The organism is Streptomyces sp. NPDC085460 (assembly GCF_044541975.1).
Taxonomy (GTDB): Bacteria; Actinomycetota; Actinomycetes; order Streptomycetales; family Streptomycetaceae; genus Streptomyces.
Map to the genome: position 1 here is coordinate 275,969 of NZ_JBITTO010000007.1, position 53,979 is coordinate 329,947.

General features: G+C 74.5%; 52 protein-coding genes and 1 riboswitch (1 of these 53 running past the window's edge). Of the genes, 19 read left to right on the forward strand and 33 right to left on the reverse strand.

All coding sequences use genetic code 11. The features are described from left to right. The 3 genes from hsaD to hsaA (ACIGHB_RS20095) form a co-directional block, all read right to left on the reverse strand. Positions 1 to 22: the beginning of a 4,5:9,10-diseco-3-hydroxy-5,9,17-trioxoandrosta-1(10),2-diene-4-oate hydrolase gene (gene hsaD, locus ACIGHB_RS20085; protein WP_399914735.1), read on the reverse strand. Its footprint begins 848 nt before the window's first position; the window shows 22 of its 870 coding nt (coding positions 1-22); it begins with the start codon at positions 20 to 22; its stop codon lies off the left edge, out of view. Between the two features lie 12 nt (positions 23 to 34). Further along, on the reverse strand, positions 35 to 1,201 hold the full coding sequence (gene hsaA, locus ACIGHB_RS20090; RefSeq protein ID WP_360315026.1) for a 3-hydroxy-9,10-secoandrosta-1,3,5(10)-triene-9,17-dione monooxygenase oxygenase subunit: 1,167 nt from the start codon (positions 1,199 to 1,201) through the stop codon (positions 35 to 37). A gap of 109 nt (positions 1,202 to 1,310) precedes the next feature. Continuing rightward, a complete protein-coding gene (gene hsaA, locus ACIGHB_RS20095) occupies positions 1,311 to 2,480 on the reverse strand; it encodes a 3-hydroxy-9,10-secoandrosta-1,3,5(10)-triene-9,17-dione monooxygenase oxygenase subunit (protein WP_360315028.1) in 1,170 nt (389 codons plus the stop codon). Positions 2,481 to 2,673: 193 nt separating this feature from the next. Between hsaA (ACIGHB_RS20095) and ACIGHB_RS20100 the strand changes: the two genes are divergently transcribed. After that, positions 2,674 to 3,615, forward strand: coding sequence for an IclR family transcriptional regulator (locus ACIGHB_RS20100; RefSeq protein ID WP_399914738.1), 942 nt, complete (start codon positions 2,674 to 2,676; stop codon positions 3,613 to 3,615). A 92-nt stretch (positions 3,616 to 3,707) separates the two neighbouring features. On the opposite strand, the gene ACIGHB_RS20105 is transcribed toward ACIGHB_RS20100, so the two are convergent. From ACIGHB_RS20105 to ACIGHB_RS20150, 10 genes are all read right to left on the reverse strand, one after another. Next, positions 3,708 to 4,145, reverse strand: coding sequence for an SRPBCC family protein (locus ACIGHB_RS20105; RefSeq protein ID WP_399914740.1), 438 nt, complete (start codon positions 4,143 to 4,145; stop codon positions 3,708 to 3,710). Between the two features lie 23 nt (positions 4,146 to 4,168). Continuing rightward, positions 4,169 to 4,945 carry an SDR family oxidoreductase gene (locus tag ACIGHB_RS20110; RefSeq protein WP_399914742.1) on the reverse strand — a complete coding sequence of 259 codons (777 nt, stop codon included), beginning with the start codon at positions 4,943 to 4,945 and terminating at the stop codon, positions 4,169 to 4,171. Between the two features lie 29 nt (positions 4,946 to 4,974). Further along, positions 4,975 to 6,030, reverse strand: a complete 1,056-nt coding sequence (locus tag ACIGHB_RS20115; RefSeq protein ID WP_399914744.1) for a 2Fe-2S iron-sulfur cluster-binding protein — start codon at positions 6,028 to 6,030, stop codon at positions 4,975 to 4,977. Beyond that, positions 6,017 to 6,256 carry a hypothetical protein gene (locus tag ACIGHB_RS20120; RefSeq protein WP_399914745.1) on the reverse strand — a complete coding sequence of 80 codons (240 nt, stop codon included), beginning with the start codon at positions 6,254 to 6,256 and terminating at the stop codon, positions 6,017 to 6,019. Before ACIGHB_RS20120 ends, ACIGHB_RS20115 begins: the two co-directional genes overlap by 14 nt. Position 6,257: 1 nt before the next feature. After that, on the reverse strand, positions 6,258 to 7,415 hold the full coding sequence (locus ACIGHB_RS20125) for a Rieske 2Fe-2S domain-containing protein (protein WP_360315040.1): 1,158 nt from the start codon (positions 7,413 to 7,415) through the stop codon (positions 6,258 to 6,260). Between the two features lie 24 nt (positions 7,416 to 7,439). Continuing rightward, entirely contained in the window at positions 7,440 to 8,465 is a 1,026-nt protein-coding gene (gene dmpG, locus ACIGHB_RS20130) for a 4-hydroxy-2-oxovalerate aldolase (RefSeq protein ID WP_399914748.1), read from the reverse strand. A gap of 12 nt (positions 8,466 to 8,477) precedes the next feature. Continuing rightward, a complete protein-coding gene (locus ACIGHB_RS20135; RefSeq protein WP_399915035.1) occupies positions 8,478 to 9,389 on the reverse strand; it encodes an acetaldehyde dehydrogenase (acetylating) in 912 nt (303 codons plus the stop codon). A gap of 7 nt (positions 9,390 to 9,396) precedes the next feature. Beyond that, positions 9,397 to 10,179, reverse strand: coding sequence for a 2-keto-4-pentenoate hydratase (locus tag ACIGHB_RS20140; RefSeq protein WP_360315044.1), 783 nt, complete (start codon positions 10,177 to 10,179; stop codon positions 9,397 to 9,399). A 683-nt stretch (positions 10,180 to 10,862) separates the two neighbouring features. Continuing rightward, positions 10,863 to 11,783, reverse strand: coding sequence for an SDR family oxidoreductase (locus tag ACIGHB_RS20145; protein WP_360315046.1), 921 nt, complete (start codon positions 11,781 to 11,783; stop codon positions 10,863 to 10,865). Between the two features lie 16 nt (positions 11,784 to 11,799). Further along, positions 11,800 to 12,579: an SDR family oxidoreductase gene (locus ACIGHB_RS20150; protein ID WP_399914750.1), complete on the reverse strand. Its 780-nt coding sequence runs from the start codon at positions 12,577 to 12,579 to the stop codon at positions 11,800 to 11,802. A 79-nt stretch (positions 12,580 to 12,658) separates the two neighbouring features. On the opposite strand from ACIGHB_RS20150, the gene ACIGHB_RS20155 reads away from it, so the two are divergent. The 5 genes from ACIGHB_RS20155 (at position 12,659) to ACIGHB_RS20175 (ending at position 16,831) form a co-directional block, all read left to right on the forward strand. Continuing rightward, positions 12,659 to 13,429: an enoyl-CoA hydratase family protein gene (locus ACIGHB_RS20155; protein WP_399914752.1), complete on the forward strand. Its 771-nt coding sequence runs from the start codon at positions 12,659 to 12,661 to the stop codon at positions 13,427 to 13,429. Positions 13,430 to 13,443: 14 nt separating this feature from the next. Next, positions 13,444 to 14,292, forward strand: coding sequence for a CoA-transferase (locus ACIGHB_RS20160; RefSeq protein ID WP_360315094.1), 849 nt, complete (start codon positions 13,444 to 13,446; stop codon positions 14,290 to 14,292). Beyond that, positions 14,289 to 15,062, forward strand: coding sequence for a CoA-transferase (locus ACIGHB_RS20165; RefSeq protein ID WP_360315052.1), 774 nt, complete (start codon positions 14,289 to 14,291; stop codon positions 15,060 to 15,062). Before ACIGHB_RS20160 ends, ACIGHB_RS20165 begins: the two co-directional genes overlap by 4 nt. Further along, positions 15,059 to 16,123 (forward strand): NAD(P)H-dependent flavin oxidoreductase, encoded by a 1,065-nt coding sequence (locus ACIGHB_RS20170; protein WP_399914754.1) that lies wholly within the window; start codon positions 15,059 to 15,061, stop codon positions 16,121 to 16,123. Before ACIGHB_RS20165 ends, ACIGHB_RS20170 begins: the two co-directional genes overlap by 4 nt. Positions 16,124 to 16,237: 114 nt before the next feature. Beyond that, positions 16,238 to 16,831 carry a VOC family protein gene (locus ACIGHB_RS20175; protein WP_399914756.1) on the forward strand — a complete coding sequence of 198 codons (594 nt, stop codon included), beginning with the start codon at positions 16,238 to 16,240 and terminating at the stop codon, positions 16,829 to 16,831. A 24-nt stretch (positions 16,832 to 16,855) separates the two neighbouring features. Here the strand turns inward: ACIGHB_RS20175 and ACIGHB_RS20180 are convergent, their stop codons facing one another. The 4 genes from ACIGHB_RS20180 to ACIGHB_RS20195 are packed head-to-tail and all read right to left on the reverse strand — an operon-like array spanning position 16,856 to position 20,576. Continuing rightward, a complete protein-coding gene (locus ACIGHB_RS20180) occupies positions 16,856 to 18,013 on the reverse strand; it encodes an acetyl-CoA C-acetyltransferase (RefSeq protein ID WP_399914758.1) in 1,158 nt (385 codons plus the stop codon). A gap of 9 nt (positions 18,014 to 18,022) precedes the next feature. After that, positions 18,023 to 18,628 (reverse strand): TetR/AcrR family transcriptional regulator, encoded by a 606-nt coding sequence (locus ACIGHB_RS20185; protein ID WP_360315060.1) that lies wholly within the window; start codon positions 18,626 to 18,628, stop codon positions 18,023 to 18,025. Next, positions 18,625 to 19,413, reverse strand: a complete 789-nt coding sequence (locus tag ACIGHB_RS20190) for an SDR family oxidoreductase (protein ID WP_360315062.1) — start codon at positions 19,411 to 19,413, stop codon at positions 18,625 to 18,627. The genes ACIGHB_RS20185 and ACIGHB_RS20190 overlap by 4 nt, the downstream gene beginning before the upstream one ends. Beyond that, complete coding sequence (locus tag ACIGHB_RS20195; protein ID WP_399914759.1) at positions 19,410 to 20,576, reverse strand: acyl-CoA dehydrogenase family protein; 1,167 nt, start codon at positions 20,574 to 20,576, stop codon at positions 19,410 to 19,412. The genes ACIGHB_RS20190 and ACIGHB_RS20195 overlap by 4 nt, the downstream gene beginning before the upstream one ends. A gap of 45 nt (positions 20,577 to 20,621) precedes the next feature. Here ACIGHB_RS20195 and ACIGHB_RS20200 point away from each other — a divergent pair, with 45 nt between their 5' ends. Genes ACIGHB_RS20200 through ACIGHB_RS20220 form a run of 5 tightly spaced genes read left to right on the forward strand, consistent with a single transcriptional unit; the run spans position 20,622 to position 26,132 of the window. After that, a complete protein-coding gene (locus ACIGHB_RS20200; protein ID WP_360315066.1) occupies positions 20,622 to 21,479 on the forward strand; it encodes an enoyl-CoA hydratase in 858 nt (285 codons plus the stop codon). Continuing rightward, positions 21,479 to 22,648 carry an acyl-CoA dehydrogenase family protein gene (locus tag ACIGHB_RS20205; RefSeq protein ID WP_360315068.1) on the forward strand — a complete coding sequence of 390 codons (1,170 nt, stop codon included), beginning with the start codon at positions 21,479 to 21,481 and terminating at the stop codon, positions 22,646 to 22,648. Before ACIGHB_RS20200 ends, ACIGHB_RS20205 begins: the two co-directional genes overlap by 1 nt. Further along, positions 22,648 to 23,637: an acyl-CoA dehydrogenase family protein gene (locus ACIGHB_RS20210; protein WP_399914762.1), complete on the forward strand. Its 990-nt coding sequence runs from the start codon at positions 22,648 to 22,650 to the stop codon at positions 23,635 to 23,637. The genes ACIGHB_RS20205 and ACIGHB_RS20210 overlap by 1 nt, the downstream gene beginning before the upstream one ends. A 27-nt stretch (positions 23,638 to 23,664) precedes the next feature. Next, the gene (locus ACIGHB_RS20215; protein ID WP_399914764.1) at positions 23,665 to 25,038 is read left to right on the forward strand and encodes an MFS transporter; all 1,374 of its coding nucleotides are present in this window, start codon (positions 23,665 to 23,667) and stop codon (positions 25,036 to 25,038) included. Next, positions 25,035 to 26,132: an acyl-CoA dehydrogenase family protein gene (locus ACIGHB_RS20220; protein ID WP_399914766.1), complete on the forward strand. Its 1,098-nt coding sequence runs from the start codon at positions 25,035 to 25,037 to the stop codon at positions 26,130 to 26,132. The genes ACIGHB_RS20215 and ACIGHB_RS20220 overlap by 4 nt, the downstream gene beginning before the upstream one ends. Here ACIGHB_RS20220 and ACIGHB_RS20225 read toward each other — a convergent pair. The 4 genes from ACIGHB_RS20225 to ACIGHB_RS20240 form a co-directional block, all read right to left on the reverse strand. Next, entirely contained in the window at positions 26,122 to 26,778 is a 657-nt protein-coding gene (locus ACIGHB_RS20225; protein WP_360315076.1) for a hypothetical protein, read from the reverse strand. The two genes, ACIGHB_RS20220 and ACIGHB_RS20225, sit on opposite strands and share 11 nt — an antisense overlap. An 80-nt stretch (positions 26,779 to 26,858) precedes the next feature. Further along, on the reverse strand, positions 26,859 to 27,854 hold the full coding sequence (gene gap / locus ACIGHB_RS20230) for a type I glyceraldehyde-3-phosphate dehydrogenase (RefSeq protein WP_360315078.1): 996 nt from the start codon (positions 27,852 to 27,854) through the stop codon (positions 26,859 to 26,861). Positions 27,855 to 28,036: 182 nt separating this feature from the next. Continuing rightward, positions 28,037 to 28,993 carry a helix-turn-helix domain-containing protein gene (locus ACIGHB_RS20235; RefSeq protein WP_360315080.1) on the reverse strand — a complete coding sequence of 319 codons (957 nt, stop codon included), beginning with the start codon at positions 28,991 to 28,993 and terminating at the stop codon, positions 28,037 to 28,039. 65 nt (positions 28,994 to 29,058) lie between these two features. Continuing rightward, positions 29,059 to 30,099 (reverse strand): NAD(P)-dependent alcohol dehydrogenase, encoded by a 1,041-nt coding sequence (locus ACIGHB_RS20240; protein WP_399914769.1) that lies wholly within the window; start codon positions 30,097 to 30,099, stop codon positions 29,059 to 29,061. Between the two features lie 336 nt (positions 30,100 to 30,435). Between ACIGHB_RS20240 and ACIGHB_RS20245 the strand changes: the two genes are divergently transcribed. Next, positions 30,436 to 32,526, forward strand: a complete 2,091-nt coding sequence (locus tag ACIGHB_RS20245) for a hypothetical protein (protein ID WP_399914771.1) — start codon at positions 30,436 to 30,438, stop codon at positions 32,524 to 32,526. A 112-nt stretch (positions 32,527 to 32,638) separates the two neighbouring features. Here ACIGHB_RS20245 and ACIGHB_RS20250 read toward each other — a convergent pair whose 3' ends face one another. Further along, a complete protein-coding gene (locus ACIGHB_RS20250) occupies positions 32,639 to 33,052 on the reverse strand; it encodes a Fur family transcriptional regulator (RefSeq protein ID WP_360315086.1) in 414 nt (137 codons plus the stop codon). 258 nt (positions 33,053 to 33,310) lie between these two features. On the opposite strand from ACIGHB_RS20250, the gene katG reads away from it, so the two are divergent. Continuing rightward, positions 33,311 to 35,536: a catalase/peroxidase HPI gene (katG, locus tag ACIGHB_RS20255; protein ID WP_399914773.1), complete on the forward strand. Its 2,226-nt coding sequence runs from the start codon at positions 33,311 to 33,313 to the stop codon at positions 35,534 to 35,536. 149 nt (positions 35,537 to 35,685) lie between these two features. Here the strand turns inward: katG and ACIGHB_RS20260 are convergent, their stop codons facing one another. Then, a complete protein-coding gene (locus ACIGHB_RS20260; protein ID WP_399914775.1) occupies positions 35,686 to 36,552 on the reverse strand; it encodes an SDR family NAD(P)-dependent oxidoreductase in 867 nt (288 codons plus the stop codon). A gap of 257 nt (positions 36,553 to 36,809) precedes the next feature. On the opposite strand from ACIGHB_RS20260, the gene ACIGHB_RS20265 reads away from it, so the two are divergent. After that, the gene (locus ACIGHB_RS20265; protein ID WP_399914777.1) at positions 36,810 to 38,852 is read left to right on the forward strand and encodes a phosphocholine-specific phospholipase C; all 2,043 of its coding nucleotides are present in this window, start codon (positions 36,810 to 36,812) and stop codon (positions 38,850 to 38,852) included. 16 nt (positions 38,853 to 38,868) lie between these two features. Here the strand turns inward: ACIGHB_RS20265 and ACIGHB_RS20270 are convergent, their stop codons facing one another. Continuing rightward, positions 38,869 to 39,468: a hypothetical protein gene (locus ACIGHB_RS20270; protein ID WP_399915037.1), complete on the reverse strand. Its 600-nt coding sequence runs from the start codon at positions 39,466 to 39,468 to the stop codon at positions 38,869 to 38,871. Positions 39,469 to 39,945: 477 nt separating this feature from the next. Further along, a riboswitch (cyclic di-AMP (ydaO/yuaA leader) is annotated at positions 39,946 to 40,131 on the forward strand. Between the two features lie 4 nt (positions 40,132 to 40,135). Here ACIGHB_RS20270 and ACIGHB_RS20275 point away from each other — a divergent pair. Beyond that, entirely contained in the window at positions 40,136 to 41,035 is a 900-nt protein-coding gene (locus ACIGHB_RS20275) for a transglycosylase SLT domain-containing protein (protein ID WP_399914779.1), read from the forward strand. Between the two features lie 49 nt (positions 41,036 to 41,084). Here ACIGHB_RS20275 and ACIGHB_RS20280 read toward each other — a convergent pair whose 3' ends face one another. The 3 genes from ACIGHB_RS20280 to ACIGHB_RS20290 all read right to left on the reverse strand — a co-directional run bounded on the left by ACIGHB_RS20280 (position 41,085) and on the right by ACIGHB_RS20290 (position 44,482). Further along, positions 41,085 to 42,383 carry a phosphoribosyltransferase family protein gene (locus tag ACIGHB_RS20280; RefSeq protein ID WP_399914781.1) on the reverse strand — a complete coding sequence of 433 codons (1,299 nt, stop codon included), beginning with the start codon at positions 42,381 to 42,383 and terminating at the stop codon, positions 41,085 to 41,087. A 218-nt stretch (positions 42,384 to 42,601) separates the two neighbouring features. Beyond that, on the reverse strand, positions 42,602 to 43,522 hold the full coding sequence (locus ACIGHB_RS20285) for a universal stress protein (protein WP_399914783.1): 921 nt from the start codon (positions 43,520 to 43,522) through the stop codon (positions 42,602 to 42,604). Between the two features lie 195 nt (positions 43,523 to 43,717). Beyond that, on the reverse strand, positions 43,718 to 44,482 hold the full coding sequence (locus ACIGHB_RS20290) for an alpha/beta fold hydrolase (RefSeq protein WP_399914785.1): 765 nt from the start codon (positions 44,480 to 44,482) through the stop codon (positions 43,718 to 43,720). A gap of 221 nt (positions 44,483 to 44,703) precedes the next feature. On the opposite strand from ACIGHB_RS20290, the gene ACIGHB_RS20295 reads away from it, so the two are divergent. Together ACIGHB_RS20295 and ACIGHB_RS20300 are read left to right on the forward strand one after the other, a co-directional pair. Beyond that, positions 44,704 to 47,265 carry a SpoIIE family protein phosphatase gene (locus tag ACIGHB_RS20295; RefSeq protein WP_399914787.1) on the forward strand — a complete coding sequence of 854 codons (2,562 nt, stop codon included), beginning with the start codon at positions 44,704 to 44,706 and terminating at the stop codon, positions 47,263 to 47,265. 152 nt (positions 47,266 to 47,417) lie between these two features. After that, positions 47,418 to 47,666, forward strand: coding sequence for a type B 50S ribosomal protein L31 (locus tag ACIGHB_RS20300; RefSeq protein WP_360317492.1), 249 nt, complete (start codon positions 47,418 to 47,420; stop codon positions 47,664 to 47,666). Positions 47,667 to 47,752: 86 nt separating this feature from the next. Here the strand turns inward: ACIGHB_RS20300 and ACIGHB_RS20305 are convergent, their stop codons facing one another. The 4 genes from ACIGHB_RS20305 to ACIGHB_RS20320 all read right to left on the reverse strand — a co-directional run bounded on the left by ACIGHB_RS20305 (position 47,753) and on the right by ACIGHB_RS20320 (position 50,677). Continuing rightward, a complete protein-coding gene (locus ACIGHB_RS20305) occupies positions 47,753 to 48,250 on the reverse strand; it encodes a peptidylprolyl isomerase (RefSeq protein ID WP_360317494.1) in 498 nt (165 codons plus the stop codon). A 122-nt stretch (positions 48,251 to 48,372) separates the two neighbouring features. Next, entirely contained in the window at positions 48,373 to 48,588 is a 216-nt protein-coding gene (locus ACIGHB_RS20310; protein WP_360317496.1) for a hypothetical protein, read from the reverse strand. Positions 48,589 to 48,689: 101 nt separating this feature from the next. After that, a complete protein-coding gene (locus ACIGHB_RS20315) occupies positions 48,690 to 49,427 on the reverse strand; it encodes a response regulator (RefSeq protein WP_399914790.1) in 738 nt (245 codons plus the stop codon). Beyond that, positions 49,424 to 50,677 (reverse strand): sensor histidine kinase, encoded by a 1,254-nt coding sequence (locus tag ACIGHB_RS20320; RefSeq protein ID WP_399914792.1) that lies wholly within the window; start codon positions 50,675 to 50,677, stop codon positions 49,424 to 49,426. The genes ACIGHB_RS20315 and ACIGHB_RS20320 overlap by 4 nt, the downstream gene beginning before the upstream one ends. Positions 50,678 to 50,810: 133 nt before the next feature. Between ACIGHB_RS20320 and ACIGHB_RS20325 the strand changes: the two genes are divergently transcribed. Further along, positions 50,811 to 51,719 (forward strand): ATP-binding cassette domain-containing protein, encoded by a 909-nt coding sequence (locus ACIGHB_RS20325; RefSeq protein ID WP_360317502.1) that lies wholly within the window; start codon positions 50,811 to 50,813, stop codon positions 51,717 to 51,719. Then, complete coding sequence (locus ACIGHB_RS20330) at positions 51,716 to 52,543, forward strand: ABC transporter permease (protein ID WP_399914795.1); 828 nt, start codon at positions 51,716 to 51,718, stop codon at positions 52,541 to 52,543. Before ACIGHB_RS20325 ends, ACIGHB_RS20330 begins: the two co-directional genes overlap by 4 nt. On the opposite strand, the gene ACIGHB_RS20335 is transcribed toward ACIGHB_RS20330, so the two are convergent. Together ACIGHB_RS20335 and ACIGHB_RS20340 are read right to left on the reverse strand one after the other, a co-directional pair. Next, positions 52,537 to 53,418: a YhjD/YihY/BrkB family envelope integrity protein gene (locus ACIGHB_RS20335; RefSeq protein ID WP_360317506.1), complete on the reverse strand. Its 882-nt coding sequence runs from the start codon at positions 53,416 to 53,418 to the stop codon at positions 52,537 to 52,539. The genes ACIGHB_RS20330 and ACIGHB_RS20335 overlap by 7 nt on opposite strands. Positions 53,419 to 53,478: 60 nt before the next feature. Then, positions 53,479 to 53,955 carry a helix-turn-helix domain-containing protein gene (locus ACIGHB_RS20340; protein ID WP_360317508.1) on the reverse strand — a complete coding sequence of 159 codons (477 nt, stop codon included), beginning with the start codon at positions 53,953 to 53,955 and terminating at the stop codon, positions 53,479 to 53,481. Between the last annotated feature and the right edge of the window lie 24 nt (positions 53,956 to 53,979).

Genomic DNA, 53,979 nt, shown 5'->3' on the forward strand with positions numbered 1-53,979 from the left:
AGGCGTACGTGAGCGCGGTCATCTGCGGCACCTCTCAGGCCATGGTGTCTTGGACATCGATGCCGAGGGCGCACTGCCCGTACATGACGAGGGCGCGCTCGGGGTCGTTGGCGGCGTGGCCGCGGCCGGTGTGGGCGTCGCGCCAGGCGCGCTGGACGGCTCCGGAGCCGGTGCGCATGGCGTTGCCGCCGGCGTTCTCCATCAGCAGGTCGACGGCGGCGACCGCGCGTTCGGTGGCGAGCACCTGGTCCCGGCGGGTGCGGGTGCGCAGCTCCATGGGGAGTTCCTCGCCGCGCTCGGCGAGGGCGTACATGGCGCCGATGTTGCGGGTGAGCTGGAGCCAGGCGGCGTCGATGTCGCTGGCGGCGCGGGCGATGCGGACCTGGGCGAAGGGGTCCTCGGCGACCTGCTGGCCGTAGGAGACGCGGAACCGCTTGCGGGTGGCCTCGGCGTAGGAGTCGTAGGCGCCCTCGGCGATGCCGACGATCGGGGTGGCGATGGTGGTGGTGAAGACGCCGGCGTACGGCAGCCGGTAGACGGGTTCGGGGTTGACCGCGTGGCCCGGCACGTCGAGGGCGGTGACGGGGCCGAAGCTGAGGGCGCGGTGCTCGGGGACGAACACGTCGTCCACGACGATGTCGTTGCTGCCGGTGCCGCGCAGGCCGACGGTGTCCCAGACGTCGTCGACGCGGTAGTCGGAGCGGGGGACGAGGAAGGTGCGCATGTCGACCGGGTTGCCCTCGGCGTCGGTGACGAGACAGCCGAGGAGGGCCCAGCGGGCGTGGTCGCAGCCGGAGGAGAAGTGCCAGCGGCCGGAGAGGCGGAAGCCTCCGTCGACGGCGGCGGCCTTGCCGGTGGGGGCGTACGAGGAGGCGATGCGGGTCTTGTGGTCCTCGCCCCACACCTCCTGCTGGGCGCGCGGGTCGAACAGGGCGACGTGCCAGGGGTGGACGCCGACCACGGAGGCGACCCAGCCGGTCGAACCGCACGCCTTGGCGATCTCCTTGACGGCCGTGTAGAAGGCCACCGGGTCGGCGGCGCGGCCGCCGAAGGTCTTCGGCTGGAGCAGCTGGAAGAAGCCGGTGTCCTCCAGTTCCTTGACGGAGGCGTCGGGCACGCGGCGCAGCTCCTCGGCCTCCGCGGCGCGTTCGCGCAGGACGGGGGCGAGGTCGCGGACTGCTGCCAGGACGTCGTCGGCCATGGGGGCATCCCCTTTCGGGTCGTGGTGGGGGAATGCCAGGACCGTACGGCGAGCCGGTCGCCGGGGTGAACGCGTCGCTCCCACTGAGCGGGAAGGCGGCGCGCGCGGTTCAGAGCATGGGGTCGCGGACGTCGAGGCCGACGGCGTCCCGGCCGAAGAGGGTGAGGGCGCGTGCCACGTCGTTGGCGGCCTGGCCGCGGCCGGTGTGGAGGTCGCGCCAGGCGCGGGAGAGGACGTCGCCGCCGCTGCGCAGGGGGCTGCCGCCGGCGTTCTCGCGCAGCAGGTCGACGGCGGTGAGGGCGCGTTCGGTTGCGAGGGCCTGGTCGCGGCGGGCGCGGGCGCGCAGGGCGACGGTGGGTTCGCCGCCGGCCCGGGCCACCGCGTACAGCTCGGCGGTGTTGCGGGCGAGCTGGAGGCGGGCGGCGTCGATCTCGCCGGCCGCGCGGGCGATGCGGACCTGGGCGAAGGGGTCCTCGGCGACGCGCCGGCCGGTCGGGAGGGCGGGGTGGGTGCGGGCGGTGTCGACGTGGTGCTCGTAGGCGCCCTCGGCGATGCCGACCATGACGGTGGAGACGGTGGTGGTGAAGAGGGCCGCGTACGGGAGCCGGTAGACGGGTTCCGGGTTGGCCTCGTGGCCGGGGCAGCGGAGGGTGGTGACGGGGGTGTAGCCGAGGGTGCGGTGGGCGGGGACGAAGGCGTCGTCGACGACGAGGTCGTTGCTGCCGCTGCCGCGCAGGCCGACGGTGTCCCAGACGTCGTCCACCCGGTAGTCGGCGCGGGGCACGAGGAAGGTGCGCATGTCGAGCGGGAGGCCGTCGGGGTCGCTGACGAGCCCGCCGAGCAGGGCCCAGCGGGCGTGGTCGGCGCCGGCCGCGAAGTGCCAGCGGCCGGTGAGCCGGTAGCCGCCGGGGACGGGGGTGACGGTGCCGGTGGGGGCGTGGGAGGAGCAGACGAGGGCGGTGTCGTCGCCGGACCACACGTCGTGCTGGGCGCGGGGGTCGAGGAGGGCGACGTACCAGGGGTGGACGCCGAGGAGGGCGGCGGTCCAGCCGGTGGAGCCGCAGGCCCGTGCGATCTCGTGGACGGCGGCGTGGAAGACCTCGGGGGCGGCGGCGAGTCCGCCGTGGGCGCGGGGGCGGAGCAGCCGGAAGAAGCCGGCGCGGTCGAGCTCGGCGACGGTGGCGTCGGGGAGGCGGCGCAGTTCCTCGGCCTCGTCGGCGCGTGCGCGCAGGGCGGGGGCGAGGGCCCGGACCGCGGTGAGGACGTCGTGGTCGCGCATGGGGTGCCTCTCGGGTCCGGTGCCCGGTTCTTGGGCTCCTCTTGGGTGACGAGAGGGAACCTACGCGTTACCGTTCCGAGACGGAACACCCCCTTCCCGCCGCCCCGCCCCCTCTGGCACTCTCCACGCAATACCGGAGATTACGGACGCGGCAGGGCTTTCGCCCGTCGCGCCGTCCGCGTGGGAGGTGTCGATGACGACGCATGCCGCCGAGCCCGTCCAGGACGTGCGGGCCGGAGGGGCCGGCGGGCCTGCCGAGGCCGTGGCTCCGCCGCTGCCGCCGCTGCCGCCGCTGCCGCCGCTGTCGCTGCTGGAGAAGGCGGCGAAGGTGCTCAGCGCCTTCCAGAGCGGGGGCCCGCGCCTGACCCTCACCGAGGTCGTGCAGCGGTCGGGGATCCGGCGCTCCTCCGCGCACCGCATCCTGGACCAGCTGGTGCAGCTGCGGTGGCTGGAGCGGGAGGGCCGCGACTACCGGCTGGGCATGGGCATGCTGGAGCTCGGCGCGATGGCCTCGCACCACAACCGGCTGCGCCGCGCCGCCCTCCCCCATCTGCACGCGCTGCACGAGGCGACCGGCCATCTGGTGCACCTCACCGTCCTCGACGGCTCCGAGGTGGTCTACCTGGAGCGGATCGGCGGCTCGGACGACTCCGGCGTGCCGTCCCGGACGGGCGGCCGGCAGCCCGCGTACTGCACGGCGTCGGGGAAGGCGATCCTGGCGTTCAGCGACGCCCCGGTGGTGGAGCAGGTGATACGGAACGGGCTGCGGCCCCGCACCCCCCGGACCATCACCCGCCCCGAGCCCTTCCGGGCCGAGCTGGCGCTGGTGCGGGAGCGCGGGGTGGCCTTCGACCAGGAGGAGGGGTTCCGGGGCGTCTACTGCGTCGCGGCGCCGCTGCGCGGGGCGGGCCGGGCCGTGGCCGCGATCTCGGTCTGCGGCCACGGCGTGCGCCGGGAGATGGAGCGGATCGCCCCCGCGGTGCGGGGCTGCGCCCGCCAGGTCTGGCAGTCGATGTTCGGCCCCGGGCGGCTGACGGAACGGCGGGCGGAGCCGGCGGGTGCCGTCGCGGCCGGGGTGCCGCAGCCGTCGATGGACAACATGATGACCTGGCTGCGGTTCAGCGACTGGATGTGAGGCGCTGCCGGGAGAGGCGCCTCCAGGCAGGCGCCCCCAGGTGACGCCTCAGGACAGGCGCCCCAGGAGAGACGCCTCCAGGGCGGGCGCCTCTAGGACAGGCGCTGCCGGACGGCGTCGAGGCCGGTGGCGTAGACGCCGTCCCCGAAGGCGGCCTCGACCTTCGGGACGAGGGCGTCCGGGGCGCGGTAGGAGGCGGTCCAGCGGAGTTCGGCGCCGTCGGGGTGCCCGGTGACGGCGAGCGTGGCCACGTACTCCTCGACGGGCAGCGCGAGCGGTTCGAGGAGGGTGTAGCGGTAGCTGCGGGCGGCGGGGTCCCGGGCGAGCAGCCGCTCGCGGGCGACGACCGTGCCGTCCAGCGTGAACGCCCTCACGGCGCCGGGGAGTTCGGGGTCGGCGCCGTCCTCCACCGTGGCTGGCGGAACGTGCGGGTGCCAGTCGCCGAGGCCGGCGAAGCCGCCGACGAGCGCCCAGACGGTGTCGGGGTCGGCGGGCACCACGAGGGAGCGGACGAGGGTGCGGGGGTGCATGGGGCCTCCGGGGCGGGATGCCGTCACCAGGTGCGGTCGCCGCGCAGGACGGCGTCGGCGCCGCCGTCCGCGAAGACGACCTGGCCGGTGACGAGGGTGTTCTCGGGCGAGGTGAGCCAGGCGATGAGCGGGGCGAGCTGTTCGGGCCGGGAGTGGCCGTGCAGCGGCATGGGGACGGCCCGCTCGACGAGGGCGCGGGTCGCCGGGTCGTCGAGCAGGGGCCGGGTCAGCGGGGTGAGGACCACGCCGGGGGCGACGGCGTTGAGCGGGATGCCGGCGCCGGCCCAGGCGTCGCCGGGGGCGGTGCGGCGGACCCAGCGGGAGACGGACGCCTTCGACGAGGAGTACACGAGGTGCCCCTCGCCGCGGTCCACGGCCGCGCGGGCGGCGGCCACCGCCGCCGGCTCGTCGCCCGCGTCCGCGGCGGCCATCAGGGCCGGGTCCGTGGGGTGCACGGAGTCGATGGAGCCGACGACGAGCGCCCGCGGGTCGCGGCCCGCGGCGAGGAGCGGGCGCAGTCCTTCGAGGGTGGCGACCGCGCCGAAGTGGTTGACCCTGATGGTGAGCGGGTCGAAGTGGGCGACGCCCGCGCAGGAGACGACGGCGTCGAGCCGGCCGCCGGTGAGGTCGCGGGCGCCGGCCACGAGCGCGGCCCGGCCCTCCGCGGTGGACAGGTCGGCGCGCAGGTCGCCGTCCTCCAGATCGGCGGCGAGGACCGTGTGGCCCCGCTCCCGAAGGAGGGCCGTGGTGGCCGCGCCGATGCCGGAGGCGGCTCCGGTGACCAGGTAGGTACGGGGCATGGGAGGGCTCCTCGGGGGAAGTCCGGGCGTCAGGAGTAGGTGATCCCGACCCGGTCGGTGAGCGGGAGGGCCTGGCAGGCGAGGACGTATCCGTCGGCGAGGTCCCGCGCGTCCAGGACCTCGTTGCGGACCATCCGCACCTCGCCCGAGACGACCCGGCAGGTGCAGGCGCTGCACGCGCCCTCGCGGCAGGAGTACGGGGCGTCCACCCCGGCCGCGAGGAGCGCGTCGAGCAGCGGAGCCGACGGCGGCCAGGCGACCGTACGGGTCTCGCCGTCGAGCTCCACCGTCACGGCGCCGTCCCGCTCCCCGGTGGCGGCCACCGGGGCGGGGGTGTCGAAGACGTCCCCGGAGAGGGAGAAGAACCGTTCCCGGTGGATGCGTTCGCCGGGCGCGCCGAGCGTGCGCAGCGCCCGTTCGACGGCGTCCATCAGCGGCCCCGGGCCGCAGACGAACGCCTCGCGGCCGGCGTACGGCGCGAGCGCGGCGGCGAGCCGCTCCGGGACCGGAAGGCCCTGGAGCGACTCCAGCCAGTGGACGACGAGGAGCCGTCCGGGGTGGGCGGCGGTGAGGGCGCGCAGTTCGTCGCGGAAGATCACCGAGGACTCGTCGCGGTTGGCGTACAGCAGGACGATCCGGCCGGTGCCGGCCGCGAGGACGGACTTGGCGATGGACAGGACGGGGGTGATGCCGCTCCCGCCGGCGACGAGCAGCAGGTCGTCGTCGAGGGAGTCCGGGGTGAAGGTCCCGGCCGGCGGCAGCGCCTCCACCTCGTCGCCCGCCGCCAGGTGGTCGCAGACCCAGTTGGAGCCGTACCCGCCCGCCACCCGCTTGACGGTGACCTTCAGCGGTTCGCCGGTGTGGGGCGAGCTCGCCAGGGAGTAGCAGCGGGCGACGGGCCCGTCCGCGCCGGGCAGCTTCAGGGTGAGGAACTGGCCGGGGCGGTGGGCGAAGCGGGGCGCGCTCTCCGGGGAGGGCTCCAGGACCAGCGAGCGCGCGTCGGCCGTCTCGGCGACGACCTCCACGACCCGCAGCCGGTGGGTGCGGGCGGCGCCGGTCGCGGCCGCGGGCTCAGAGGTCGACACGGACACCGTCGGCCTCCAGGGTTCCGTCCGCGACCGCGCGGTCGATGCTGGACCGCAGCGCGCGGCAGGTCCGTATCCGGGCGCTGGAGGCGCCCTGCCCGACCCGCTCGCGGAACTCGGCGCAGGCGACGGCGGCGTCGGCGGTCCACTGGACGGAGGTGTGGGCGGGGCTGAACTTCTCGCACAGGACCTGGTTGCCGCAGGCCGCGCACTGGACGGGTCGCATGTCAGGGGGCTCCGGTCTCGGTCTCCGCCGCGCGGCGGGCCAGGTTCTCGTCGACCTCGGCGCGCCAGGCCCGGTTGGCCCGCTGGGTGTCGATCTCGAACTCGAAGCGCCGGGTCATCTCGTCCTTGACGTCGGCGACGTCGACGTAGAACTGCTCGTACCAGCGGCGCAGCTGGTAGACGGGGCCGTCCTCCTCGGTGAGGAGCGGGTTGTCGATGCGGGTCTTGTTGCGCCAGATCTCGACGTCCTGCTCGAAGCCGACGGTGGCACCCTCGGCGGTGGCCGCGGCGGCCTCGGCGGCCTGCTCGTCGGTCATGCCGGGCAGCCGCCTGACGATGGCGCCGTACTGGAGGAGGAAGCTGTCGGCGTCGATCGGGTAGTGGCAGTTGATGAGGACGATCTCCATCTCCAGGCCGCCGCCGACGTCGCTGTAGAGGTGGTCGATCATGTAGGAGGGGCCGTAGTAGGAGGCGTCGGAGCGCAGCCGGCCGGAGCTGAGCGTGCCGAGTTCCATGTCGCCGCGGGGGCTGCTCTCCATGTACTGGGTGGCGACGTGGCCCTCGAAGACGTTCTTGAAGTACTCGGGGAAGGCGTAGTGCACGTAGTAGAAGTGCGCCATGTCCACGACGTTGTCGACGATCTCGCGGCAGTTGGAGCCCTCGACGCGGAGGGTCTTCCAGTTCCAGTCGCTCCACTGGCCGGCGTCGGGGCCGTGGACGCCGGCGATCTCGGGGACGGTGACCTCGGGGGGCGGCGGGTTGCCTTCGGGGTCGTGCCAGACGAAGAGCTGCCGGTTGCGCTCCAGGGCGGTCCAGGCGCGGGTGCGGGCGCGGGGCGGGACGCGGCGGGCGTACGGGATGCCGGCGCAGCGGCCGTCGCCCGACCAGCGCCAGTCGTGGAAGGGGCAGGCGACGGCGTCGCCCTTGACGGTGCCGTGGGCGAGGTTGCCGCCCATGTGGGGGCAGTAGGCGTTGAGGACGTGGAGTTCGCCGTCGTCCTGGCCCTGGAAGACCACGAGCTTGGTGCCGAACGCCTCGATCTCGTGCGGTGCGCCGTCCTTGAAGGTCTCGGCGAGGCCGAGGCAGTGCCAGCCCCGGGCGAAGCGGGCGGGAGGCCGGCCGGCTTCGATGACCCGGGCCTCGTCGTCGATCGCAGTCATCAGCTTCTCCTGGTGGTGGTGGGGTCAGTTCCCGGTGGCGGCGAGTTCGAGGGCGATGTCGATGAGCTGGTCCTCCTGGCCGCCGACCAGACGTCGTTCGCCGGCGCGCAGCAGGATCTCGGCGCCGGAGACGCCGTACCTCTCGGCCTGCCGGTAGGCGTGCTTGAGGAAGCTGGAGTAGACCCCGGCGTGGCCCATGAGCAGGGCGAGGCGGTCGAGCCGGCACTCCTCGTCCATGACGGGGCGGACGACGTCCTCGGCGGCGTCGATGATCTTCAGGACGTCGATGCCGGTGCGGATGCCCATCTTGGCGCAGACGGCGACGAACGCCTCGACGGCGGTGTTGCCGGCGCCGGCGCCGAGCCGGCGGGTGGAGCCGTCGATCTGGAGGGCGCCCGCCTTGACGGCGGCGACCGAGTTCCCGGTGCCGAGGGCGAGGTTCTCGTGGCCGTGGAAGCCGATCTGGGCGTCGTCGCCGAGTTCGGCGACCAGGGCCTGGACGCGGTCGGTGACGTCGTCCATGACCATGGCGCCGGCGGAGTCGACGACGTACACGCACTGGCAGCCGGCGTCGGCCATGATCCGGCCCTGGCGGGCCAGGTTCTCGGGGCTGGTGGAGTGGGCCATCATCAGGAAGCCGACGGTCTCCAGGCCCCGTTCGCGTGCGAGTCCGAAGTGCTGGACCGCGATGTCGGCCTCGGTGCAGTGGGTGGCGATCCGGCAGATGCCGGCGCCGTTGTCGTGGGCGGCCCGGATGTCGTCCTTGACGCCGAGCCCCGGGAGCATGAGGAAGGCGATGGCGGCGCGCCGGGCGGTCGCCACGGCGGCCTTGATCAGCTCCTGCTCGGGGGTCTTGGAGAAGCCGTAGTTGAAGGAGGAGCCGCCGAGTCCGTCGCCGTGGGTCACCTCGATCACCGGGACGCCGGCGTCGTCGAGGGCGGCGACGACGGACCGCACGTCGTCGGCGGTGAACTGGTGGCGCTTGGCGTGCGAGCCGTCGCGCAGCGAGGAGTCGGTGATCCGGATGTCGAGGGTGTCCGAGTAGGGCATGGCAGGGGCTCCTCACTCGCCCGGGGCGAGGAGCGCCCGGGCGAACTCCTCGCCGACCTTGGTGGCGGCGGCGGTCATGATGTCGAGGTTTCCGGCGTACGGCGGGAGGTAGTCGCCCGCGCCCTCGACCTCCAGGAAGATCGCGACGCGCGCCATGCCGCCGTTCTCGGGGCTGGGGTCGTCGAACTGCGGCTCGCCGCGCAGCCGGTAGCCGGGGACGTACGCGGCGACCTGCTCGGCGGTCTCCTTGACGGAGAGGGCGACGGCGGCGCGGTCGGCGTCCTCGGGGATCGCGCAGAAGACGGTGTCGCGCATGATGACGGGTGGGTCGGCCGGGTTGAGGATGATGATGGCCTTGCCGCGGGCGGCGCCGCCGATGGTCTCGATGCCGCGGGCGGTGGTGCGGGTGAACTCGTCGATGTTGGCCCGGGTCCCGGGGCCCGCGGAGACGGAGGCGACCGAGGCGACGATCTCCGCGTAGGCGACCGGGACGACCCGGGAGACGGCGTACACCATGGGGATGGTGGCCTGCCCGCCGCAGGTGATCATGTTGACGTTGGGCTGGTCGAGGTGGGCGCGGAGGTTGGCGGGCGGCACGACGGCCGGGCCGACGGCCGCGGGGGTGAGGTCGATCGCCTTGATGCCGAGCTCGGCGTAGCGGGGCGCGTTGGCGCGGTGGACGGAGGCGCTGGTGGCCTCGAAGACGAGGTCGGGCGTCTCGGCCCCGGCGAGGAGCGCGTCGACACCGTCGTGGGTGACCTCCAGGCCGAGCCGGCGGGCGCGGGCGAGGCCCTCGCTGCCGGGGTCGACGCCGACCATCCAGCGCGGCTCGACGAGTTCGGAGCGGAGCAGCTTGTACAGCAGGTCGGTGCCGATGTTGCCGGAGCCGACGATGGCGGCGGTCGCCTTGGTCTTGCGGGTCATCATCACCTCAGGTGAAGGAGAGGGAGACCGGGCCCAGCCCGGTGAACGCGGCGGTGAAGGTGGCGCCCGGCGTGATGTCGACGGCCCGGGTGCACGACCCGGGCAGCACGAGGTGTCCCTTCTTGAGGGGGACGCCGAAGCGGGCGACGGTGCGGGCGAGCCAGGCGACGGATCGGGCCGGGTCGCCGAGGACGGCGTCGCCGCGGCCCTCGGCGAGGAGTTCGCCGCCGCTGGTCAGCCGGGCCTCGACGGCCTTCAGGTCGATCCCGCGCGGGTCGCGGCCCTCTCCGATGACGAAGCCGGCCGAGGAGGCGTTGTCCGCGATGGTGTCGGCGATGGTGATGCGCCAGTCGCGGATGCGGCTGTCGATGAGTTCGAGGGCGGGGACGACCCGTTCGGTCGCCGCGAGGACGTCCTCGGGGGTGCAGCCCTCCCCCGGCAGGTCGTCGCCGAGGACGAAGCCGACCTCGACCTCGACGCGGGGGTGGCAGTAGCGGGCGACGGGGACCGGGACTCCGGGGGTGAGCTCCATGTCGTGGAGCAAGTGGCCGTAGTCCGGCTCGTCGACGCCCATCATGCGCTGCATGACGGGCGAGGAGAGGCCGACCTTGTGGCCGCGCACCTCGGCGCCGGCGGCGAGGCGGCGCCGGATGTTGACGAGCTGGATCTCGTACGCGTCCTCGGTGTCGATGCCGGGGTACGCCTCGCTCAGCGGGGCGATCGGCGAGACGCCCAGTTCGGCGGAGCGCAGCAGCTCGGCCGCCTCGTGGCGCCGTCGGTCCGTGAGCATGACGGGTCCCTCCTGGGGGCGGGTGGTGGCTGTGTCCGGCGAGGCTAGGCGGCGGGCGCGGGGCGGGGGGAGCGCGCGTTCCCGGTGAGCGGGAAACCCGACGACGCGGGTACGGGTCGCGCTGACGCGGCGGGCGGGGGCGGCGGGACGGCGCACTGTGTCGCCCCCGCGTCCCGGCTGCGCGCCGGGCGCGGTCTGCGGGACGGCGCGCTGTGTCGCCCCTCCTGTCCCGGCTACGCGCCGGGCGCGGCCCGCGGAACGGCGCGCTCTCCCGGACCCCCGTGTCCCGGCTACGCGCCGGACGCGGCCCGCGGGACGGCGCGCTCTCCCGGCCCCCCCCCGTGTGGGCAGGCGTCCCGCAGGGCGGGACGGGTGGGCACACGGGACGGCGCGCTCGGCCGCGCCCAGGCTTTCCGCGCCTGAACCCGCACCCGCTGTACGACGCCGTACGGGTGCGGGTCCAGGCACGGAAGCGGAAGCACCCGCAGAAGGTGCCGTTCCGTTGTGCCCACCCGTTCCGCCCTAGCGGAACGTATGCCCACAACGAAACGGCGGGCGCGGCGGGCGCGGCCCACAACGGAACGGCGGCGCGGTCGCAGGCTGCGACGGAACGGCGGCGTGGAGGGGCGGGCGCCGCCCCAGCGGAACGTCGACACGCGACCGGACGGCGGCGGCGGTGGTGGTCAGTGGGTGCCGTACACCGGCTGTGGGGGCTCCGCGTCCGCGAGGAGCCGGAGGGCCGTCGCACCCGCCTCCGCAGGGGTCCGGCGGGCGCCGGTGTCCGCGGTGGGGCCGGGCCGCCAGCCCTCCATGACGGTGATCCGCCCTCCCTCCGTCTCGAAGACGCGGCCCGTCACCCCCTCGGACGCGTCGGAGCCGAGCCACACCACCAGGGGCGAGACGTTCTCGGGGGCCATGGCGTCGAAGCCGCCCCCCTCCGGCGCGGCCATCGTGTCGCCGAAGGCGCTCTCGGTCATCCGCGTCCGGGCGGCGGGCGCGATCGCGTTGGCCTGGACGCCGTACCGCCCCATCTCCGCCGCCGCGACGAGCGTGAGGCCCACGATCCCGGCCTTGGCCGCCGCGTAGTTGCCCTGCCCGACGCTGCCGAGCAGCCCCGCTCCGGAGCTGGTGTTGATCACCCGCGCCCGGCGGCTCCGGCCCGCCTTCGCCTCGGCCCGCCAGTACTCCGCCGCGTGCCGCAGCGGAAGGAAGTGGCCCTTGAGGTGGACGCGCATGACGGCGTCCCAGTCGTCCTCGCCGAGGTTGACGAGCATCCGGTCGCGGAGGAAGCCGGCGTTGTTGACGAGGGTGTCGAGGCCGCCGAAGGTGTCGACGGCGGCGGCGACCAGCGAGCGGGCGCCCTCCGGGGTGGCGATGTCCCCGCCGTGGGCGACCGCCCGGCCGCCCGCCGCGGTGATCTCGTCGACGACGTCCTGGGCGGGGCCGGTGGGGCCGGCGCCGCCGCCGCTGCCGTCGAGGCCGACGCCGAGGTCGTTGACGACGACCCGGGCGCCCTCGGCGGCGAAGGCGAGCGCGTGCGCGCGCCCGAGGCCGCGGCCCGCTCCGGTGACGACGACGACGCGTCCCGCGCAGAGTCCGGTCATGTGAAGGTCCTGCCTTTCAGGGGTGGTTGCTGGTGGCGGCGTCGAGGAACGCGGGGCGTTCCCCTCCGCCGTGGAGGTGGAGGGCCGCGCCGCTGACGTACGCGGCGCGGTCGGAGGCGAGGAAGACGCAGGCGTCGCCGACGTCGGCGGGGTCGGCGAGCCGGCCGAGCGGCACGGTGCGGCCGACGGCGGCGACGCCGTCCTCGTCGCCGTAGTGCAGGTGGGAGAGTTCGGTGCGGACCATGCCGAGGACGAGGGTGTTGACCCGTACGAGCGGCGCCCATTCCACGGCCATGGAGCGCGCCAGGTTCTCCAGGCCGGCCTTGGCGGCGCCGTACGCGGCGGAGCCCGGGGACGGGCGGGTGCCGCTGACGCTGCCGACCATGACGATCGACCCACCGCCCTTCTGACGGCTCATCACCCGGTGGGCGGCGAGCGAGGCGGTCAGCGGGGCGACGAGGTTCAGTTCGACGACCCGGGCGTGCTGGGCCGGTGCGCCGTCGGCGAGGGTCCGGTACGGGGTGCCGCCGGCGTTGTTGACGAGGGTGTCGAGGCGCCCGTGGTCGTCCCGTACCCGCTCGAAGAGGGCCGTCACGGCCTCCGGGTCGCGGAGGTCCACGGGGAGGAAGCGGGCGGTGCGGCCGGCCGCGGTGACGGGTGTGTCGGGGGGCCGCCGGGCGCAGGTCACGACCTCCGCCCCGGCTTCGAGCAGGGCCCGGGTGATGCCCGCGCCGACGCCCCGGGTGCCGCCGGTGACGACGGCGACGGAGCCGGACAGATCGATGGTCACTGCCAAGGGACACCTCCCGCAGCGGCCGAACCGCTGCTACCTTCATACCTAACAAACGTTTGGTGGAAAGGTAGCTGATCTGCTCATGGGTGTCTCCACCTCCGCACCGGACGAGGGCATCGCCGTCGTCACCGTCGACTTCCCCCCGGTCAACGCCCTCCCCGTCCAGGGCTGGTACGACCTCGCCGCCGCCGTCCGCGCCGCGGGCACCGACCCGAAGACGCGCTGCGTCGTGCTCACCGCCGAGGGCCGCGGCTTCAACGCCGGCGTCGACATCAAGGAGATCCAGCGCGCGACCGGCCCCGAGGCGATCCTCGGCGCCAACCACGGCTGCGCCGAGGCGTTCACCGCCGTCTACGAGTGCGAGGTCCCGGTGGTCGCCGCCGTGCACGGCTTCTGTCTCGGCGGCGGCATCGGCCTCGTCGGCAACGCCGACGCGATCGTCGCCTCCGAGGACGCCACCTTCGGCCTGCCCGAACTGGACCGGGGCGCGCTCGGCGCCGCCACCCACCTCGCCCGGCTAGTCCCCCAGCACCTGATGCGCGCCCTGTACTACACCTCCCGCACGGTCACCGCCGAGGAGCTGCACCGGCACGGCTCGGTGTGGCGGGTCGTGCCGCGCGAGGGGCTGCGCGAGGCGGCGCTCGGACTGGCCCGCGAGATCGCCGCCAAGGACGGACGGCTCGTCCGCCTCGCCAAGGCCGCCATCAACGGCATCGACCCGGTGGACGTCCGGCGCAGCTACCGCTTCGAGCAGGGCTTCACCTTCGAGGCCAACCTCAGCGGCGTCGCCGACCGCGTCCGCGACACCTTCGGCACGGAGCGGTCCACGGACGAGAAGGAGGAGCAGTCGTGAGCAAGGACAAGACGATGACCGCCGAGGAGGTCGTGGGCCGCCTGAGCAGCGGCATGACCATCGGCATCGGCGGCTGGGGCTCCCGCCGCAAGCCGATGGCGCTGGTCCGGGCGCTGCTGCGGTCCGACGTCACGGACCTGACCGTGGTCTCGTACGGCGGACCCGACGTCGGGCTGCTGGCCGCCGCGGGGAAGATCCGCAAGCTGGTCGCCGCCTTCGCCACGCTCGACTCCGTCCCGCTGGAACCTCACTTCGGCGCGGCCCGCCAGCGCGGCGCGTTCGAACTGGTCGAGCTGGACGAGGCGATGATGATGTGGGGGCTGACGGCGGCGGTGCACCGGCTGCCGTTCATGCCCATCCGGGCCGGGCTCGCCTCGGACGTCATGACCGTCAACCCGTCGCTGCGGACGGTCACCTCCCCGTACGGGGACCGCGAGGAGCTCGTCGCCGTCCCCGCGCTCCGGCTCGACGCGGCCCTGGTCCACCTCAACCGCGCCGACGCCCACGGCAACGGCCAGTACCTGGGCCCCGACCCGTACTTCGACGACCTGTTCTGCGAGGCCGCCGACGCGGCGTACGTCTCCTGCGAGCGGATCGTGGAGACCTCCGAGCTGCTCAAGGACGCCGGGCCGCAGACGCTGCTGCTCAAGCGGGCGTTCGTGGACGGCGTCGTGGAGACGCCGAACGGGGCCCACTTCACCTCCTGCGTCCCGGAGTACGACCGGGACGAGGCGTTCCAGCGCCACTACGTCGAGGCCGCCCGGGACCCGGAGGCGTGGCGGGAGTTCACCGCGCGGTTCCTGGCCGGCGACGAGGACGCGTACCAGGCCGCGGTGGCGGCGTTCCACGGGGAGGAAGCATGACCGGCACCGGCACGAGCACCACGGCCACCCGCGCCGAGTACTGCGTGGTGGCCTGCGCCGAGGCGTGGCGGGACGCGGGCGAGGTCCTGGCCAGCCCGATGGGTACGGTGCCGATGATCGGCGCCCGGCTCGCGAAGCGCACCTTCGCCCCCGACCTGCTGCTCACCGACGGCGAGGCGCTGCTCATCGGCGACGTGCCGGCGCTGGGCGCCGCGCCCGGGATCGTGGAGGGGTGGCTGCCGTACCGGCAGCACCTGGCCATGGTCGCCACCGGCCGGAGGCACGTGATGATGGGCGCCAGCCAGCTCGACCGGCACGGCAACCAGAACATCAGCTGCATCGGCGACTGGGAGCGGCCCCGGCGCCAGCTCCTGGGCGTGCGCGGGGCGCCGGTCAACACCCTCAACAACCCGACGAGTTACTGGGTCCCCCGGCACTCGCCCCGGGTCTTCGTCGAGCGGGTCGACATGGTCTGCGGCGTCGGCTACGACCGGGCCGCCGCGGCCGGCCCCTCCGCCACCCGCTACCACCGCCTTCCGGACGTCATCACGGACCTGGGCGTCCTCGACTTCGAGACCCCGGACCGCACCATGCGGCTCCGCTCGCTCCACCCGGGCGTCACCGTCGAGCAGGTGCGGGAGGCGACCGGCTTCGCGCTGGTCGTGCCCGAGGAGGTGCCGTACACCCGGGACCCCACGCCGGAGGAACTGCGGCTGATCCGCGAGGAGATCGACCCCCGCGGACTGCGGGACCGCGAGGTCCGGCCGTGAGCGACACCACGATCACCACCCCCTTCACCGCCCTCGTCGGGGTGCGGCATCCGATCGTGCAGACGGGCATGGGGTGGGTCGCCGGGCCCCGGCTGGTCTCCGCCGCAGCGAACGCGGGCGCGCTGGGCGTCCTGGCCTCGGCGACCATGGGCGTCGAGCAGCTCAGGTCGGCCGTGCGCGAGGTCAGGTCCCGTACGGACGCGCCCTTCGGCGTCAACCTGCGGGCGGACGCCGGGGACGCGGCGGAGCGGGTCCGGATCATCATCGACGAGGGGGTGAAGGTCGCCTCCTTCGCGCTCGCGCCCTCCCGCGAGCTGATCGCCCGCCTCAAGGACGCCGGCGTCGTCGTGATCCCCTCGATCGGCGCCCGCCGGCACGCGGAGAAGGTCGCCGCGTGGGGCGCGGACGCGGTCGTGGTGCAGGGCGGCGAGGGCGGTGGCCACACCGGCGGCGTCGCCACCACCGTGCTGCTCCCCCAGGTCGTGGACGCGGTGGACATCCCGGTCGTCGCCGCCGGCGGCTTCCACGACGGGCGCGGCCTGGCCGCCGCCCTCTCCTACGGCGCCGCCGGCATCGCCATGGGCACCCGCTTCCTGCTCACCTCCGACTCGACCGTCCCCGACGCGGTCAAGGCCCGCTACCTGGCGGCCGCGGTCGGCGACGTCACCGTCACCACCAAGGTGGACGGGCTGCCGCACCGGATGCTCAGGACCGAGCTGGTCGACGCGCTGGAGCGCTCGGGCCGCGCCTCGGCGCTGCTGCGAGCCGTCCGGCACGCGGCGGGCTTCCGGCGCGAGTCCGGCATGACCTGGCGGCAGATGGTCAGGGACGGCCTCGCGATGAAGCACGGCAAGGAGCTGACCTGGAGCCAGATCCTGCTCGCGGCCAACACCCCGATGATGCTGAAGGCGTCGATGGTGGACGGCCGCACCGATCTCGGGGTGATGGCCTCGGGCCAGGTCGCCGGCCTGATCGACGACCTCCCTTCGTGCGCCGAGCTCGTCGACCGGATCATGGCCGAGGCGGCGGCGGCGCTGCGCGGCCTGCCCCGCCCGGACTGAACGCCGCCCGTACGCACGCGCGTCCGCCGGGGTGGGAAACACCCCGGCGGACGCGCGTGTTCCCCTGTCCTGCCCCTACGCCCCTTCCTCCCTGCCTGCGAACGGATCCCCACCATGCCCATCCAGCGGCTGAACCACGCCGTCCTCTTCGTCTCCGACCTGGAGCGCAGCCTCGCCTTCTACCGTGACGTGCTCGGCTTCCGGCCGCTGCCCGGGGCCTTCCCCGGCGCGGTCTTCCTCCAGGCGGCCGGCTCCGCCAACGATCACGACCTCGGCCTCTTCCAGTCCCCCGGTCCCGCCTCCGGACAGCCCGCCGGCCGGGTCGGCCTGTACCACCTGGCCTGGGAGGTGGACACCCTGGCGGAGCTGCGTACGCTGCGGGCGCGGCTCGCGGAGGCGGGCGCGCTGACCGGGGCGAGCGACCACGCCTCCACCAAGGCCCTGTACGCCCGCGACCCGGACGGCATCGAGTTCGAGGTGTGCTGGCTGGTCCCCGACCGGGCGGTGGCCGGGGAGCTCTCCGCGATGACGGCGCCCAGCCGCCCCCTGGACATCGACGCCGAGATCGCCGCCTACGGGCCGGACACCCCCGGCGGCCCCCGCACCGATCACACGATCTGGCGGCGCGCCTTGGGCCTGGAGGGCGTGGAAGGCCCGGAGGGCGTAGAGGGCCCGGAGGGCGTGGAGGGCGTCACAGCCGCTCGATGATCGTCACGGGGGACCATCCGTTCCCTACAGCCGCTCGATGATCGTCACGTTCGCCTGGCCGCCGCCCTCGCACATCGTCTGGAGGCCGTAGCGGCCTCCGGTGCGCTCCAGTTCGTGGAGGAGGGTGACGGCCAGCTTCGTGCCGGTGGCGCCGAGGGGGTGGCCGAGGGCGATCGCGCCGCCGTTGACGTTGACCTTCTCCGGGTCGGCGCCGGTCTCCTTCAGCCAGGCGAGGACGACCGGCGCGAACGCCTCGTTGATCTCCACGAGGTCGATGTCGTCGAGCGTCATGCCGGCCTTCTTCAGCGCGTACGCCGTCGCCGGGATGGGCGCGGACAGCATCCGGATCGGGTCCTCGCCGCGCACCGAGAGGTGGTGGATCCGGGCGCGCGGGGTGAGGCCGTGCTCGCGCACGGCCCGCTCGCTGGCGAGCAGCATCGCCGAGGCGCCGTCGGAGACCTGGGAGGAGACGGCGGCGGTGATCCGGCCGCCCTCCACCACCGGGTTCAGACCGGCCATCTTCTCCAGGGAGGTGTCCCGGCGCGGGCCCTCGTCGGTGGTGACCTCCCCGAAGGGGACGATCTCGCGCGCGAAGCGCCCCTCGTCGATGGCGCGGACCGCCCGCTGGTGCGAGCGGAGCGCGAACTCCTCCATGTCTCGGCGGGTGATGCCCCACTTCTCGGCGATGAGCTCGGCGCCGTGGAACTGGTTGACGGGCTGGTCGCCGTAGCGCGCCCGCCAGCCCGCGGAGCCGGCGTACGGGCCCTCGGTGAGGCCGAGCGGGGCGGCGGCCTGCCGGCTGGCGAAGGCGATGGGGACCATCGACATGTTCTGGACGCCGCCGGCGACGACGAGGTCCTGGGTACCGGACAGGACGCCCTGGGCGGCGAAGTGCAGGGCCTGCTGGGACGAGCCGCACTGCCGGTCCACGGTCACGCCGGGCACCTCCTCCGGCAGTCCGGCGGCGAGCCAGCAGGTGCGGGCGATATCGCCGGCCTGCGGTCCGACGGTGTCCAGGCAGCCGAGGACGACGTCCTCGACGGCCGCCGGGTCGACGCCCGAGCGTTCCATCAGCGCCTTCAGGGCGTGCGCGCCGAGGTCGGCGGGGTGGACGGCGGAGAGTCCGCCGTTGCGCCGGCCGACCGGGGTGCGGATCGCTTCGACGATGTAGGCATCGGCCATGGTGACTCCTCAGTCATCGGGGGTGGGTCGGTCGCGGAGTGCGACCCCCTCCAGCACCATCGAGAGGTACTGGCGGGCGATCTCCTCCGGGCTGTGCTGTCCGCCCGGCCGGTACCAGGACGCGGCGACCCAGACGGTGTCGCGCAGGAAGCGGTACGTGAGCCGGACGTCGAGGTCGGTACGGAAGTCCCCGGCGGCCACGCCGGACTCCAGGGTCCTGAGCCAGGCGCGCTCGAACCGCCGCTGCGCGTCGGCGAGATAGCCGAAGCGGGGCTGGTCCCGCAGCTGCCCGGACTCCTTCTGGTAGATGGCGACGGCGGCGCGGTGCCGGTCGATCTCCCGGAACGATTCGGTGACGAGCGCCTCCAGGGTCTCCCGGGGGCCGAGGCCGGCGGCGAGCACGCCGTCGTACCGGGTCCACAGGTCGTCCAGGAAGCCGGAGAGGATCTCGTCGAGCATCGACTCCTTGGAGTCGAAGTGGTAGTAGAGGCTGCCCGCGAGCAGACCGGCCGCGTCGGCGATCCGGCGGACGCTGGTGGCGTCGTACCCCTGGACGGCGAAGACCTCGGCCGCCACGTCCAGGAGCTCGCGGCGCCGCCCGGGCGCCGGTCTCACGGGTGCTGGCTGCTGGCCGAGAGCACCTCGCCGGTGAGGTACGAGGAGTACCCGCTGGCGAGGAAGACGATGACGTTCGCGATCTCCCACGGCTCGGCGTACCGGCCGAACGCCTCGCGGGAGGTGAGTTCGGCGAGGAGTTCGGGGGTGGTGACCTTCACGAGGTGGGGGTGCATGGCGAGGGACGGGGAGACGGCGTTGACGCGGACGCCGTACGCGGCGGCCTCCAGCGCGGCGCACCGGGTGAGGGCCATGACGCCGGCCTTGGCGGCGGCGTAGTGGGCCTGGCCCTTCTGGGCGCGCCAGCCGACGACCGAGGCGTTGTTGACGATCACGCCGCCGGCGTCCGCGGCCTTCATCCGCCGCAGGGCGGCCCGGGTGCAGCGGAAGGTGCCGTTGAGGGTGACGTCGAGGACCTTGTCCCACTGGTCGTCGGTCATGTCGACGAGGTCGGCGGTGCCGCCGAGTCCGGCGTTGTTCACCACGATGTCCAGGCGTCCGTGGCGCTCCTCGGCGAGGTCGAGGAGGGCCGCCACCTGGTTCTCGTCGGTGACGTCGCAGGGCAGGGAGGCCACCCGGCCGGCGCCGAAGGCGGCGGCGAGTTCGGCCTCGGATTCCTTCAGGCGGCGGGCGTGGGCGTCGGAGATCACGACCCGGGCGCCCTCCTCCAGGAGGCGGCGGGCGGTGGCGCCGCCGATGCCGGCGCCCGCGGCGGCGGTGACGACGGCGGTGCGGCCGGCCAGCAGGCCGTGGCCGGGGAGGTAGGGGGGCGGGGTGCCGGTCACGGGCGGGCCTCCTTGGGCAGGCCGAGGACGCGCTCGGCGATGATGTTGCGCTGGATCTCGTTGGAGCCGGCGTAGATCGTGTCGGCGCGGGAGAAGAGGAAGAGGCGCTGCCAGTCGGTGAGGTCGTACGGCTCCCCGGCGGCGAGCATGCCGTCGGCGCCGCAGACGTCCATGGCGAGTTCGCCGAGTTCGCGGTGCCAGGTGGCCCAGAAGATCTTGTTGATGGACGCCTCGGGTCCGGGGGCTCCGGTGGCGACGCCGCCGAGCATCCTGAGGGCGTTGAAGCGGATGGTCTCCAGGCCGGTCCAGGCGCGGGCGATGCGGTCGCGGACGATCGGGTCGGCGGCGGCGCCGTTGCGCCGGGCCAGGGCGATCACGGCCTCCAGTTCGCGGCGGAAGCCGACCTGCTGGCCGAGGGTGGAGACGCCCCGCTCGAAGCCGAGGGTGGCCATGGCGACCTTCCAGCCGTCGCCGGGCGCGCCGACGATGTGGCCGGCGTCGGTCCTGGCGCCGTCGAAGAACACCTCGTTGAACTCGGAGGTGCCGGTGAGCTGGACGATCGGCCGGATCTCCACGCCGGGGGCGTCGAGCGGGACGAGGAGGTAGGAGAGGCCGTGGTGGCGGCTGGATCCGGGGTCGGTGCGGGCGACGACGAAGCACCAGTCGGCCTCGTGGGCGCCTGAGGTCCACACCTTCTGTCCGGTGACCGTCCAGGCGTCGCCGTCCCGCTCGGCCCGGGTCCTGACGTTGGCCAGGTCGGAGCCGGCGCCGGGCTCGGAGTAGCCCTGGCACCAGAGTTCGTCGACGGCGACGATCGGGGGCAGGAAGCGGGCGCGCTGGGCCGGGGTGCCGAAGGCGATGAGGGTCGGTCCGAGGAGCTGCTCGCCGATGTGGCCGACGCGCGCGGGGGCGTCGGCGAGGGCGTACTCCTCGTGGAAGGCGACCTGTTCCTCCAGGCTGGCGCCCCGGCCGCCGTACTCCTTCGGCCAGCCGACGCAGGTCCATCCGTGGGCGGCCATGTGCCGTTCCCAGGCGAGGCGTTCGGGGTGCGCCTCGTGTTCGCGTCCGGGGCCGCCGCGGCCGCGCAGGTCCGCGAACTCGCCGGTGAGGTGGGACCGCAGCCAGCCGCGGACCTCCCTGCGGAACTCCTCGACGTTGCTCATGGCCGTACGTTAACCTACCAAACACTTGTTAGGGAAGGAGGGCGGATGTCCGCTGCCCGCACCACGTCCACCGAGCCCGTCCGCTACGAACGGCGAGGCCCCGTCGCCGTCGTCACCATGGACCGGCCCGAGTACCGCAACGCCCAGAACTCCGCGATGACCTACGCCCTCGACCGCGCCTTCTACCGCGCGGCCGACGACGCCGAGGTCAAGGTCGTCGTCCTCGCCGGCGCCGGCGAGCACTTCTCCGCCGGACACGACATCGGCACCCCCGAACGCGACGCGCACCTGCCCTTCGAACGGCGGGCCGGTCTCTGGTGGGACCACTCGGACAAGGAGGGCGCGGAGAGCCGCTTCGCCCGCGAGTCCGAGGTCTACCTGGGCATGTGCCGCCGCTGGCGCGAACTGCCCAAGCCGGTCGTCGCGTCCGTGCAGGGCGCCTGCGTCGCCGGCGGCCTGATGCTCGCCTGGATCTGCGACCTCATCGTCGCCTCCGAGGACGCCTTCTTCGCCGACCCGGTGGTCCGCATGGGCATCCCTGGCGTCGAGTACTTCGCCCACCCCTGGGTGATGCCGCCGCGGATCGCCAAGGAGTTCCTGTACACCGGCGACCGGATGGGCGCCCGCCGCGCTTACGAGGTCGGCATGGTCAACCGGGTCGTCCCCCGGGACGAACTCGAAGCCCGGACCATGGAACTGGCCCTCCGCATCGCCGAGATGCCCCGCATGGGGCTCGCCCTCACCAAGCGAGCCGTCAACCAGGCCGAGGACCTCCAGGGCCTGCACACCGGCATGGACTCCGTCTTCGGACTGCACCACCTCGCGCACGCGCACAACGCCGAGACCGCCCGCGACGCACTGGGCGGCATGGACATCCGAGCAATGAAGGCGGCGGGAGCCTGATGGACCTCGACTACTCCGCGGCCGACGACGCCTTCCGGGCCGAGGCCCGCGCCTGGCTCGCCGCCCACGTGCCCACCACGCCCCTGCCCTCCCTGGAGACCGCCGAGGGCTTCGCCGCCCACCGCGCCTGGGAGGCCGAACTCGCCGCCGACCGCTGGTCGGTGGTGTCCTGGCCCGAGGAGTACGGCGGCCGGGGCTCCTCGGTCCTGCGCTGGCTGGTCTTCGAGGAGGAGTACTACGCGGCCGGCGCGCCCGGCCGGGTCGCGCAGAACGGCATCAACCTGCTCGCCCCCACCCTCTTCGAGCACGGCACCGACGAGCAGCGCGCCCGCGTCCTGCCGCCCATGGCGTCCGGCGAGGTCGTCTGGGCCCAGGCGTGGTCCGAGCCCGAGTCCGGCTCCGACCTCGCGAGCCTGCGCTCCACCGCCGTCCGCGCCGACGGCGGCTGGCTCATCAGCGGCCAGAAGACCTGGTCGTCCCGGGCCGCCTTCGCCGACCGCGCCTTCGGCCTCTTCCGCAGCGACCCGGACGCCGGCCGGCCGCACCGGGGGCTGACGTACCTCATGTTCCCGCTCGACGCCGAGGGCGTGACGGTACGTCCCGTGGGACGGCTCGACGGCAAGCCGGCCTTCGCCGAACTCTTCCTCGACGAGGTGTTCGTCCCCGACGAGGACGTGATCGGCGCCCCCGGCGACGGCTGGCGCGTCGCCATGAGCACCGCCGGCAACGAACGCGGGCTCACCCTGCGCAGCCCCGGCCGGTTCTCCGCCGCCGCCGACCGGCTCGCCGCCCTCTGGCGCGAGCGCGCCGACCCCGCCGACACCGCGATCCGCGACCGCGTCGCCGACGCCGTCATCGGCGCGAGCGCCTACCGCCTCTTCACCTACGCCAACGCCTCCCGGCTCGCCGCCGGCGGCTCGATCGGCGCCGAGTCCAGCCTCAACAAGGTGTTCTGGTCCGAGCTCGACATCGCGCTCCACGAGACCGCGCTCGACCTCCTCGGCCCGTACGGGGAACTCTCCGACGAGGCCCCCGACGCCCCCGCGCACGGCGGCTGGGCCGAGGGCCACACCTTCTCCCTGGCCGGCCCGATCTACGCCGGCACCAACGAGATCCAGCGCGACATCATCGCCGAGCGGCTGCTCGGCCTGCCGAAGGGACGCCGGTGATGCGCTTCCTGCTCGACGACGAACAGCGGGAGTTCGCCCGCACCCTGGACGCCCTCCTGTCCGCGGCCGACACCCCCCGCGCGGCGCGGGCCTGGGCCGCCGGCGACCACGCCCCGGGCCGCGCCCTCTGGTCCCGGCTCGCCGACGCCGGCGTGTTCGCGCTGGCCGTACCCGAGGCGTACAAGGGTCTGGGCCCGCTCCCGGTCGAACTGGCCGTCGCCTTCACCGAGCTGGGCCGGCACGCCGTCCCCGGCCCGCTCGTCGAGACCGTCGCCGCGGCGGCCCTCCTCGACCGGCTCGGCGACAAGGCGGCGGCCTCCGCCTGGCTGCCCCGCGTCGCGGCCGGACAGGCGGTCGTCTCCCTCTCCGTCCCGGTGCTCACCGGCCCCTACGCGCTGGACGCGGACCTGGCCGACGCCGTCCTGGTCGCCGAGGACGACACCGTACGGATCGCCGCGTCCGCCGGCCCCGTCCAGCCGTCGGCCGATCCGGTACGCCGCCTGGCCCGGCCCGCCGCCGGCGGCACCGTCCTGGCCCGCGGCCCCGAGGTGGCCGCCGCCACCGCGTACGCCGCCGAGGTCGCCGCCCTCGCGACCGCGGCCCAGGCGCTCGGCCTCGGCAGGGCGCTGCTCGACCGCACCGTCGCCTACGTGAAGCAGCGCACCCAGTTCGGCGTGCCCATCGGCTCGTTCCAGGCCGTGAAGCACCGGCTGGCCGACACCCTGCTCGCCCTGGAGTTCGCCCAGCCGCTGGTGCACGCCGCCGCCCTGGCCCTCGCCGGACACGGCACCGCACCCCGGGAGCTCGCCGCCGCCAAGGTCACCGCGGGCGAGGCCGCCCACGCCGCCGCCCGCACCGCCCTCCAGCTCCACGGCGCCGTCGGCTACACCGAGGAGCTGGACCTCTCCCTGTGGATCCGCAAGGCGCGGCCGCTCCGCGACGCCTGGGGCACCCCCGCCTCCTGTCGCGCCCGCGTCCTCACTCCCTGACCCCTCCCCACCGCACCCGGGAGCACCATGTCCGCCGCACCGTCCCCGCACACCCCCGAGAGACGGCCCGACCCGGCGCTGCTGCGCCGGGTGGCGCTGTCGAGCCTGCTCGGCACCGTCATCGAGTACTACGACTTCCTGCTCTACGGCACCATGGCCGCGCTCGCCTTCGGCCCGCTGTTCTTCCCCGGCGAGGATCCGCTGACCGGCACCATCGCCGCCTTCGGGACGCTCGCCGCCGGCTACGTCGCCCGGCCGCTCGGCGGCGCCGTCTTCGGCCACTTCGGCGACCGGCTCGGCCGCAAGTCCATGCTCGTCCTGACGATGGTGCTGATGGGCGTGGCCAGCTTCCTCATCGGCGTGCTGCCGACGTACGAGACGATCGGCGTCGCCGCCCCCGTCCTCCTGGTGCTCTTCCGGGTGGTGCAGGGCCTGGCCATCGGCGGCGAGTGGGCGGGCGCGACCCTCATGGTCGTGGAGCACGCGGACCCGCGCCGGCGCGGGCTGTGGAGCGGCCTCATGCAGATGGGCTCCCCGCTCGGCTTCCTGCTCTCCACCGTCGCCGTCGCCCTGGTGTCGCTGCTCCCCCGGTCCGCGTTCCTGGAGTGGGGCTGGCGGGTGCCGTTCCTCTTCAGCGCGGTGCTCCTCGCCGTCGGCCTGTACGTGCGCCTCTCGGTGACCGAGAGCCCGCTCTTCCGGCAGGCGGCCGGGGAGGGCCCCGCCGGGAGCGACGCCGGCGTCCCGCTGGCGCGGGTGCTCCGCCGGCCCCGGACCCTGGTCCTGGCCTGCGGCGTGGGCATCGGCCCCTTCGCCCTGACCGCGCTGATCAGCACCTTCATGCTCACCTACGCCACCGGCATCGGCTACACGACCTCGCAGGTGATGACCGGCATGGTCTTCACCTCGCTCGCCGGGCTCGTCGCCATCCCGCTCTTCTCCGCGCTCTCCGACCGCGTCGGACGCCGGGCGGTCGTCCTCGGCGGCGCCGTCGGCGTCGTCGTCCTCGCCTTCCCGGTCTACGCCCTCGTGGACACGAGGACGCCGGCGCTGCTCGTCGTGGGCATGGTCCTCGGGCAGCTCGTGCAGTCCGCGATGTACGCGCCGCTCGGGCCGCTGCTGTCCGAGCTGTTCGGCACCCGCGTCCGCTACACGGGCGCCTCGCTCGGCTACCAGCTGGCCGCCCTGGTCGGCGGCGGGTTCACCCCGCTCCTCGCGGGCGGCCTGCTCGCGGACCGCGCCGGGAGCACGCCGCTCGCCGTGCTCGCCGTCGGCTGCGGTCTGGTGACCGCGCTGGCGATCTGGCGCACGGCCGAGACCCGGGGCCGGGACCTGTCCGAGGAGGACCCGGTGACCGCCCCGACCACCACCGCACCCGCCGTCGAGAAGGGAGCAGAGGCATGAGGTTCACCGAGGAGCAGGAGGAACTGCGCGCCGCCGTGCGCCGGTTGCTCCGCCGGCATCCGGGCGGGTCGGCCTGGCGGCCGCTGGCCGAACAGATCGGGGTGGCGGGGCTCGCCGTCCCCGAGGAGTACGGCGGCGCCGGCTGCGGGGCCGTGGAGGTGCACGTGGTGATGGAGGAGCTGGGACGGGAGCTGAGCCCCGTCCCGTACCTCGGCTCCGCCGTGCTCGTGGTGCAGGCGCTGCTGGCTGCGGGCTCCGCGCAGGAGTGCGCCGCGCTGCTGCCGGGGCTGGTCTCCGGCGGGACGACGGCGGCGCTCGCCTGGGCCGAGGGCGGCTCCTGGGATCCGGAGGCGGTACGGGCCGAGGCCGTCGCCGGGCCCGGCGGCGGCTGGCGGCTCACCGGGGTGAAGGAGCACGTGCTCGACGGGGCCGCGGCCGGGACGCTGCTGGTGGCGGCCCGGACGGAGGCCGGGGTGTCGCTCTTCGCGGTGGCGGCCGACGGGCCGGGGGTCAGCCGCGAGGAGACGGTGCCGATGGATACCACCCGGGCGCAGGCGCGGGTGGCGCTCCGCGGGGCGGAGGGCCGGCTGGTCGGCACCGAGGGCGACGGCGGGCGGGTGCTCCGGCACGTCCTCGACCTGGCGTGCACGGCCCTCGCCGCCGAGCAGGTCGGCGCGGCGGCGCGCTGCCTCGAACTCACGGTGGCGTACGCCGGTGAACGGGTCCAGTTCGGGCGTCCGATCGGCTCCTTCCAGGCGGTGAAGCACCGGCTCGCGGACGCGTACGTCCGCGTCGAGTCGGCCCGCTCCGCCGCGCTCGGCGCCGCCTTCGCCGCTGCCGAGGGCACGCGCGGCCCGGAGCTGACCCGGCTCGCGGCCACCGCCAAGTCGGTCTGCTCGGAGGCTTTCGCCGAGGTGGCCGGCGAGACGATCCAGCTGCACGGCGGGATCGGCGTCACCTGGGAGCACGAAGCGCACCGCTACTTCAAGCGGGCGCACGGCTCCGCGCGGCTCTTCGGCCCGCCCCACTGGCACCGCTCTCGCCTGGCCACCGTGCTCGGTCTGCCGGACCCGGTCGCGGCCGTCAGCCGTTGATGGAGAAGAAGATGGTGTCGTGGTGGTACCAGTCGAGGCCCCGCGCCTTGGTGGACTCCCACTCCTGGTGCTCGAACTCCAGCCTCTCGATGAGGAGATCGAGGTCGTACACGAAGTCCGGGTCGATCTTGTCCCGGACCGCGCGGTAGGCGTCGACGGCCGGCTTGGCCTGGGCGAGCGGCAGCATCCCTATGTCGGGGCCGTCGATCGCGTACGGCACGGGGAAGGGGATCTCGTCCGGCGGGCCGGAGAAGAGGTAGCCGTGCGGCAGCAGGTCGGCGGGGACGCCGTGCTGCCTCAACTGCTCGTCGAGGAGGCTGAAGAAGGTGCTGGGCTTGGAGTAGACGCCCAGGTCGTAGGGGTCCGAGCCGCAGTAGTCGATGATGTGCTGGAGCGCGCGGGCGTACGCCTTGCCCACGTAGGTCCCCTGCGCGTCGGCGCGGCCCTCGATCAGGTGCTCCAGGGCCTGGGGGATGGTCAGGCCCCAGTCGAGGTCCTGGTGGTCGAGGTCGCGCTGGCTGGCCTCGCACCGCTCGCGGATCATGGGGAGCACGCGCCGCTGCTCGTCGGTGAGGCGCTCCGCCGCTCCGAGGTAGGCGACGGCTTCGGCGCGGTCGCCGGAGGTGTAGGTGATGATTCGGCTCATGATCGACATGCTGTCACGCGCCACTGACAACGCCCCCCTCGGCCGGAGCCGAGGGGGGCGTGGCGTCAGGTGACGCGGGGTCAGCCGGCGAGCAGCTGCAGGGTGTCGATGACGCGGTTGGAGAAGCCCCACTCGTTGTCGTACCAGGCGACGACCTTGACGTGGCGGCCGTCGACCCGGGTGAGGGCGGCGTCGAAGATGGAGGAGTGCGGGTTGCCGGTGATGTCGGCGGAGACCAGCTCGTCCTCCGAGTACTCCAGGACGCCGGCGAGCTTGCCCTCGGCGGCCTTGCGGTAGGCGTCGAGGATCTCGTCGCGGGTGACCTCGCGGGAGACGGTCGTGTTCAGCTCGACGATGGAGCCGACCGGCACGGGCACGCGGATCGAGTCGCCGGAGAGCTTGCCGTCGAGCTGCGGCAGGACCAGGCCGATGGCCTTGGCGGCGCCGGTGCTCGTCGGGACGATGTTGACGGCGGCGTTGCGGGCACGGCGGGCGTCGCGGTGCGGGCCGTCCTGGAGGTTCTGCTCCTGGGTGTAGGCGTGCACGGTCGTCATGAAGCCGTGCTCGATGCCGGCCAGCTCGTCGAGGACGGCGGCCAGCGGGGCGAGCGCGTTGGTGGTGCAGGAGGCGTTGGAGACGATCGTGTGCAGCTCGGCGTCGTACGTGTCGCTGTTCACGCCGTAGGCGAGGGTCACGTCGGCACCGTCGGAGGGGGCGCTGACCAGGACCTTCTTGGCGCCGGCGTCGAGGTGGAGGCGGGCGTCCTTGGCGCTGGTGAAGCGGCCGGTGGCCTCCAGGACGATGTCGACGCCCAGCTCGGCCCAGGGGAGGTTGGCCGGCTCGCGCTCGGCGAGGACCTTGATGCGGCGGCCGTCCACCACGAGGGTGTCGCCCTCGACGGTGACCGGGCGGCCGAGGCGGCCCGAGGTGGAGTCGAAGGCGAGGAGACGGGCGAGCGCCTTCGGCTCGGTGAGGTCGTTGACGGCGACGACCTCCAGCGTGGTGTCGCGCTCCAGCAGGGCGCGGAGCACGTTGCGGCCGATGCGACCGAAACCGTTGATGGCGATGCGAGTCATGATGCGGTGTCCCTTCCGTTTCTTCGTGACCCAGCCTGTCTGGCCTCGCCCCGGCGCGGCAGGGGCGAGATCGCCATGGTCCGAAAGGATCGTGCCAAGAACCTGGCAGGACGGCGTGCGGACCCCCTTCCGGCCGCCTCCCGGCCTCCCGCCGGCCGTCCTCCGGCCACCTTCCCCGCGGGTCAGTCGCCCTGGGTGAAGGTGCGCCGGTAGTCGCTCGGGGTGGTGCCGAGGATCCGCTGGAAGTGCATCCGCAGGTTGGCGCCGGTGCCGAGGCCGGTCTCCGCGGCGATCTGCTCGACGCCGAGTTCGGAGCGTTCGAGGAGCTCGCGGGCGCGGTCGACGCGGGCGCGCAGCAGCCACTGCATGGGGGTGTAGCCGGTCTCCTCGACGAAGCGGCGGGAGAAGGTGCGCGGCGAGACGGCGGCGTGGCGGGCCAGGACATCGAGGGTGAGGGGTTCGTCGAGGTGGTGCAGGACCCACTCGCGGGTGGCGGCGAAGCGTTCGCCGTGGGGTTCGGGGACGCTGCGGGGCACGTACTGGGCCTGGCCGCCGCTGCGGTAGGGGGCGGCGACGAGCCGGCGGGCGGCGTGGTTGGCGGCGCCGACGCCGAGGTCGCCCCGGAGGATGTGCAGGCACAGGTCGAGGCCGGAGGCGGCCCCGGCGGAGGTGAGGACGCTGCCCTCGTCGACGAAGAGGACGTTCTCGTCGACGTGGACGAGGGGGCGCTTCTCGGCGAGGGCGCGGGCGTAGTGCCAGTGCGTGGTGGCCCGCCGCCCGTCGAGGAGGCCGGTGGCGGCGAGCGCGAAGGCGCCGGTCGAGATGGCGGCGAGCCGTGCCCCGCGCGCGTGGGCGGCGATCAGGGCCTCGACGACGGCCGGGGGCGGGTCCTCGCGGTCGGGGAAGCGGTAGCCGGGGACGAAGACGATGTCGGCCCAGGCGAGGGCGTCGAGTCCGTGGGCGACGTTGTAGGAGAGTCCGTCGCCGCCGGCCACCAGGCCGGGGGTGGCCCCGCAGACGCGGACTTCGTAGGGCATGCTCGCGCGGGTCGTGAACACCTGGGCGGGGATGCCGACGTCGAGGGGTTTGGCGCCTTCGAGGACGAGGACGGCGACGCGGTACAGACGGGTGGGGGGCACGTCACGAGCCTACGCGCCGCCGGTGGCCGGACCGGCGGGCCCGGCCACGCGCGCGTGAGGGGTGGTCAGCCGTGGGGCAGGATGACGGCGCGGCCTTCGACCCGGCCGGCGTGCAGCCGCTCGTACGCCTCGGGCGCCTCGTCCAGCGTGTAGGTCTCGGTGTGGACGTCGACGGCGCCCGCGCGGGCCAGGTCGAGGACCTCGATGAGCTCGGCACGGGTGCCCCAGTAGGGGGAGGTGACGCTCACTTCGTAGGGGAGGGCGCCGAAGCCGACCGGGAGGGTGCCGCCGCCGAGGCCGACGAGGGTGACGTCGCCCTCCACCGCGGCCATGGCTCCGGCGGACGCGGTGGTGGGCGGGGCGCCGACGAAGTCGAGGACGACCTCGGCGCCGCGGCCGTCGGTCAGGGCGCGGACGGTGTCGGCTGCGGAGGCGTCGGAGAGGACGGTGTCGTGGGCGCCGACGGTCCGGGCGAGGGCGAGCTTCTCCTCGGAGACGTCGAGGGCGACGACCCGGGCCGCGGTCATGGCGCGGAGCAGCTGGACGGCGACGTGGCCGAGGCCGCCGGTGCCGATGACGACGGCGGTGGAGCCGGGGACGAGCTTCGGCAGCGAGCGCTTGATCGCGTGGTACGGGGTGAGGCCGGCGTCCGTGAGGGGGACCGTCTTCACGGGGTCGAGGCCGCCCAGCGGGACGAGGTGCCGAGGGCTGTCGACGAGCATGTACTCGGCGATGGCGCCGGGGGCGCCGAGGCCGGGCGGGCGGATGCCGAGCTCGGCGGCGCGCAGGCAGTAGTTCTCCTTGCCCTGGGCGCACATGAAGCAGTTCCCGCAGCCCCAGGGGCCGTAGACGGCGACGGAGTCGCCCTCGGCGAAGCCGGTGACGCCGTCGCCGAGGGCCGCGACGGTGCCGACGCCCTCGTGGCCGAGGGTGAGGGGCAGCGGGAAGGGCAGCTGTTCGGCGGGCCAGTTCATGACGGCGATGTCGGAGTGGCAGACGCCGGCGGCGGTGACCTTGAGCAGCACCTGCCCGGGGCCGGGTTCCGGGTCGGGGACGGTGACGACTTCGGGGGCGGCACCCACGGTGCGGTACTGCAGTGCCTTCATGGCGCGTTCCTTTCCGGCGCCCCTGGGGCGCCTCGGCCGCGAGTCGGGCGGGCACGCCTTCTCCAGGGTGCGGCCGGATCACCGCCCGCGCGCGGCGGATCCCGCCCGGCGGGCATAGATGCAACATACACCTACCTGTGGGGGTCGGCACGCCGTACGGCTCCCCCGAGCGGGACCGGTTCGGAACGACGCAGCCGCGAGCGCGTCCCGGCTCGTCGCCCCGCCCGAGCGCCGGCTCCACGGGGCCGGCGACGCCCCACCCCGCCGCGAGCACCGGACGACCCGTCAGAGGCCCGCCGTACCGCGCCTGTCAGTGGGCGGAGGGAGACTCGGATCATGCTCATCGGGATCGACGACATCGACTGGACCGCACTCCAGCACGCCTACGGCGACGCCTCCGACGTGCCGGAGATGCTGCGCGGACTCCTCTCCGCCGACGCGGACGAGCGGGAGGGCGCCCTGGACGCCCTCTACGGCACGGTGCACCACCAGGGGGACGTGCACGACAGCACCGTCGCCTGCCTCCCCTTCCTCTTCGAGATCGCCACCACCCCGGGCCCGGAAGGGCGCGGCGAGATCGTGGAGCTGCTGCGGAGCATCCACGGCGACGGGCGCGACCCGGAGGAGTGCGACTTCTGGTCGGACGACGAGGAGGAGTACGCGCGGTGGTGCGGGCTCCTCGCGCGGGCCGAGGCGGAGGTCACCTCCCGCGCCGGAAGCCTGGCGCCGCTCCTCGCCGACCCCGACCCGGGGGTACGGCGTGCCGTGCCCCGCGCGCTGGTGCAGCTGCTCCCGGACCCGGAGGCCGTACGGGACGCCCTGGTCGCGCGGCTGCCGGCCGAGCCCGACGCGAGCGTGCTCCGCGCGGTGGCCGCCGCCCTCGGCGACCTCGGCGTCCGCGAGCCCCGGCTCGCCGCGGCGGTCGCGGACGCCCTGGCGGCGCTGGTCGGCCGGCCCGGCGGCGGTCTCCCCCTCGCCGCGCTCACCGCCCTCGCGCGCTGCGCCCCCGACCGCCTCCCCGCACCGGACGTCACCGCGCGGCTCGCGGCGGAGGAGGTCCGCGCGGCCGTGGCGGCGGCCCCGCCCGCCCCCGAGCCGGCCCCGTCGGGGTCCACGGACACGATGATCGGGTACCTGCGCACGCTGCGCGGCCGGCACACGGCGGGAGCCCGGGCCCCCTGGGCGACCGAGCTCCTCGGCGAGCTCCACATCGCGCTGGGCGATCGCGTCGAGGCCCGGTTCGCCCTCGTCACCGACCAGTTGGGCAGCACCGCGCGGGAGCAGCGCCGCGCGGCGGTCGACATGGCCGGGGCCCTGCTCACCGGATGGCGGGGCCCGCACGCGGAGCCCGTACGGCTCCTGGGCGAGCTGGCGTCGCGGGCCGATCCGGCCCTCGCGCGGGAGGCGGCGGGCGCGCTGCGGAACCTCGCCGTCATCGGGGCTCCCGCCGCCGAGGCGCTGGCCGAGCGCGTGGCGCGCGGCCCGGGGCTGCCGCCGCAGGCGCGCTGGCACGAGACGAGTTACGGGGAGGCGCTCGGCGCGCTGGCGGCGCAGGGCGACCGGCGGGCCGTCCCGGGCCTCGCCGAGGTGCTGCGGTACGGGCACGTACCGGGAGAGCTGCCCGAATGGCTGGGGCGGATGGAGCCGGGGACGGCGGCCCGGCTGGCGCCCGCCCTGACCGCGCGGCTGACGTCGATGATCGGCGCGGGGCGCAGCTCGTTCGCCGAGGCGCTCCTCGGCGCGGCGGCGGTGGCCGCACCGGAGGCGGCGGCGGAGGCCGCGCTCGGCTATCTCGGGCTGGACGGCCAGGCGCGGGTCCGTGCGCGGGGTCCGGCGCTCCGGGTCCTGGCCCGGCTCGGCGGCGGGGCGGCACCGGCCCTGCCCGTCCTGCTGCGGCTCGCCGGGGAGGCCGGCGACCCCCGGACGGCGGCCGCGCTCTGGGCGGCCGGCGGCCCCGGGGTGACCGGACGCGTGCTGGAGCCGCTGGCGGCGGGGCTCGGCGCCGAGCGATGGCAGGACCGGCACGAAGCCCTGCGGGCGGTCGCGCTGGTGGGGCCGGCCGCGGCACCTCTGCTGCCGGCGCTGCGCGGGCTCGCCGCGCGGCCGGAGGAGCTGGGGGCCTGGTCGGCGGGTGCGCTGGCGCGGGCGCTGTGGCGGGTGGGCGGCACCCCGGAGGAGACGCTGTCGGCGACCTTCCGCGCCTGGGACCAGCTGCGGGACAACCGTCCGGACATGGCGGAGATCTGGGCCGGGATGGGGAGCGCCGCCGCCCCCGCCGTCCCCCTGCTGCGCGCCGAGCTGGCCTCGTCCCGGCGCCATGACAACGACGGCGCCGCGCGGGGCCGGATGCGCTACCGGATCGCGGAGGACGAGCGTCTGCTCGGGTACGCCCGCACGGTCCTCGCCGCCTGCGGGGTCTCTCTGTGAGGCGGGGTCTCTCTGTGAGTACGGGCTGAGCGTTCTCCGCACGGGCTGCGAGCCCGCCCGCGGGGCCGGAAGCCCCTCCGCCGTCGGAGCCCGGACGGGGGCTCCGGCGGGCTCAGCGCGCGCAGGACGGGCAGCGGCCCCGGTAGGTGACGTCGACCTTGGAGACCGTGAAGCCGTAGCGCTCGGAGTCGGGGAGGACGGCGAGCGGGTCGCCGGTGGGCCGGACGTCGCGGATGGTGCCGCACTCCGTGCAGACCAGGTGCTGGTGCGGGTGGTGGGCGTTGGGGTCGTACCGCTTCGCGCGGCCGTCGGTGGAGAGCTCCACCACCTCGCCGAGGGAGACCAGCTCGCCCAGGGTGTTGTAGACGGTCGCCCGGGCGATCTCGGGCAGTCGCTCCACGGCGCGCGCGTGCACCTCGTCGGCGGTGAGGTGCACATGCTCGCCGGCGAGGACCTCCGCGACGACTCGCCGCTGCGACGTCATCCGCCAGCCGCGGGCGCGCAGCCGCTCCAGCAGGTCACTCATAAGGGCCCACCTGTTCCTCTTCTCGGCGATGACCGCGCGGGGTCTCGCACCCCCGGGCCGCCATCACTTTGACGTCGTTCTTGACTTGGACTTCGTCCATTGTAGGATCAGTTTTGTTGATGGCCAAGGGACAGGAAGAGTCCGACACGGCGGGAGACGAGGACGTGACGTGCCGCCTCCGGGGAACACTCCGGGCGGCACCGCTTCGTCGGGTCTCCGTGTCCGCGACCTTCCCGCGCGTGTCCGGAAGGAATACCCATGTCTGAGAACCTCGATGCACCCGGCGGCGACGTGACGGCCGAGGGCGCCGGCGGCTGCCCCGTCGCCCACGGGCGCGCCGCCCACCCCACCCAGGGCGGTGGCAACCGTCAGTGGTGGCCGAACCGGCTCAACCTTCGGATCCTGGCCAAGAACCCGGCCGTGGGCAACCCGCTCGGCGAGGACTTCGACTACGCCGAGGCGTTCAAGGCGCTCGACCTCGCCGCCGTGAAGCGGGACATCGCCGAGGTCCTCACGACCTCGCAGGACTGGTGGCCGGCCGACTTCGGCCACTACGGCCCCTTCATGATCCGCATGGCCTGGCACAGCGCGGGCACCTACCGCATCAGCGACGGCCGCGGCGGCGCCGGCGCCGGCCAGCAGCGCTTCGCCCCGCTCAACAGCTGGCCGGACAACGGCAACCTGGACAAGGCCCGCCGTCTGCTGTGGCCGGTGAAGAAGAAGTACGGCCAGTCCCTCTCCTGGGCCGACCTCATGATCCTCACCGGCAACGTGGCCCTGGAGTCCATGGGCTTCGAGACCTTCGGCTTCGCCGGCGGCCGCGAGGACGTCTGGGAGGCGGACGAGGACGTCTACTGGGGCCCGGAGACCACCTGGCTCGGCGACGAGCGCTACTCGGGCGACCGCGAGCTGGAGGAGCCCCTCGGCGCCGTCCAGATGGGCCTCATCTACGTCAACCCCGAGGGCCCCAACGGCAACCCGGACCCGGTCGCCGCCGCCCGCGACATCCGCGAGACCTTCCGCCGGATGGCCATGAACGACGAGGAGACCGTCGCCCTCATCGCCGGCGGCCACACCTTCGGCAAGGCGCACGGCGCCGGCCCGGCCGACAACGTCGGCGCGGACCCGGAGGCGGCCCCGATCGAGGCCCAGGGCTTCGGCTGGGCGAGCAGCTACCGCTCCGGCAAGGGCCCCGACGCCATCACCTCCGGCCTGGAGGTCACCTGGACCACCACGCCCGCCCAGTGGGGCCACGACTTCTTCAAGCACCTCTTCGAGTACGAGTACGAGCTGTCCAAGAGCCCGGCCGGCGCCCACCAGTGGGTCGCCAAGAACGCCGAGGCGATCATCCCGGACGCGTACGACGCGGAGAAGAAGCACCTCCCCACCATGCTCACCACGGACCTGTCGCTCCGCTTCGACCCGGTCTACGAGCAGATCTCCCGCCGCTTCTACGAGCACCCGGAGCAGTTCGCGGACGCCTTCGCCCGCGCCTGGTACAAGCTCACCCACCGCGACATGGGCCCGATCGTGCGCTACCTCGGCGCCGAGGTCCCGGCGGAGGAGCTCGTCTGGCAGGACCCGCTGCCGGCCCGTACCGGCGAGCTGGTCGACGCGGCGGACATCGCCTCCCTCAAGGAGAAGATCCTCGCCTCGGACCTGACGGTCGCCCAGCTGGTCGGCGCCGCCTGGGCCGCGGCCTCCTCCTTCCGCGGCAGCGACAAGCGCGGCGGCGCCAACGGCGGCCGCATCCGCCTGGAGCCGCAGCGCGGCTGGCAGGTCAACAACCCGGACGACCTCACCCAGGTGCTGCGCGTCCTGGAGGGCCTCCAGGAGTCCTTCAACACCGGCCGCACCGACGGCAAGCAGGTCTCCCTCGCCGACCTCGTGGTCCTCGCGGGCTCCGCGGCCGTCGAGAAGGCCGCCGCCGACGCCGGTCAGGCCGTCGAGGTCCCGTTCACCCCGGGCCGCGTGGACGCCTCCCAGGAGCAGACGGACATCGAGTCCTTCGCCGCCCTGGAGCCGCAGGCCGACGGCTTCCGCAACTTCCTCGGCAAGGGCGTCCGCCTCCCCGCCGAGTACCTGCTGGTCGACCGCGCCAACCTGCTCACGGTCAGCGCCCCCGAACTGACCGTCCTCGTCGGCGGCCTGCGCGTCCTCGGCATCACGGCGCCGCAGACCTCCCTCGGTGTCCTCACCGCCACCCCGGGCACGCTGACGAACGACTTCTTCGTCAACCTGCTCGACCTGGGCACCACCTGGTCGGCCACCTCCGGCGACGCGAACACCTTCGAGGGCCGCGACGACGCGACCGGCGAGGTCAAGTGGACCGGCAGCCGCGCCGACCTGGTCTTCGGCTCGAACTCGGAGCTCCGCGCCCTCGCCGAGGTGTACGCGAGCGACGACGCCAAGGAGAAGTTCGTGACGGACTTCGTCGCCGCGTGGACCAAGGTCATGGACCTGGACCGCTTCGACCTCCGCTGAGCCGCACCACCCGCCCGGGCCGGCCGCCGAGCACCGGCCGGCCCCGGCACCCACCGCCGCCGCCTCGCGCGCCGGCACCCCGCGCCCCCGTGACCTCCCCAGGTCCCGGGGGCGCGCCCCTGTCCGGCCCCCGTCGGGCGGGGCCGGGGTCAGACGCCCGGCACCGCCGTCCCCACCAGACGGTCCGTCAGCGTCATCAGGCGCCGGCGGGCCTCGGGGTCGTACGCCTGCTCGTGCGCCCGCGTGTCGGTGAACCGGTCGAAGTACCGTCCGGTGACCCCTGCCAGCCCGGGATCGACGACGAGCCGGACGGTCGGCCGGACGCCCTCCTCGATGCCGACGAGCGGGGTGAGGCCGTAGGCGCGGACGCCCTCGGTGTCCATGAGGTGCGCGGGGTGGAGCGCGTTGACGGTGACGCCGCTGCCGTCGAGTTCGGCGCCGAGGGCGAAGGTCGCCATGATCAGGGCCAGTTTGCTGCGGCAGTAGGCGGCCAGACCCTCGTACTCCCGCTCGAACATGAGGTCGTCGAAGTCGACGGTCTCCTGTCCGATCGAGGCGACGTTGACGATCCGGGCCGGGGCCGAGGAGGTGAGCAGCGGCAGCAGGCCGCGGGTGAGGGCGTACGGGGCCAGGTGGTTGACGGCGAGGCGCAGTTCGTGGCCCTGGGCCGAGACCTCGCGCACGAGGGGACGGGAGCCCCCGCCGGCGACGGCGTTGTGGACGAGTGCGTCGAGGCGGGGCTCGTGCTCCCGGATCCGCCGGGCGAGGTCCGTGACCTGGTCGAGGTCGGCGAGGTCCGCGACGTAGGTACGGACCTCGCCGCCGGCGCCCAGGGCTCGGGCCTCGGCGGCGACGGCGTCGAGCCGGGCGGCGTCGCGGCCGTGCAGGAGCACGGTCCCGCCGCGGGCGGCGAGGTCGAGGGCGATGCCCCGGCCGAGACCCTGGGTGGCCCCGGTGACGAGGGTGGTGTGGTGGCGCGGAAGTCCGGTCCCGGACGTGGACGTGTTCTCAGTCATGATCATGAGCTTGCCCGGCCGGGCGGCCGGCCGGGGAGAGTGTGCCGAACCTGGTGTCGCCACCACCAGGATGGGGACGGGCCCTCCGCCGCCGACTCCTTATTGGTCCCACCTCATACCAATTCCCGTACAGGTGGGACCAGCGGATCCGGCTGTTCACCAAGCCCTTACCGCACGGGTGTATACCTTTGGACGCCACTCCCCCATCATGACTGCCGGTGTGCCGCGGGGGTACGCCGTGACAGGAGGGGCGGGGCATGCTTCCCATCAGCCGCAGGGGGTTCGTCGGCATCGGCGCGGGGCTCGGCGCGGGACTGGCCGCGGGCGCCGTCCTGCCCGCGGAGACGGCCGCGGCCTCGGCCGCCTCGCGGGCCGCGACCGGCACGCTGACCGACGTCCGTCACGTCGTGATCCTCATGCAGGAGAACCGCAGCTTCGACCACTACTTCGGGACCCTCCGGGGCGTGCGCGGCTTCGGCGACCGGGCGGCCGGGAACATCCCCGGCGGCTGGGGCGCCTTCCAGCAGCCCAACTGGGGCGGCCGGCAGTTCCCGTGGAAGCTGAGCGACACCCCGCCGGCCGGCGGGGTCGACGGCGAGACGCTGGCGCAGTGCAACGGCGACCTGCCGCACAGCTGGACCTCGCAGCACGCCGCCTGGAACAACGGCCGCCTCGACAACTGGGTGACCGGCGTGGGCAACACCCGGACCCTCGGCCACCTCGACCGCGAGGACATCCCGTTCCACCACGCGCTCGCCGACCACTACACGATCTGCGACGCCTACTTCTGTTCCGCGCTGAGCGCCACCGGACCCAACCGCACCTTCCTGTGGAGCGGGCGGATCGACGCGTCCAGCAAGGACGGCGGGGACGAGTCGGGACTGACCTGGGAGACGTACGCGGAGGCCCTCCAGCGGGCCGGCGTGAGCTGGCGCGTCTACCAGAACGCCCAGGACAACTACGGCGACAACGGCCTCGCGTACTTCGAGAAGTTCACCGACGCCCGCCCCGGCGACCCGCTGCACGACCGGGGCATGGCCTCGGTCCCGAAGGTCACCGGCTCGACCCCGGACGACATCGCCGCCGCGATCCGCGCCGACGTCCTCGCCGGCACGCTGCCGCAGGTCTCGTGGGTGGTCGCGAACGAGGCGTTCTCCGAGCACCCGTACGCTCCCCCTGGCGACGGCGCCCACTTCGTCGACCTGGTCTACCGCGCGCTCGCGGCGAACCCCGAGGTCTTCGACTCGACCGTGCTGTTCCTCAACTACGACGAGAACGACGGCTTCTTCGACCACGTGCCGCCGCCGGTGGCCCCGCCCGGAACCCCCGGCGAGTACCTGGACGGCGTCCCGATCGGCCTCGGCTTCCGCGTCCCGATGCTGGTGATGTCGCCGTGGACGAGGGGCGGCTGGGTCAGTTCGGAGGTCTTCGACCACACCTCGGTGCTGCGCTTCCTGGAGACCTGGACCGCCGCCCTCGGCACCCCCGCGACCTGCCCGAACATCAGCGCCTGGCGGCGGAAGGTGACCGGCGACCTCACCGGGGTCTTCGACTTCGCCCACCCGGTGTACGGGGTCCCGGCCGGCCTCCCGTCGACGGCGAAGGTCATCGGCATGGGCACCTGCGGCCCGCTGCCGAACCCCGTGCCGCAGAACAACGCGCTGCCCGCCCAGGAGCCCGGCACCCGGCCGGCGCGGGCGCTCCCCTACCAGCCCAACGGCAATCTGGACCGCTTCGAGTTCGGCCCCGCCGGAAAGATCCTCGCCTGGTTCTCCATGACCAACCAGGGCCCGGAGGCCCGCCGCGCCGCGCACTTCTCGATCCATCCGCACCAGCACCGGTCCACCGCCGCCTGGCAGTACACGGTGGACCCGGGCACCACCGCCACCGACTACTTCAACATCGGACTCGGCTCGGGCTCGGGGAAGTACGACATCTCGATGATGGGCCCCAACCGCTTCCTGCGCCGTTTCATCGGCGACGCCTCCAAGGCGGGCAAGGCCATCGAGACGGCGGCCCGCTACGCCGTCGAACCGGGCACCGGGAAGACGGCGATCTGGTTCCGGCTGACCAACACGTCCGCGGGCCCGGTCACGTTCACCATTCGCTCGAACGCCTACCGGGCGGACGGCCCGTGGACGTACACCGTGCCCGCCGGGTCCTCGCACGAGGACTGGTTCAACGCGGTGGCCTACGCGGACGGCTGGTACGACTTCACGATCCTGGCCGACATCGACGGCACCTGGTCGCGCCGGTACACCGGCCACATCGAGACCGGCGCGCCCAGCGTCACCGGCTGAACGTCCCGCGCGGCCCTCACCTCCCGGCCAGGGCCGCGCGCCGGATCGTGGCGTCGACGAGGGCGAGCGCGTCCTCCGCGGTGCGGCCCGGCGCGCGGTTCCAGGGGCCGATCAGGCCGTGCCACCCCCGGGACCGCAGCTCGGTCATGACCCAGGCGCCGGCCTCGTTCATGGTGGACGCGCTGCCGTGGCCCAGCCGGTGGGCGGCGAGCATGGCGCCGCAGAGACACCGGGCACCGCGCGCGTCGCGCAGCTTGTACGGGGTGTTCTGCCAGCCCCACTCGGTCAGGACCCGGCGCGCGTACGCCAGGTGGACGGAGGGGAGTACGTCGGGGCGGCCGATCCGCCGCCACACGTGCAGCCGGTCCGGCAGCGCCGCCCCGATCCGGCCGGGCAGGGGGCGCTCGGCGGGCGGGGCCGGCGGCAGCGCGTCGAGGGCGTCGAGCGCGTCGGCGACGAGCCGCTCGACGGGGACGGAGAGGAGGCCCCGCCACGCCTCGGGGGCGGGCTCCGGCCGGACCGGGGCGGGCGCGAGCAGCCGCTCCCATGCGGCGCTCTCGTAGAGCCGGGCCGCCTCACGATCGAGGGCGTCGAGGTCGAGGACACCGGGGGCCAGGGCGTCGAGGGCGTCGAGGTCGAGGGCGTCGGGGGCGAGGTCGAGGGCCTCGGGGGCGAGGTCGAGGGCCTCGGGGGCGAGGTCGAGGGCGTCGGGGGCGGGGGCGGTGGCCGGCCGGGCGGGGCGCGACGGAGCGGGAAGCGGCATTCCCACATCATTAGCGCCGAATGTCGGGTTTGCCACTTATGAACCGCAGCTCGCGTGTCGCCCGTCACGACGCACCAGGAGCATTACCGCGCACAATTCCGCGAACAGAACAAGGCGCCCTATTCGGGCATTACGCACCCAGTGACGCGACTCACTTTTCCGGCGCCGCCATCGGGGCAACCCCTCTCACGAGCCGTGCGGGGCAAGGGATTCCGAACCGGCACCCGGCGCGCTCGATCTTGCATTCCGACTCGTCGATCTTTACCTCCGCTTTTCCCGCGTATTCGCGTCTTGTTTCCCGCCGCATTTCTCGCCTACGGTCACCTCCACTCAGGCGGATCGCCGAATCCTGCCACCGCCTGAAAGACCTCCCATTTCACCCGACGGCAGGAGCGGGGGACCCACCACACCGCCGGTCCGGCCAGCCGGAGCGGCTCGGGGTGAAGCCGCGTGCGCGCGGCCGGACACCTCCCGTCCGAACCCGACAGCTCACCTCGCAGGCGCCGGAGAGGAAACCGTCATGGCCGCTCACGGCAAGCACCGCCGCCCCCGACGCCGTCCCGTCTCCCGAGGTCTCGCCTTCGCGGGAACCGGTGGAGTCGCCCTGGCCCTGCCCCTGGTCGTGCCCGCCACGGCCGGCGCCCAGCCCGTCGCGCAGCCGGCCGCCCCGGCCGCCTCCGTCGCCGCCCCGGCCGTACGGGCCGCCGCGCCCGCGCAGGTACCCGCCGCGCCCGCCGCCACTCGGGCGTACACCGTCGTGAAGGGCGACTCGCTTTCCCTGATCGCCCACCGAAAGGGAATTCAGGGCGGCTGGAAGTCGCTTTACCAGGCGAACAGGACGGCCGTGGGTGACAATCCGTCACTCATTCACCCTGGTCTCGAACTGACGATTCGTCGGCATTCCGCCGAGGCCGCCCCCGCCCCGGAGCGGGCGGCCGGCAAGAGCGCCGCCAAGACCGCCTCCAAGGCCGGCGCCAAGCCCGCCTCGGCCGGTTCGGCCGAACGGGCGAGCCGCTCCTCCGCCCGCGCGGCGGCCCCGGCCGTCCAGGCCAAGGCCCAGCCGGCCGCCGCCAAGGCCGCGCCCGCCGCCGCCCAGTACGCCGAGAACCTCGACGGCTGGATCCGCGAGTCGCTGGACGTCATGGCCCGCTACGGCATCCCCGGCTCGTACGACGGCATCCTCCGCAACGTCATGCGCGAGTCCTCCGGCAACCCCCGCGCCGTCAACCTCTGGGACTCGAACGCCGCCAAGGGCACGCCCTCCAAGGGCCTGCTCCAGGTCATCGACCCGACCTTCGCGGCGTACCACGTGCCGGGCACCTCGCTCGACCCGTACGACCCCGTCGCCAACATCACCGCCGCCTGCAACTACGCGGCCGACCGGTACGGCTCGATCGACAACGTCAACGGCCCCTACTGATCGGCCCCGCCGTTCACCGTTCACCGTCCGGCGCCGGCCGCGGGGCCGTTCACCGTCCCGCCGCCTCCGCTCCGAAGCGGCCGGTGAACCAGGCGGCCGCCAGTGCCGCCACCTCCTCCAGGGCCCCGGGCTCCTCGAAGAGGTGGCCGGCGCCCGGCACGACCTCGATCCGGCTCTCGCAGTGCAGCAGCGCCTCGGCCCGCCGGTTGAGGTCCAGGACGAGCTCGTCGCTCCCGCCGACGATCAGCAGCGTCGGCGCCCGGACGGCGGCGAGCCGCTCCTCCGCGAGGTCGGGCCGGCCGCCCCGGGACACCACGGCGGCCACGTCGTCCCCCGGTGCCGCCGCCGCCCACAGCGCGGCCGCCGCGCCCGTGCTCGCGCCGAAGTAGCCCCGGGGCAGAGCCTCGGCCTCGGGCCGCGCCGCCGTCCAGGCGGAGGCCCGGGCCAGCCGTCCGGCGAGGAGCGGGGTGTCGAAGACCCGCGACCGGTCGGCCGCCTCGGTCTCGGTGAGCAGGTCGAAGAGGAGCGTGCCGAGCCCCGCCCGGTTCAGGGCGGCGGCCACCGCCCGGTTCCGGGGACTGTGCCGCCCGCTGCCGCTGCCGTGCGCGAAGAGCACCAGCCCGGCGGCCCCGTCGGGCAGCGCCAGATCGCCCGGCAGCTCCGGGCCCTCGCCCGGGATCCGCACGGCGGTGTGCCGGACCACCGGGCCGCGCGCCGCCCGGCTCCGGTCGAGCCGGGCCACCACCTCGGCGTCCGGCGTCTGGTCGAAGTCCCGGTAGAACTGCCCGACGGCGGCGAACCCCTGGGGAGTGTGCACGGCGACCGTCTCGTCCGCCTCGCCCCCGAGCCTCGCCGTCCAGCCGTACGGCGCCACGGGCACGGCGAGCACGATCCGCGCCGCGCCCCCGGCCCGGACCGCCCGGCAGGCGGCGAGCGCGGTCGCGCCGGTGGCGAGCCCGTCGTCGACGACCACCACGGTCCGCCCCTCCAGGGGCACGGGCCGCCGGCTGCCCCGGTACGTCCGCGCGCGGTCGGCGAGCACCGCCCGCTCCCGCTCCTCCACCGCCTCCAGGTCACGCGCGGTGACCCGCGCGTCCCGGACGATGTCCTCGTTGACGACGCGTACCCCGCCCTCCCCGATCGCCCCCATGGCCAGCTCGGGACGGCTCGGCACGCCCAGCTTCCGGACGAGACAGACGTCCAGGGGCGCGTCGAGGGCCTCCGCGACCTCGCCCGCCACCGGAACCCCGCCGCGCGGCAGGCCGAGGACGACGACCTCGTGACCCTGGAGATGGCCGAGGCGCGCGGCGAGCTGCCGCCCCGCGTCGACGCGGTCGGCGAAGTACATGACATGCCGCCTTCCCGGTGGGCGCCTCCCCCTCCGGCGGGCCGTCCGGCCCGTACCTCCAGGGTCCCACCCACCGGCACACCCCCGCCGGGCGCGCGCCCGGCGACCCGATCAGCCGTGGCGGTACCGGCACGCCCCTGCCGTGCGCGAGTCCGGCGACCCGATCAGCCCGCTCCGGTACCGGAACACCCCCGCCGCATGCGAGCCCGGCGGCCCGCTCACCCCCTGGCGGTGCGGACCACGGCGACGGGGCAGTGGGCGTGGTGGAGCAGTGCCTGGCTCACGGACCCCAGCAGGAGGCCGGTGAAGCCGCCCCGACCCCGGGCGCCCATCACGACGAGCTGGGCGTTGGCGGACTCCTCCAGCAGGACCTCCCGGGGCTTGCCGCGCAGCAGCCGGGCCTCCGCCTTCGTCCCGTGGTGCCGTTCGGCGGCCCGGGCCAGCGCCGCGTCCAGGACGCGGCCCGCCTCCGCGTGCACCTCCTCGGCGCCGTGGAACAGCGGCGTGAGGTCCCCCGGTCCCGACCGCGCCGTCCACGCGTGCACGGCGACCAGCTCCGCGCGGCGCGCCCGCGCCTCCTCGAACGCGAAGTCGACGGCCGCGTCGGAGTCCGGCGAACCGTCGACGGCGAGGAGCACGGGCCCGTACGGGTCCTCCCGGCCCCGCACGACCAGGACGGGGCACTCGGCGTGGGCCGCCAGGTGGACGGCGACCGAGCCGACCACCAGCGCGCCGAACGCCCCGGTCCCGCGGCTGCCGACGACCACCAGCTCCGCGCCCCGGGAGCGGGTGGCGAGAACCACGAGCGGCTCGCCGGAGATCAGCTCGCCGGAGACCTCCGTCCCCGGCGCGACCGCCCTGGCCCGCGCCACGGCCGTGTCCAGGACGATCTGCGCCTGCCGCCGCAGCCCGCTCTCGGTGGGCCCGTACAGCGAGGGCTCCAGGCCCACCGAGAACAGCGGCCAGATGAAGGCGTGCGCCACGACCAGCCGCGCACCGCGCTGCCCGGCCTCCCGCGCCGCCGTCTCCACCGCCCCGAGGGCCGCCGGCGACCCGTCCGTACCGACGAGGACGAACGGGCTTCCGCCCCCGTCGGTCCCGGTCTCCGCCGTCCCGGCCCGTCCCTCGCTGCGCCCCATCGCTCGTCCGTCCTCTCCGGTGGTGCTCCGCCGCTCGCGGGTGCCCTGGTGATCGAGTACACCCGTCGACGGCCCGTCACCCCGGACGCCACGCGGGCCGGAGGTCCCGCGCGGCCCCGCGAACGGTCCCCTCCCGGCAGCCCGAAGGCCCCGGAAGGGCTCAGCGGCCGGCCCCCGGGCGGGCCCGTGGCTCCGTCAGGCCGCCAGGAACGCCTCGATCGCCTGTGCGAGGTCCTTCGGCGTCTCCTCCGGCGGGTAGTGCCCGGCGTCCGCCAGGACTTCGAGGCGGGCGTTGGGGTACCAGCGCAGCCAGGTCGCCTCCATGGCCTCCGCGCCCAGCGCCGGATCGTGCGCGCCGACGACCAGCAGCACCGGCGTCGGGTTGTCGCGGACCCGCTCGTGGAAGTCGGTTCCCGACCAGGAATCCAGGTAGGCGCGGAAGGCGGCGGCCGAGGAGCGGCTCACGGAGCGGTCGACGACCGCGTCCAGCCACGGGCCGGGGTGCCGGCCGCCGGTGGTGTGGTCGATGATCACCCGCCGCAGTGCTGGATCGTCGGCGGCTCCGGCGAACAGCTGCCGGCTCTCCTCGTCGAGGGGGAAGCCCGCCGCGGAGACGGGCGAGATGCCGACGATCGAGCGGACCCGGTCGGGCGCGTCGAGCAGCATCAGCTGGGCGGCCTTTCCGCCCATGGAGTGGCCGATCACGGAGAAGGAGTCCCAGCCGAGTTCGTCCGCGACGGCCAGCGCGTCCGCGGCGACCTCCTCCATGGTGAAGGCGCCGTCGGCGTCCCGGGCCTCGCCGTAGCCGCGGCAGTCGAGGAAGGCGTAGCTGCCCGCCGACTCGTCGAGGTGGGCACGGAGCGGGTCGAAGCTGCTGCGGTCACCGAACCAGTTGTGGAGGACGAGGGCCCTCCCCGGCCCGTCGCCGTGGACGTCGTACGGAAGGACCCGACCGGTCATGCTGCCCCCTGCGCGAGGTGGTGAGGAAGGTGAGGGTGTCCAGCGCGCCGGTGACGGCGGCGGACGACGACCGAGTGTGACGGTCCGGACGCGCCGGGTCAACAGTGTCGGCGCCCGGCGGCGCCGTGCCCCCGCGCGCGTGGGGAACGTCCGTGCGAAAAGGGCCCGCCACGCGCGCGTGGCGGACGGCCGGCGGAGGGCCGCGGGTTGCCCGCGCCGGGATGCGGCGGGTTTCGCGGCGGGCGCATGCTGACTGTGTGACCCCGCACGAGCCGCCCCCCGGCGCGCCTCCGCAAGCCCTGACGCAGGCGCTGGCGGAAGCGGCGACGGACGCCGTCGAGGAGGTGGGCGGATACGCCGGCGGGGTGTACCTGCGCTCCGGTACGGAGGGGCTGCTCCGGCTCTCGGTCCTGGCGGGCCTGCCGGGCGAGCTGTTCCGTCCCTGGTCGCGGATGCACACCAACCGGCCCTTCCCGGTGGCCGAGGTGCACCGCTCCGGCCAGCCGGTGCACCTGTCGGACGTCGAGGAGTCGATGCGGCGGTTCCCCCAGCTGGTGGCAAGCCTCCCCTTCCCCTTCGCCTCCCTGTACACCCCCGTCCTGACCGGCCGGGAGCGCTTCGGCGTCCTCGTGGTGCTGCGGCCCCCGACGCCCGGCCTCCCCGTGAACGCGCACGACCGGGAGCGGATGACCCGCGTGGGACTGCGGCTCGGCGAGGTCCTGGGTGACCTCGCGGCGGGCGGGACTCCGGTGCGGTGGCCCGGCGACCCGATCTGCGTCCAGCTGCCGTCGGGCGCGGTACCGCCGGTCCGGTTCGGCTCCTTCGACTGGGACCTGGCGTCGGGGACGGTGACCATGGACGACGGGCTGCGGGCGATCCTGGGCGTCACGGACCCCTCCCCCCTGCCCATCGAGGCGCTGACCTCGCGCCTCGAACCGGAGGACGGCTACGCGCTGTGGGCGGCGGCACGCCGGACGGGTACGGCGGACGGCGGCGGCTCCGTGCGCCGACTGCGGCTGAAGGGCCCGGACGGCGGTCTGCACCTCCTCGAGGTGTCGGCGCGCTCGCGCTTCGTCGGCACCGACGGGCACGGGCACCTGACCGGGGCGCTGGTGGACCTGGGCACCGGGCTGGTCGGCTCGGACGCGACGGACCGGCTGCCGCGCGCCATCCTGGCCATCGACCGGCTCGGCCGGGTCACCTACGTCAACGAGCTCACCGAGCGGCTGCTCGCCCGCCCGCGCGGGGCGCTGGCCGGGCGGCCGCTGTGGGAGGCGCTGCCGTGGTTCGCCCACCCGTTCCACGAGGAGCAACTGCGGGCGGCGCTCCTGTCGAGCGAGCCGGTGCGGTTCCTGGCCCGCCCGGACGACGGCCGGTGGCTGTCGGTGTCGCTGTACCCGGGTCGGGACGGGGTGACCATGGTGCTCGTCCCGGAGGAGGGCCCGGTTCCCGAGGAGACCGTTCCGCCGCATGTGGCCCCGCCCGCCTCCATACCGCCGCTCCATCCGGCGACGGCCCCGGCGCCGGCGCCGCCCGCCGAGGACGGGCTCGGGCCGGAGAGCACCCGGGCGGCCTCGCTGTACCGGCCGGTGGCGCTGGCGATCGCGCTGACGGAGGCGGTGACCGCGCGGCAGGTGTCGGCGGTGGTCACGGAGGAGCTGCTGCCGGCCTTCGGCGGCCGGCAGCTGGCGATCTACCTGCTGAGCGAGCGGCGGCTCTACCTGGCCTGGGAGACGGGGTTCCCGCCGGGGTTCCTGGACCAGTTCGACGGGGTGGCGCTCGACGCGCACGTCCCCGGGGTGGACGCGCTGACGAACGGCCGGGCGATGTTCTTCGAGTCGATGGAGGCCCTGGGCCGGAGGTATCCCGGTCTGCCGATGGACGCGGAGACGGGCGCGCGGGCGTTCCTGCCGCTGATCGCCTCGGGCCGCCCGGTGGGCTCGTGCATCCTCGGCTTCGACCGGCCGCGGGACTTCACGCCGGAGGAGCAGGCGGTGCTCACCGCGCTGGCCGGCCTGATCGCGCAGGCGCTGGAGCGGGCGCAGCGGTACGACTCCGAGGCCGCCGTGGCGCGGGGGCTGCAGGACGCGCTGCTGCCGCACCGGCTGCCGGTGCGGGAGGGGGTGGAGACGGTCGGCCGCTACCTGCCGGGGACGCAGGGGATGGACGTGGGCGGCGACTGGTACGACGTGGTGGAGACGGCCCGGGGCGAGCTGGCGCTGGTCATCGGGGACGTGCAGGGGCACGGGGTCGCGGCGGCGGCGACGATGGGTCAGCTGCGGAGCGCGGTACGGGCGTTCGCGCTGAGCGGGCTGCCGCCGCAGGACGTGGTGCGGGCCACCAACCGGCTGTTGATCGACCTGGATCCGGGACAGTTCGCGAGCTGCTGCTACATGGTCCTGGACGCGCGGACGGGGGAGGTGCGCGCGGTGCGGGCGGGGCATCCTCAGCCGTTGCTGCGGCAGCCGGACGGGACGGCGGAGCTGCTGGACATCGCGGGCGGGGTGGTGCTCGGCGTGGACGGCCGCGCCGCGTACCCGGAGACGCGGCTGCGGCTGTCCGAGGGCGCGGTCCTCACGCTGTTCACGGACGGTCTCGTGGAGCGTCCGGGCGCGGACATCGACGACGGGGTGGAGCGGCTGCGGCGGACGCTGGCGTCGACGGGCTCCCTGCCGCTCGCGGAGGCGGCGGACCGGCTGATGCACGAGGCGGTGCGGGCGTCGGACCGGCCGGACGACATCGCCCTGCTCCTCGCGGCCCGCTGGCCCCGGCGGCGCGGCTGAGGAGTGCCCGGCCGGCGGGTCCCGGCGTTCACCCGGTCGGGCCTGCGGCGCTGGTCGGCGGGGGCGGCCCCGGCGAGGCTGGGGGAGGGTCCGTGCCGTCCGGGCCGGACGTGACGGGGTGGCCGCGCGGCCGCCCGAGGCGAGGAGGTCCCGTGCAGCAGGACAAGCAGCCCGACTACCGGCCCGTGGTGTTCCGGGACCGGTCGGCGGGGTACGCGTTCCTGACCCGGTCGACCGCGACGAGCGAGCGGACCATCGAGTGGGACGACGGCAACACCTATCCGGTGATCGACGTCGAGATCTCGTCGGAGAGCCACCCGTTCTTCACGGGCAAGGCGCGGAGCGTGGACACGGAGGGGCGGATCGCCCGGTTCGAGCGGCGGTACGGCGAGGGCGGCTGAGACCCTCGCGGGCCGGGGCGGCGGAGGGTGTCCGATGGACGCCGCTCCGGCCGCCCCGTTCCGTGGGGTGTCACGGGGAGGGCGGGTCAGCCCTCGACGACGCCGGACTTGCCGACCTTGATGACGGCGCTGGTGGTGCCGGAGCGGGAGCCGAGGCCCTCGACCTTCTTGACGACGTCCTGGCCCTCGACGACCTCGCCGAAGACGACGTGCTTGCCGTCGAGCCAGGGGGTGAGAACGGTGGTGATGAAGAACTGCGAACCGTTGGTGCCCGGGCCCGCGTTCGCCATGGAGAGCAGGAACGGGCGGTCGTGCTTGAGGGTGAAGTTCTCGTCCGCGAACTTCTCGCCGTAGATGCTCTTGCCGCCGGTGCCGTTGCCGCGGGTGAAGTCGCCGCCCTGGAGCATGAACTCGGGGATCACGCGGTGGAACGGCGAGCCCTCGTAGCCGAAGCCGTGCTGGCCGGTGGCGAGCTCACGGAAGTTCTGCGCCGTCTTCGGGACGACGTCGTCGAACAGCTTGAAGACGATCCGGCCCGCCGGCTCGTCGTTGATGGTGATGTCGAAGAAAACGTTGTTGCTCATGGGGACATCCTGTCATCACCGGCGCGCCGCGCGCGCACGGGCCGCCCTCCGGGCGGGTCACGGCACGCCCGTGCCCCGCGTCCGAAGGGGCGCGGGGCACGGGGAAGCGGTGGTTCCGGGGGTCAGCGTCCCTGGACCGAGCCGTCGGCGACGGTGCCCTCCACGGTCGTGACGGTCTCGTGGAGGACGGTCGCGGTGCCCTCCTCCTGGAGGAGGCCGGTGGCCCCGCCGAGGCTCAGGGGGTTCTCCGCGGCGCTGGCCTGCGGCGGCGGGGTGACGAGGGCGGTGACGACGCCTGCGGCGAGGGAGGCGATGGCGAGCATGCTGCGCTTCTTCATGCCCTGGTCAACTACTGGGGCGGCAAAGGGTTACGGTCCGGTCGCCGGCCGGCGTCGGGTGCCAGGCGGTCCGCCGGTCAGCCCGTCAGGCGGTCCGCCGGTCAGCCGGTGGAGACGAGGCCGGCCTCGTAGGCGAGGATGACGAGCTGGACCCGATCGCGGGCCTCCAGTTTGGCGAGGAGCCGGGTGACATAGGTCTTCACGGTGCCGAGGCTGATGTGGAGTCGCTCGGCGATCTCGGTGTTGGACAGGCCCCGGCCGACGAGGGTGAGGACTTCCTGCTCGCGCTCGGTGATGCGCTCGGCGAGCCGGCGCGCGGCGGCGGTCGGTCCGGTCGGGGAGGCGTCCCGGCCCTCGCGGGGGCGGCGGGTGAACTCCTTGATCAGGCGCCCCGTGACACCGGGGGCGATGAGGGCGTCACCGGCGGCGACGACCCTGACGGCGGCCAGTATGGCGTCCACGGCCATGTCCTTCACGAGGAAGCCGGAGGCGCCGGCGTGGAGGGCGCCGTAGACGTTGTCGTCGTCGTCGAAGGTGGTGAGGACGACGACGCGGGCGCCGGTGCGGCCGGCGGTGATGCGCCGGGTGGCCTCGATCCCGTCGGTGCCGGGCATCCGCAGGTCCATGACGACCACGTCGGCGGCGGTCTCCTCGGCGAGCCGGACGGCTTCGGCGCCGTCGGACGCCTCCCCGACGACGGTCAGGTCCTCGGTCTCGGCGATGACGATGCGCAGGGCGGTGCGGACGAGAGGCTGGTCGTCGGCGAGGACGATCCGGACCGGGGGCGGGGCGGCGGCGGGTGGGGCGGCCGTGGTCGTGGTGGTGGTGGTGTCGCTCATGCGGGGGCGGCTCCTGGTGGTACGGGCAGGTGGGCGGTGACACGGAATCCGCCGCCGGGGCGGGGGCCGGCGCTGAACTCCCCGTTCAGCAGTCCGACGCGCTCGCGCATGCCGACGAGGCCGTAGCCGGAGCCCCCGCCGGATTTCTCGCGTCCGTGGCCGGGGACGGGTCCGGGGTCCTCGACGGTGAGGGCGAGGCTTTCGGGATCGCGGAGGTCGACGGTGACGGTGCACCGGTCGGCTCCCGAGTGGCGGACGACGTTGGTGACGGACTCCTGGAGGACGCGGAAGGCGGAGAGGTCGATGTCGGGCGGCAGGGGACGTACGGCGCCGACGCGGCGGACGGTCACGCGCACGCCGGCCGCCCCGGTCGTCTCGGCCAGCCGGTCGAGCGAGGCGAGTCCCGGCATGTCGGGGAGGGCGGGCTCGGCGGAGGCGCCGGACGCCGGAGCGGAGGACGTGGCGGGGGTGTCGGCGGTCCGGAGGGCGCCGAGCATCCGGCGAAGCCCCGCGAGGGTCTCGCGGCTGGCGGTCTCGATCTCCCCGAGGGCCTCGCGGGCCAGCTCGGGCCGCTTGTCGATGACGAGGCGGGCGGCACCGGCCTGGAGGGCGACGATGCCGATGCTGTGGGCGACGGTGTCGTGCATCTCGCGGGCGATCCGCAGCCGTTCGGCGATGACGGCCTGTTCGGCCGCGCGGGCGCGGGTCTCCTCGGCGTGGAGGCGGCTCTGGCGTGCGGAGCGGCCGAGGAGCCAGACGAGTCCGGCGGTCGAGAGCACGGCGAGGGCGGTGGTGGTGCCGGCGGTCCAGCCGGCCACGAGCCGGACGGCGAGGTGGCCGAGGACGACGCCGACCGCGAGGAAGGCCGCGCGCTCGGCTTCCTTCGTCGGGCGGTGGGCGGCGATGGTATAGAGGGCGACGTCGACGGCGAGGTACTGGGCGAGCGGTATGGCGGTGACGCCCAGCGGGAAGGAACAGAGGACCGCGGCCGCGAGCAGGTGCCCGAGGCCCGCGGTGGGCCTGCGGTCGAGGAGGAAGCTGCCGCGGAAGGCGAGGGCGGTGGCGAGGGCGAGCATGGTGAGCCCGTCCCAGCGGAGGAAGACGACGCCCGCGAGGACCTCGGCCTGCTCCTGTCCGGGCAGCCGCATACGGAGAAGCACGGTGAACAGGAGCCCGGCGAGCCAGGCCAGCGCGGCACACCGGCCGGGCGTGACCCGTCCGCGGAGCTGTGCTGCCGAGGTCGCTGACATGCGGTGATCGTAGATCGCACGCGGAGGCCGCGTCATCAACCCCTGGTCATACGACCGGGGATGACTGCCGGCGGCGTGATTGTCCGTCCTGGTCGGATGTCCGGGGGCGGTGCCGGGCGGCACCGTGGTGGACATGATCGAAGTCAGGGAACTCAGCAAGCGCTACGGCGCCACCACCGCGGTCGACGGACTGACGTTCACCGTGCGGCCGGGCCGGGTCACCGGCTTCCTCGGGCCGAACGGCGCGGGGAAGAGCACGACACTGCGGATGATCCTCGGACTGCACGCGCCGACCGGCGGCACGGTGACGGTCGGGGGCCGGCGGTTCGCGGACCGGCCCCGTGGGCTGCGGCACGTCGGCGCGCTCCTCGACGCCTCCGACGTGCACGGCGGGCGGAGCGCGCGGGCCCATCTCGCGGTCCTCGCGCGGAGCAATCGGATCCCGCTCTCGCGGGTCGACGAGGTGCTGGAGGAGGTCGGTCTCGCCTCCGCGGCGCGGCGGCGGATCGGCGGCTACTCGCTGGGGATGCGGCAGCGCCTCGGAATAGCGGGCGCGCTGCTGGGCGACCCGCCGGTCCTGCTCTTCGACGAGCCGCTGAACGGGCTGGATCCGGAGGGGGTGCACTGGGTCCGGGGCCTCTTCGGGCGGCTCGCCGGGGAAGGACGGACGGTGTTCGTCTCCAGCCATCTGATGAGCGAGATGGAGCACACGGCCGACGATCTGGTGGTGGTCGGCCGGGGCCGGCTGATCGCCGAGGAGAGCCTCGCGGAGTTCGCGGCGCGCGGCGCGCGGCCCAGTGTGACGGTCGTGACACCGACGCCGGGCGAGCTGACGCCGGTGCTGCTGGCGGCGGGAGCCGAGGTGGTGTCCGAGGAGGGCCGGCTGACGGTGACGGGGGTGAGCGCGGCGCGGATCGGTGAACTGGCGATGGAGCACCGGGTGGTGCTGGACCAGCTGACGACCCGCAGGGCCTCGCTGGAAGAGGCGTTCATGGAGCTGACGGCGGAGAGCGCCGACTACACGACGGGGGGTGCCCGATGACGACGCTGGTCGTTGCCGTGACGGAGCCGAAGGACCGGTTCCGGGATCTGGTGGCATCGGAGTGGCTGAAGCTGTGGTCCCTGCGGTCGACCGGCTGGTCGCTGCTGCTGGGGGCGCTGGCGGTGATGGCGTTCAACGTGGGCGCCGCGTGGGACCACTACCGGTACTGGATGGCCTACGACGAGGTGTCCCGGGCCGGGTTCGTGGCGAACGGCCTGGCACTCGGGGACGCGTTCACGGGGAACGCGGCGATGGTGCTGGTGCTGTGTTCGGCGGCGATGGGCGCGGTCGCGGTGGTCGGCGAGTACGGCTCCGGTCAGGTGCGGACGACGTTCGCGGCGGTGCCGGCCCGCGGGTCGCTGATATCGGCGAAGGCGCTGGTCCTGGCCGGGGTGCAGACCGGGTTCGGGGCGGTGGTCGCGGGCGGGTCCTTCTGGGCGACGCAGGCGCTGCTGTCGCTGCGGGACACCGGCGTGTCGCTGGGCCATCCGGGGGCGGTCCGGTTGGTGGTGGCGTCGGCTCTGCTCGCTCCGGTGTGCGCGCTGGCGGGGATGGCGCTCGGGGCGCTGGTGCGGCGGGGGGCCGCGGCGGTGGTCGGCGCGGTGGTGCTGCTGCTGTTGCTGCCGGCCGTACTGAGCGAGGAGCGCCACCTGACGGCGGTGCTGAGCCATGGGCTGCCGTTGGGGGCGTGGCGGCGGCTGGCCGGGGAGGGGGCGGCGGGTCCGTTCCCGTGGACGACGGGCGGGGCGTGGCTGGTGTACGGCGCGTGGGCCGTGGTGGCGGTGCTGGTGACGGTCGTGGTGGTGCGGCGGCGGGATCAGTGAGGCGGCGTGGGGTCGGCGGGGCCGGGGCGGGCGAGGCGGCGGCGGAGGCGGGTCTCGTGGACGAGGCGGCCGACGAGGGCGCTGCCGTAGACGACGAAGCCGACGCCGACGAGCCAGGACTGGAGGACGAGGACGGTGCCGAACTGGCCGTAGGTCACGGCGTTGGAGGCGATCAGGGGAGAGAAGACCAGCTGGGAGAAGACCCGTAGCCCGAGGAGGCCGAAGGCGGTGAGCGCGGCGCCGGGCAGGAGGGCGCGCCAGCGGATGCGGCCGCAGAGGAGGAAGCGCTGGGACCACCAGAAGAAGAGGAAGGTTCCGAGGAGGTCGCCGGTGGCGACGAGGACGGTCACGCCGGCGGGGGCGCGTTCGGGTGCGGGGAAGGCGACGAAGAGGAGGAGGGCGGCGATGAGGACGGCGAGCCAGACGATGTGGCGCCACATGGTGTGCCAGCGGGCGGTGGGGAGGTCCCAGGCGCGTTCGTAGCCGGTCTGGACGGCGGATCCGAAGGTGACGCCGAAGGCTGCGACGGCGGCCAGGCCGAAGGCGGTGGTGCGCTGGAGGGCCTGGCCGGGCTGGCCGAAGAGGCGTTCGACCTCTTCCTGGGAGACCTCGGTGACGCCGAGGCCCTGGATGAGCCAGCGGGCGAAGCCCTGGCCTCGGGCGAGGTCGGCGGCGGCGACGACGATGAGGAGGGGGACGAGGGTGAGGAGGCTGAGGGCGGCGAAGCCCATGGCGCGGTGCATGAGTTCCATGGCGCGGCCGCGGTTCCAGGCGAGCCCCACGGGTGAGGCGAGCAGGCGGGCGTGCCACCGCTGGAACCGGGGTTCGTGCGGGTGCGGTGGCTGGTCGCGCGGCGTGCCGGGGGTGGGGGGCATGTCTGGTGCGGTACCCGCCGGAGGGCGGGGGTTCGCAGCGATGCGGCCGAACGGGTGGGGTCAGGGGGCGGGCAGGGCGCGGGCGCCGGGGCCGGGGGTCACGGTGACCTCGCGGGCGGTGAGGAGCTCGGCGTCGTCTCCCGCGCACTGGACGACGACCTGGACGGGGGCTCCGCAGGCGGTGTGGCGGATGTCCAGGGCGGGGCCCTCGGGGTCGCCGGCGTGGGTGTCGCCCCACTGCTTGAGGGCGAGCATGACGGGCCAGAGGTCGATGCCCTTGGGAGTGAGGCGGTACTCGTTGCGAGTGCGGGTGCCGGGTTCCCGGTAGGGGACGCTGCGGAGCACCCCGGCGGCGACGAGTTTGCGGAGCCGGTCGGCGAGGACGGCTTCGGAGAGTCCGATGTGGCGGCGGAAGTCGTCGTACCGGCGGACGCCGTTGAAGGCGTCGCGCAGGATGAGCAGGCTCCATTTCTCGCCCACGAGGTCCAGGGTGCGGCGGATCGAGCAGTTCTCGGTGTCCGTCTCCAGCCACTTCATCGTCACACTCTAGCCACCTGGCTG

Coding starts and splice junctions, on each gene's coding strand:
- ACIGHB_RS20205 (WP_360315068.1), top strand. CDS start 21,479: ATGGACCTCGACTACTCCGCGGCCGACGACGCCTTCCGGGCCGAGGCC.
- ACIGHB_RS20320 (WP_399914792.1), bottom strand. CDS start 50,677: ATGTCAGCGACCTCGGCAGCACAGCTCCGCGGACGGGTCACGCCCGGC.
- gap (WP_360315078.1), bottom strand. CDS start 27,854: ATGACTCGCATCGCCATCAACGGTTTCGGTCGCATCGGCCGCAACGTG.
- ACIGHB_RS20310 (WP_360317496.1), bottom strand. CDS start 48,588: ATGAAGAAGCGCAGCATGCTCGCCATCGCCTCCCTCGCCGCAGGCGTC.
- ACIGHB_RS20290 (WP_399914785.1), bottom strand. CDS start 44,482: ATGACCGGTCGGGTCCTTCCGTACGACGTCCACGGCGACGGGCCGGGG.
- ACIGHB_RS20330 (WP_399914795.1), top strand. CDS start 51,716: ATGACGACGCTGGTCGTTGCCGTGACGGAGCCGAAGGACCGGTTCCGG.
- ACIGHB_RS20175 (WP_399914756.1), top strand. CDS start 16,238: ATGCCCATCCAGCGGCTGAACCACGCCGTCCTCTTCGTCTCCGACCTG.
- ACIGHB_RS20135 (WP_399915035.1), bottom strand. CDS start 9,389: ATGACCCGCAAGACCAAGGCGACCGCCGCCATCGTCGGCTCCGGCAAC.
- ACIGHB_RS20140 (WP_360315044.1), bottom strand. CDS start 10,179: ATGCTCACGGACCGACGGCGCCACGAGGCGGCCGAGCTGCTGCGCTCC.
- ACIGHB_RS20315 (WP_399914790.1), bottom strand. CDS start 49,427: ATGAGCGACACCACCACCACCACGACCACGGCCGCCCCACCCGCCGCC.
- katG (WP_399914773.1), top strand. CDS start 33,311: ATGTCTGAGAACCTCGATGCACCCGGCGGCGACGTGACGGCCGAGGGC.
- ACIGHB_RS20280 (WP_399914781.1), bottom strand. CDS start 42,383: ATGTACTTCGCCGACCGCGTCGACGCGGGGCGGCAGCTCGCCGCGCGC.
- ACIGHB_RS20110 (WP_399914742.1), bottom strand. CDS start 4,945: ATGCCCCGTACCTACCTGGTCACCGGAGCCGCCTCCGGCATCGGCGCG.
- hsaA (WP_360315026.1), bottom strand. CDS start 1,201: ATGGCCGACGACGTCCTGGCAGCAGTCCGCGACCTCGCCCCCGTCCTG.
- hsaA (WP_360315028.1), bottom strand. CDS start 2,480: ATGCGCGACCACGACGTCCTCACCGCGGTCCGGGCCCTCGCCCCCGCC.
- ACIGHB_RS20160 (WP_360315094.1), top strand. CDS start 13,444: ATGACCGCCGAGGAGGTCGTGGGCCGCCTGAGCAGCGGCATGACCATC.
- ACIGHB_RS20250 (WP_360315086.1), bottom strand. CDS start 33,052: ATGAGTGACCTGCTGGAGCGGCTGCGCGCCCGCGGCTGGCGGATGACG.
- ACIGHB_RS20100 (WP_399914738.1), top strand. CDS start 2,674: ATGACGACGCATGCCGCCGAGCCCGTCCAGGACGTGCGGGCCGGAGGG.
- ACIGHB_RS20105 (WP_399914740.1), bottom strand. CDS start 4,145: ATGCACCCCCGCACCCTCGTCCGCTCCCTCGTGGTGCCCGCCGACCCC.
- ACIGHB_RS20265 (WP_399914777.1), top strand. CDS start 36,810: ATGCTTCCCATCAGCCGCAGGGGGTTCGTCGGCATCGGCGCGGGGCTC.
- ACIGHB_RS20200 (WP_360315066.1), top strand. CDS start 20,622: ATGTCCGCTGCCCGCACCACGTCCACCGAGCCCGTCCGCTACGAACGG.
- ACIGHB_RS20120 (WP_399914745.1), bottom strand. CDS start 6,256: ATGCGACCCGTCCAGTGCGCGGCCTGCGGCAACCAGGTCCTGTGCGAG.
- ACIGHB_RS20325 (WP_360317502.1), top strand. CDS start 50,811: ATGATCGAAGTCAGGGAACTCAGCAAGCGCTACGGCGCCACCACCGCG.
- ACIGHB_RS20225 (WP_360315076.1), bottom strand. CDS start 26,778: ATGAGCCGAATCATCACCTACACCTCCGGCGACCGCGCCGAAGCCGTC.
- ACIGHB_RS20340 (WP_360317508.1), bottom strand. CDS start 53,955: ATGAAGTGGCTGGAGACGGACACCGAGAACTGCTCGATCCGCCGCACC.
- ACIGHB_RS20180 (WP_399914758.1), bottom strand. CDS start 18,013: ATGGCCGATGCCTACATCGTCGAAGCGATCCGCACCCCGGTCGGCCGG.
- ACIGHB_RS20245 (WP_399914771.1), top strand. CDS start 30,436: ATGCTCATCGGGATCGACGACATCGACTGGACCGCACTCCAGCACGCC.
- dmpG (WP_399914748.1), bottom strand. CDS start 8,465: ATGCCCTACTCGGACACCCTCGACATCCGGATCACCGACTCCTCGCTG.
- ACIGHB_RS20155 (WP_399914752.1), top strand. CDS start 12,659: ATGGGTGTCTCCACCTCCGCACCGGACGAGGGCATCGCCGTCGTCACC.
- ACIGHB_RS20295 (WP_399914787.1), top strand. CDS start 44,704: ATGCGGCGGGTTTCGCGGCGGGCGCATGCTGACTGTGTGACCCCGCAC.
- ACIGHB_RS20335 (WP_360317506.1), bottom strand. CDS start 53,418: ATGCCCCCCACCCCCGGCACGCCGCGCGACCAGCCACCGCACCCGCAC.
- ACIGHB_RS20305 (WP_360317494.1), bottom strand. CDS start 48,250: ATGAGCAACAACGTTTTCTTCGACATCACCATCAACGACGAGCCGGCG.
- ACIGHB_RS20275 (WP_399914779.1), top strand. CDS start 40,136: ATGGCCGCTCACGGCAAGCACCGCCGCCCCCGACGCCGTCCCGTCTCC.
- ACIGHB_RS20240 (WP_399914769.1), bottom strand. CDS start 30,099: ATGAAGGCACTGCAGTACCGCACCGTGGGTGCCGCCCCCGAAGTCGTC.
- ACIGHB_RS20220 (WP_399914766.1), top strand. CDS start 25,035: ATGAGGTTCACCGAGGAGCAGGAGGAACTGCGCGCCGCCGTGCGCCGG.
- ACIGHB_RS20125 (WP_360315040.1), bottom strand. CDS start 7,415: ATGACTGCGATCGACGACGAGGCCCGGGTCATCGAAGCCGGCCGGCCT.
- ACIGHB_RS20195 (WP_399914759.1), bottom strand. CDS start 20,576: ATGAGCAACGTCGAGGAGTTCCGCAGGGAGGTCCGCGGCTGGCTGCGG.
- ACIGHB_RS20285 (WP_399914783.1), bottom strand. CDS start 43,522: ATGGGGCGCAGCGAGGGACGGGCCGGGACGGCGGAGACCGGGACCGAC.
- ACIGHB_RS20165 (WP_360315052.1), top strand. CDS start 14,289: ATGACCGGCACCGGCACGAGCACCACGGCCACCCGCGCCGAGTACTGC.
- ACIGHB_RS20210 (WP_399914762.1), top strand. CDS start 22,648: ATGCGCTTCCTGCTCGACGACGAACAGCGGGAGTTCGCCCGCACCCTG.
- ACIGHB_RS20215 (WP_399914764.1), top strand. CDS start 23,665: ATGTCCGCCGCACCGTCCCCGCACACCCCCGAGAGACGGCCCGACCCG.
- ACIGHB_RS20145 (WP_360315046.1), bottom strand. CDS start 11,783: ATGACCGGACTCTGCGCGGGACGCGTCGTCGTCGTCACCGGAGCGGGC.
- ACIGHB_RS20260 (WP_399914775.1), bottom strand. CDS start 36,552: ATGACTGAGAACACGTCCACGTCCGGGACCGGACTTCCGCGCCACCAC.